At 72.5% G+C, this 55,776-nt stretch carries 47 protein-coding genes, 1 tRNA gene and 4 pseudogenes (1 of these 52 only partly in view); 27 read left to right on the top strand and 25 right to left on the bottom strand.

Annotation, left to right across the window (positions count from 1 at the left end):
* Together ACFW5B_RS25490 and ACFW5B_RS25485 are read right to left on the bottom strand one after the other, a co-directional pair.
* Window positions 1-223 carry the 5' end (the start) of a thiamine pyrophosphate-dependent enzyme gene (locus ACFW5B_RS25490; protein ID WP_386443899.1) on the bottom strand. Its footprint begins 545 nt before the window's first position, so only the first 223 of its 768 coding nucleotides appear in the window; it begins with the start codon at window positions 221-223; its stop codon lies beyond the left edge, outside the window.
* 83 nt (window positions 224-306) lie between these two features.
* Window positions 307-600: a YiaA/YiaB family inner membrane protein gene (locus tag ACFW5B_RS25485; protein WP_386443896.1), complete on the bottom strand. Its 294-nt coding sequence runs from the start codon at window positions 598-600 to the stop codon at window positions 307-309.
* Between the two features lie 161 nt (window positions 601-761).
* On the opposite strand from ACFW5B_RS25485, the gene ACFW5B_RS25480 reads away from it, so the two are divergent.
* From ACFW5B_RS25480 to ACFW5B_RS25455, 6 genes are all read left to right on the top strand, one after another.
* Window positions 762-835, top strand: a tRNA-Pro gene (locus tag ACFW5B_RS25480).
* Between the two features lie 1,007 nt (window positions 836-1,842).
* Window positions 1,843-2,331: a helix-turn-helix domain-containing protein gene (locus ACFW5B_RS25475; RefSeq protein ID WP_386443893.1), complete on the top strand. Its 489-nt coding sequence runs from the start codon at window positions 1,843-1,845 to the stop codon at window positions 2,329-2,331.
* 4 nt (window positions 2,332-2,335) lie between these two features.
* Window positions 2,336-3,022 carry a hypothetical protein gene (locus ACFW5B_RS25470; RefSeq protein WP_386443891.1) on the top strand — a complete coding sequence of 229 codons (687 nt, stop codon included), beginning with the start codon at window positions 2,336-2,338 and terminating at the stop codon, window positions 3,020-3,022.
* Window positions 3,015-4,235, top strand: coding sequence for an MAB_1171c family putative transporter (locus tag ACFW5B_RS25465; RefSeq protein WP_386443888.1), 1,221 nt, complete (start codon window positions 3,015-3,017; stop codon window positions 4,233-4,235). Before ACFW5B_RS25470 ends, ACFW5B_RS25465 begins: the two co-directional genes overlap by 8 nt.
* 231 nt (window positions 4,236-4,466) lie before the next feature.
* Entirely contained in the window at window positions 4,467-5,750 is a 1,284-nt protein-coding gene (locus ACFW5B_RS25460) for a cytochrome P450 (protein ID WP_386443885.1), read from the top strand.
* A 179-nt stretch (window positions 5,751-5,929) separates the two neighbouring features.
* The gene (locus tag ACFW5B_RS25455) at window positions 5,930-7,096 is read left to right on the top strand and encodes a D-alanyl-D-alanine carboxypeptidase family protein (RefSeq protein ID WP_386443882.1); all 1,167 of its coding nucleotides are present in this window, start codon (window positions 5,930-5,932) and stop codon (window positions 7,094-7,096) included.
* A gap of 104 nt (window positions 7,097-7,200) precedes the next feature.
* Here ACFW5B_RS25455 and ACFW5B_RS25450 read toward each other — a convergent pair.
* The 6 genes and pseudogenes from ACFW5B_RS25450 to ACFW5B_RS25425 all read right to left on the bottom strand — a co-directional run.
* A pseudogene (locus ACFW5B_RS25450) lies at window positions 7,201-7,680 on the bottom strand (DUF309 domain-containing protein); the annotation flags it as partial.
* Between the two features lie 416 nt (window positions 7,681-8,096).
* Window positions 8,097-8,429: a DUF427 domain-containing protein gene (locus ACFW5B_RS25445; RefSeq protein WP_386443879.1), complete on the bottom strand. Its 333-nt coding sequence runs from the start codon at window positions 8,427-8,429 to the stop codon at window positions 8,097-8,099.
* A 138-nt stretch (window positions 8,430-8,567) separates the two neighbouring features.
* Window positions 8,568-8,750 (bottom strand): annotated as a pseudogene (locus tag ACFW5B_RS25440) (thioesterase); the annotation flags it as partial.
* 61 nt (window positions 8,751-8,811) lie between these two features.
* Complete coding sequence (locus ACFW5B_RS25435; protein WP_386443992.1) at window positions 8,812-8,934, bottom strand: hypothetical protein; 123 nt, start codon at window positions 8,932-8,934, stop codon at window positions 8,812-8,814.
* A pseudogene (locus ACFW5B_RS25430) lies at window positions 8,885-9,078 on the bottom strand (3-keto-5-aminohexanoate cleavage protein); the annotation flags it as partial. The gene ACFW5B_RS25435 and the pseudogene ACFW5B_RS25430, both read right to left, overlap by 50 nt.
* 52 nt (window positions 9,079-9,130) lie before the next feature.
* Window positions 9,131-10,000 (bottom strand): TetR family transcriptional regulator C-terminal domain-containing protein, encoded by an 870-nt coding sequence (locus ACFW5B_RS25425; protein ID WP_386443876.1) that lies wholly within the window; start codon window positions 9,998-10,000, stop codon window positions 9,131-9,133.
* A gap of 217 nt (window positions 10,001-10,217) precedes the next feature.
* Here ACFW5B_RS25425 and ACFW5B_RS25420 point away from each other — a divergent pair, with 217 nt between their 5' ends.
* The 3 genes from ACFW5B_RS25420 to ACFW5B_RS25410 all read left to right on the top strand — a co-directional run bounded on the left by ACFW5B_RS25420 (window position 10,218) and on the right by ACFW5B_RS25410 (window position 15,204).
* The gene (locus tag ACFW5B_RS25420; RefSeq protein WP_386443873.1) at window positions 10,218-12,281 is read left to right on the top strand and encodes a SpoIIE family protein phosphatase; all 2,064 of its coding nucleotides are present in this window, start codon (window positions 10,218-10,220) and stop codon (window positions 12,279-12,281) included.
* A gap of 84 nt (window positions 12,282-12,365) precedes the next feature.
* Window positions 12,366-13,763, top strand: a complete 1,398-nt coding sequence (locus tag ACFW5B_RS25415; protein ID WP_386443871.1) for a glutamine synthetase family protein — start codon at window positions 12,366-12,368, stop codon at window positions 13,761-13,763.
* Between the two features lie 217 nt (window positions 13,764-13,980).
* Window positions 13,981-15,204: an MFS transporter gene (locus ACFW5B_RS25410; protein ID WP_386443983.1), complete on the top strand. Its 1,224-nt coding sequence runs from the start codon at window positions 13,981-13,983 to the stop codon at window positions 15,202-15,204.
* A gap of 134 nt (window positions 15,205-15,338) precedes the next feature.
* Here the strand turns inward: ACFW5B_RS25410 and ACFW5B_RS25405 are convergent, their stop codons facing one another.
* A complete protein-coding gene (locus tag ACFW5B_RS25405; RefSeq protein WP_386443981.1) occupies window positions 15,339-16,064 on the bottom strand; it encodes a L,D-transpeptidase in 726 nt (241 codons plus the stop codon).
* A gap of 587 nt (window positions 16,065-16,651) precedes the next feature.
* Between ACFW5B_RS25405 and ACFW5B_RS25400 the strand changes: the two genes are divergently transcribed.
* Entirely contained in the window at window positions 16,652-18,049 is a 1,398-nt protein-coding gene (locus tag ACFW5B_RS25400; protein ID WP_386443978.1) for an NADP-dependent succinic semialdehyde dehydrogenase, read from the top strand.
* A 231-nt stretch (window positions 18,050-18,280) separates the two neighbouring features.
* Here ACFW5B_RS25400 and ACFW5B_RS25395 read toward each other — a convergent pair whose 3' ends face one another.
* Window positions 18,281-20,428: a SpoIIE family protein phosphatase gene (locus ACFW5B_RS25395; RefSeq protein WP_386443869.1), complete on the bottom strand. Its 2,148-nt coding sequence runs from the start codon at window positions 20,426-20,428 to the stop codon at window positions 18,281-18,283.
* A 289-nt stretch (window positions 20,429-20,717) separates the two neighbouring features.
* On the opposite strand from ACFW5B_RS25395, the gene ACFW5B_RS25390 reads away from it, so the two are divergent.
* Window positions 20,718-21,149 (top strand): DUF2000 family protein, encoded by a 432-nt coding sequence (locus tag ACFW5B_RS25390; RefSeq protein ID WP_386443866.1) that lies wholly within the window; start codon window positions 20,718-20,720, stop codon window positions 21,147-21,149.
* A 36-nt stretch (window positions 21,150-21,185) separates the two neighbouring features.
* Here ACFW5B_RS25390 and ACFW5B_RS25385 read toward each other — a convergent pair whose 3' ends face one another.
* The 5 genes from ACFW5B_RS25385 to ACFW5B_RS25365 form a co-directional block, all read right to left on the bottom strand.
* Complete coding sequence (locus ACFW5B_RS25385; protein ID WP_386443864.1) at window positions 21,186-22,040, bottom strand: SMI1/KNR4 family protein; 855 nt, start codon at window positions 22,038-22,040, stop codon at window positions 21,186-21,188.
* A gap of 94 nt (window positions 22,041-22,134) precedes the next feature.
* Window positions 22,135-23,358: a metallophosphoesterase gene (locus ACFW5B_RS25380; RefSeq protein ID WP_386443861.1), complete on the bottom strand. Its 1,224-nt coding sequence runs from the start codon at window positions 23,356-23,358 to the stop codon at window positions 22,135-22,137.
* Window positions 23,359-23,608: 250 nt separating this feature from the next.
* Window positions 23,609-24,118, bottom strand: a complete 510-nt coding sequence (locus tag ACFW5B_RS25375; RefSeq protein WP_386443858.1) for a DUF1990 family protein — start codon at window positions 24,116-24,118, stop codon at window positions 23,609-23,611.
* A 127-nt stretch (window positions 24,119-24,245) separates the two neighbouring features.
* Complete coding sequence (locus tag ACFW5B_RS25370) at window positions 24,246-25,115, bottom strand: crotonase/enoyl-CoA hydratase family protein (protein WP_386443855.1); 870 nt, start codon at window positions 25,113-25,115, stop codon at window positions 24,246-24,248.
* The gene (locus ACFW5B_RS25365) at window positions 25,115-26,770 is read right to left on the bottom strand and encodes an acyl-CoA dehydrogenase family protein (protein ID WP_386443852.1); all 1,656 of its coding nucleotides are present in this window, start codon (window positions 26,768-26,770) and stop codon (window positions 25,115-25,117) included. Before ACFW5B_RS25365 ends, ACFW5B_RS25370 begins: the two co-directional genes overlap by 1 nt.
* Before the next feature lie 81 nt (window positions 26,771-26,851).
* Here ACFW5B_RS25365 and ACFW5B_RS25360 point away from each other — a divergent pair, with 81 nt between their 5' ends.
* On the top strand, window positions 26,852-27,640 hold the full coding sequence (locus ACFW5B_RS25360) for a PaaX family transcriptional regulator C-terminal domain-containing protein (protein WP_386443849.1): 789 nt from the start codon (window positions 26,852-26,854) through the stop codon (window positions 27,638-27,640).
* Window positions 27,641-27,644: 4 nt separating this feature from the next.
* Here ACFW5B_RS25360 and ACFW5B_RS25355 read toward each other — a convergent pair whose 3' ends face one another.
* A complete protein-coding gene (locus tag ACFW5B_RS25355) occupies window positions 27,645-28,496 on the bottom strand; it encodes a LysR family transcriptional regulator (RefSeq protein ID WP_386443846.1) in 852 nt (283 codons plus the stop codon).
* An 80-nt stretch (window positions 28,497-28,576) separates the two neighbouring features.
* Here ACFW5B_RS25355 and ACFW5B_RS25350 point away from each other — a divergent pair, with 80 nt between their 5' ends.
* Window positions 28,577-29,071, top strand: coding sequence for a cupin domain-containing protein (locus tag ACFW5B_RS25350; RefSeq protein ID WP_386443843.1), 495 nt, complete (start codon window positions 28,577-28,579; stop codon window positions 29,069-29,071).
* 355 nt (window positions 29,072-29,426) lie between these two features.
* Here ACFW5B_RS25350 and ACFW5B_RS25345 read toward each other — a convergent pair whose 3' ends face one another.
* Window positions 29,427-30,830, bottom strand: coding sequence for an alpha/beta hydrolase family protein (locus ACFW5B_RS25345; protein ID WP_386443840.1), 1,404 nt, complete (start codon window positions 30,828-30,830; stop codon window positions 29,427-29,429).
* Between the two features lie 511 nt (window positions 30,831-31,341).
* Between ACFW5B_RS25345 and ACFW5B_RS25340 the strand changes: the two genes are divergently transcribed.
* Entirely contained in the window at window positions 31,342-31,818 is a 477-nt protein-coding gene (locus tag ACFW5B_RS25340; protein ID WP_386443838.1) for a hypothetical protein, read from the top strand.
* Between the two features lie 371 nt (window positions 31,819-32,189).
* Window positions 32,190-33,458: an aminotransferase class I/II-fold pyridoxal phosphate-dependent enzyme gene (locus tag ACFW5B_RS25335; protein ID WP_386443835.1), complete on the top strand. Its 1,269-nt coding sequence runs from the start codon at window positions 32,190-32,192 to the stop codon at window positions 33,456-33,458.
* 109 nt (window positions 33,459-33,567) lie between these two features.
* Here the strand turns inward: ACFW5B_RS25335 and ACFW5B_RS25330 are convergent, their stop codons facing one another.
* Window positions 33,568-34,770, bottom strand: coding sequence for a lactonase family protein (locus tag ACFW5B_RS25330; protein WP_386443832.1), 1,203 nt, complete (start codon window positions 34,768-34,770; stop codon window positions 33,568-33,570).
* Between the two features lie 297 nt (window positions 34,771-35,067).
* On the opposite strand from ACFW5B_RS25330, the gene ACFW5B_RS25325 reads away from it, so the two are divergent.
* Window positions 35,068-36,156, top strand: a complete 1,089-nt coding sequence (locus ACFW5B_RS25325; protein WP_386443829.1) for a tetratricopeptide repeat protein — start codon at window positions 35,068-35,070, stop codon at window positions 36,154-36,156.
* On the opposite strand, the gene ACFW5B_RS25320 is transcribed toward ACFW5B_RS25325, so the two are convergent.
* Window positions 36,050-37,474, bottom strand: coding sequence for a lipase maturation factor family protein (locus ACFW5B_RS25320; protein ID WP_386443826.1), 1,425 nt, complete (start codon window positions 37,472-37,474; stop codon window positions 36,050-36,052). The two genes, ACFW5B_RS25325 and ACFW5B_RS25320, sit on opposite strands and share 107 nt — an antisense overlap.
* A 392-nt stretch (window positions 37,475-37,866) precedes the next feature.
* On the opposite strand from ACFW5B_RS25320, the gene ACFW5B_RS25315 reads away from it, so the two are divergent.
* Window positions 37,867-38,037, top strand: a complete 171-nt coding sequence (locus tag ACFW5B_RS25315) for a hypothetical protein (protein WP_386443823.1) — start codon at window positions 37,867-37,869, stop codon at window positions 38,035-38,037.
* A 65-nt stretch (window positions 38,038-38,102) separates the two neighbouring features.
* On the opposite strand, the pseudogene ACFW5B_RS25310 reads toward ACFW5B_RS25315, so the two are convergent.
* A pseudogene (locus ACFW5B_RS25310) lies at window positions 38,103-38,502 on the bottom strand (hypothetical protein).
* Between the two features lie 638 nt (window positions 38,503-39,140).
* Between ACFW5B_RS25310 and ACFW5B_RS25305 the strand changes: the two are divergent.
* The gene (locus ACFW5B_RS25305) at window positions 39,141-40,703 is read left to right on the top strand and encodes an AMP-binding protein (RefSeq protein WP_386443820.1); all 1,563 of its coding nucleotides are present in this window, start codon (window positions 39,141-39,143) and stop codon (window positions 40,701-40,703) included.
* A 62-nt stretch (window positions 40,704-40,765) separates the two neighbouring features.
* Here the strand turns inward: ACFW5B_RS25305 and ACFW5B_RS25300 are convergent, their stop codons facing one another.
* Complete coding sequence (locus ACFW5B_RS25300) at window positions 40,766-41,608, bottom strand: nitroreductase/quinone reductase family protein (protein WP_386443817.1); 843 nt, start codon at window positions 41,606-41,608, stop codon at window positions 40,766-40,768.
* A gap of 700 nt (window positions 41,609-42,308) precedes the next feature.
* Here ACFW5B_RS25300 and ACFW5B_RS25295 point away from each other — a divergent pair.
* The 6 genes from ACFW5B_RS25295 to ACFW5B_RS25270 all read left to right on the top strand — a co-directional run bounded on the left by ACFW5B_RS25295 (window position 42,309) and on the right by ACFW5B_RS25270 (window position 50,808).
* Complete coding sequence (locus tag ACFW5B_RS25295; protein WP_386443814.1) at window positions 42,309-42,653, top strand: DUF1330 domain-containing protein; 345 nt, start codon at window positions 42,309-42,311, stop codon at window positions 42,651-42,653.
* Window positions 42,654-42,822: 169 nt separating this feature from the next.
* Complete coding sequence (locus tag ACFW5B_RS25290) at window positions 42,823-44,877, top strand: restriction endonuclease (RefSeq protein WP_386443812.1); 2,055 nt, start codon at window positions 42,823-42,825, stop codon at window positions 44,875-44,877.
* Between the two features lie 419 nt (window positions 44,878-45,296).
* Window positions 45,297-46,562: a tetratricopeptide repeat protein gene (locus ACFW5B_RS25285; RefSeq protein WP_386443809.1), complete on the top strand. Its 1,266-nt coding sequence runs from the start codon at window positions 45,297-45,299 to the stop codon at window positions 46,560-46,562.
* Window positions 46,563-46,670: 108 nt separating this feature from the next.
* Window positions 46,671-47,840 (top strand): CapA family protein, encoded by a 1,170-nt coding sequence (locus tag ACFW5B_RS25280; protein ID WP_386443806.1) that lies wholly within the window; start codon window positions 46,671-46,673, stop codon window positions 47,838-47,840.
* Window positions 47,841-48,059: 219 nt separating this feature from the next.
* Window positions 48,060-50,513: an excinuclease ABC subunit UvrA gene (gene uvrA, locus ACFW5B_RS25275; protein ID WP_386443803.1), complete on the top strand. Its 2,454-nt coding sequence runs from the start codon at window positions 48,060-48,062 to the stop codon at window positions 50,511-50,513.
* Between the two features lie 82 nt (window positions 50,514-50,595).
* Window positions 50,596-50,808, top strand: a complete 213-nt coding sequence (locus ACFW5B_RS25270; RefSeq protein WP_386443800.1) for an EF-hand domain-containing protein — start codon at window positions 50,596-50,598, stop codon at window positions 50,806-50,808.
* Window positions 50,809-50,825: 17 nt separating this feature from the next.
* On the opposite strand, the gene ACFW5B_RS25265 is transcribed toward ACFW5B_RS25270, so the two are convergent.
* Window positions 50,826-51,749, bottom strand: coding sequence for a LysR family transcriptional regulator (locus ACFW5B_RS25265; RefSeq protein WP_386443797.1), 924 nt, complete (start codon window positions 51,747-51,749; stop codon window positions 50,826-50,828).
* Between the two features lie 109 nt (window positions 51,750-51,858).
* Here ACFW5B_RS25265 and ACFW5B_RS25260 point away from each other — a divergent pair, with 109 nt between their 5' ends.
* Entirely contained in the window at window positions 51,859-52,497 is a 639-nt protein-coding gene (locus ACFW5B_RS25260) for a LysE family transporter (RefSeq protein ID WP_386443794.1), read from the top strand.
* On the opposite strand, the gene ACFW5B_RS25255 is transcribed toward ACFW5B_RS25260, so the two are convergent.
* The 3 genes from ACFW5B_RS25255 to ACFW5B_RS25245 are packed head-to-tail and all read right to left on the bottom strand — an operon-like array spanning window position 52,462 to window position 54,654.
* On the bottom strand, window positions 52,462-52,728 hold the full coding sequence (locus ACFW5B_RS25255; RefSeq protein ID WP_386443791.1) for a hypothetical protein: 267 nt from the start codon (window positions 52,726-52,728) through the stop codon (window positions 52,462-52,464). The two genes, ACFW5B_RS25260 and ACFW5B_RS25255, sit on opposite strands and share 36 nt — an antisense overlap.
* Entirely contained in the window at window positions 52,718-53,200 is a 483-nt protein-coding gene (locus ACFW5B_RS25250) for a hypothetical protein (RefSeq protein WP_386443788.1), read from the bottom strand. Before ACFW5B_RS25250 ends, ACFW5B_RS25255 begins: the two co-directional genes overlap by 11 nt.
* 14 nt (window positions 53,201-53,214) lie before the next feature.
* Window positions 53,215-54,654, bottom strand: coding sequence for a helix-turn-helix domain-containing protein (locus tag ACFW5B_RS25245; RefSeq protein WP_386443785.1), 1,440 nt, complete (start codon window positions 54,652-54,654; stop codon window positions 53,215-53,217).
* A 151-nt stretch (window positions 54,655-54,805) separates the two neighbouring features.
* Here ACFW5B_RS25245 and ACFW5B_RS25240 point away from each other — a divergent pair, with 151 nt between their 5' ends.
* Together ACFW5B_RS25240 and ACFW5B_RS25235 are read left to right on the top strand one after the other, a co-directional pair.
* The gene (locus ACFW5B_RS25240) at window positions 54,806-55,162 is read left to right on the top strand and encodes a DUF6415 family natural product biosynthesis protein (protein WP_386443782.1); all 357 of its coding nucleotides are present in this window, start codon (window positions 54,806-54,808) and stop codon (window positions 55,160-55,162) included.
* Entirely contained in the window at window positions 55,159-55,542 is a 384-nt protein-coding gene (locus ACFW5B_RS25235) for a hypothetical protein (RefSeq protein WP_386443779.1), read from the top strand. Before ACFW5B_RS25240 ends, ACFW5B_RS25235 begins: the two co-directional genes overlap by 4 nt.
* Window positions 55,543-55,776: the final 234 nt, after the last annotated feature.

Genomic DNA, 55,776 nt, shown 5'->3' with positions numbered 1-55,776 from the left:
CGGTGCCGGGGGAGACCCGCAGCACCCGGTCGTAGAGGACCCAGAGGGCGTCGAGCGTGGAGGTGGCCGCCGGGCCGTGCTTCTCATCGCCCGTCATCAGGCCCATCAGCACCGGCAGTTCGGCGAATCCGACCGGGTCGCCGTGCCGGGCGGGCAGTGCTGGGCCTTCGGCCGTCACTGCTGTGGTGGGGTCGGTCGTCGCTTCCGTCGTCAGCTGCGTCATACGACAGAGCGTGCAACCTCAAGCGTGCTTGAGGTCAAGCGAGGGGGTGCCGCGGGCCGGGAGAGCCGGCCCGCGGCCGTCGGTCAGACCTGCCCCGGCTTGAAGACGTCCTGCTCGATGAGGAGCTTGTCGATCCGGGCCTTGTCCACCCGGTTCGTCACCTCGTCGACCTCCTGGCGGTCGCGGACGCACTTGGCGAGCGTGAACGCGGAGGACACCACGAAGACCAGGCCGATGCCGAGGAATCCGCGCTCCCACGGGCCCACCGGCAGCTTGATGATCCCGATCACCAGCGCCACCAGCGACAGCCCGAAGGAGATCGCGGCCTGCACGAAGAAAGCCGTGGTCGTCGGCCGCTGAATCGATGGAGTAGTCATGCGCGTAGCGTGGCGGCACAGTGACACCGGTACATGAGTACAGGTACTCATCCGGCCCCTCCCGCCCCGCCACGAGGCGCGAAAGTGGCAGCACCCACCCTCTGACATGCGGTATTGTTCTCGTGCGCGGTCAGCCGGGACATCCCGGCCGGATCGGGCACCGGGACGTGGCGCAGCTTGGTAGCGCACTTGACTGGGGGTCAAGGGGTCGCAGGTTCAAATCCTGTCGTCCCGACGGTGCGAAAAGGCCCGTCGGCCGGGAGAAATCCCGCGTCGGCGGGTCTTTTGCGTTGCCGGGGTGCATGGCGTCGTCGGAAGCGCCGCCGGAGTGCGCGGGGCCTGGTCAAGGACGGCTCCCGGGGGCGCCCGCCCGACGCCGTGCTGGCGGGGCGAATTCCCTGGTCAGGGGTATGAGCAGACTGCCGGGTGTGGGGGCGGCTCAGGTGACTCCGTCCGGAACCGACGCGCCAGTTCCACCCGTGAGCTCAGGTCCAGTTTCCGGAAGATCTGGCGCAGGTGGTGTGGTGACCGACTGGACCAGCGCCACGTCCCGCAGCGTGAAGGACTCGCCTTGCAAGGCCGCTGACTGTAACAACTGCCGGGCCGACGCCGAGAGTTGGCACCCCTCGGCGGGTATCCCGTACCTGATGTGCCCGGGAACGAGGCGAGCCGTGCTCCCGGTCCCGGTGCCGGGAAATGGGGGGTGCGGCGTCGGGTTTCCTGCCGCGGCCCCGCACGGTTCATCGTGGAAATTTTCGCTCGTCGGCATCGGTCAGATGATGCGCGACGCCAATCCCCCTCCGGTCTCCACTCGGGCTGGAGTGTCACCGGCGCCGCATGGGCCGTCAAGAATCATTCGGTCCCGCGCCTGGCCTCGGCGGGGCGACGGCGCCGTCACGAACTCGCCCGCACCGTGACCGGCTGTCGTTCCGGCGCCCCACATACCGGCCCGGACCAGCTGGACGATACCGATGACGCAGAACGCGAGCGCGAACGCGCAGAATGCGACTTCCCGTAGTAATCCCCGCTGCCCGCGCCCACGCTCCGTGGTGTGACCGGAGTGGCGGGCTCCGGGTGACACGCCGCGTGACCTGGGTGCCTGGTTGCTCAACTCCCGGTTAAGTCGGCGCCCCCTACTGTCCGTAAGTGGACTGGTGCAGCGTGTTCCTGGCATGTCAGGATGAGTGTGAGGTGACGGAGCCTTAACTGTTCGTTGGGCTCAACCAATGGGGGACGGTAGACATGAATGTGGGGGGAGAGGGCCGGTCCAAGGGGGCGGGCAGTGTGCTCGCGGAGCGGCTCAACCATCTCTTCGCCAACATGCATCCGCCGGGGGCCCCGTACACCAACGCCTGTGTGGCCGAGGAGATCAGCGGGGGAGCGGAGGAGTACGGCGGGGTCAAGGTCACCGAGCAGTATCTGTCGATGCTGCGCAACGGCCGGCGTGCGAATCCGAGTCCGGAGCTGCTGCGCGCGCTGGCCAAGTTCTTTGCCGTGCCGGTCGGTTATCTGCTGGGGGACCTCTCGCAGCCGCAGGCCGCGCGGGTGGAGGAGGAGGTCCGGTTCCTGGCCGCGATGCGGGACCAGCGGGTGCGGGCGATCGCGTTGCGCTCCGTCGGGCTGCCGCCGGAGGTGCAGGACAGTCTGACGACGATCATCTCCCAGTTCCGGCAGCAGATGAATCTGCCGGCCGATCCGCCGGAGCAGGGCGGTGACCGGCGCGGTGAGTGAACAGATGCGGACCGCTGAGTGCGGCCAGGTCTTCTCTTCCTGGCAGCGGGCCGGACACGAGGACGGGGCGAGCATGCGAGTGGGGCAGATACGCCGGCGGTGCAAGCGGCTCATCAAGGAGCTGGCGCTGCCGGCCGCGACCGATCTGCGCGGAATGTGTGACATCGTCGCCGCGCGGGTGGCGCGGCCCGTCAACCTGGTGCCGATGAGCCTGGGCGGGGTGGTCTCGGGGATGACGGCCGTCACGGACGACGGCTACTGGGTCTTCTACGAGCTGAAGACCTCACCCTGGCACCAGGCGCACATCGTGCTGCACGAACTGAGCCATCTCCTGCTGGGGCACGGCCAGGACCCCGCGGTCACCGAGGACGCGCTGAAGTTATGGACGCCGTCGGTCGATGTCGCCACCGCCATGCGGCGGATGGGGCTGACCACGGGATTCGCCCGGCACCACGGCTACGACAACCTCGCCGAGCGGGAGACCGAAGTGCTCGGCACCCTGCTCATGGAGCGGGTGGCGCCGTCCGCGACCGAACGCGAACTCCCCCTGGAGGGCCGGGCGGCCGAGCTGGCGGCGGCGCTCGGACCCGCCCTCCAGCACATCCGGCACCGGCGGGAGACCCCGGCCGGTGACGAGGGGGCCGACGGCGGCGGCGCGGGTGCGGCCGGGGACGGGGGCCCGCGTGTTTGACGTCATCTATCTGTCCTTCGGTGTCGCCGCCTGGGCCATCGTCGGATACAAGTCCGTGGCGTGGTTCCGGGACCGCAGCAACGCCGATCTGGGGCTGGCCTGTGTGATGACCGGTGGGGTGGCGACGGTCTTCCTCTTCTCCGCGCCCAGCCTCTACCGCGCCTTCGACCGGCTGACGGGCGTGGCCAACCTCGCCATGGTCTTCCTCTACTCCTCCGTCATGGTGTTCGCCGCGGGCGCGCTGGTGTTGCTGCTGCGCTGGACGGCGGGCGAGGACGCGGCGGCGCGGGGCCGTGCGCGGGTGCGTGCGCGGGCCGCCGTCGGGAGTGTGGCCGCGCTGTGGGCGGTGGCGGTCACCGGCTTCGCGGTCGGCCGGCCGGACGCCGTCGAGCACCCCCGCGACTTCAGCACGGCCTACACCGACTCCCCCGGAGTCATGCTCTTCCTGGTGCTGTATCTGGCCATTTTCGGAGTGAGCTGTGGGGCCCTGGGGACGCTCTGCCCCCGCTACGCCGCGCAGCTCGGCGGTACGCATCTGGCGCGCGGTCTGCGGGTGCTGGCCGCCGGCTGCTGGCTCGGCCTGGGCTACTGCGCCTGCAAGGTCATCGGCTTCGTCCTGTCCTGGACGGGCCACCCCGCGCCGTGGCTCTCCAACGGCGTTGCCCCGTTGAGTGCCTCGGTCGCCGCGCTGATGGTCCTCGCCGGATTCGCGTTGCCCGCGGCCGGCCCCCGGGTCGCCGCCTGGCGTCGGCTGCGCCGTCTCTCCCCGCTCTGGCGGACCGTCACCGCGCAGAGCCCGGAAGTCACGATGGGCTCCTCGGCGTGGTCCGTACGCTGGCCGTTCGCCGATCTGGAGTGGCGGGCCAACCGGCAGATGGCCGAGATCCGGGACGTACAGCGCGGTATCCGCCGCCACGTGGAGTCCGATGCCGTCGACATCGCCCGTGAACGGGCCCGCGCGGTCGCCCTCGACGACCGGCAGCTGGCGGCCGTCGCGGAGGCCGCCGCGCTCCGCCGGGGCCTGGAGAACCGCGCGGTGGGCCATGTCCCCGACCACGGCGCCGACACCGTGGTGGTCGCCCACGACGCCGGAGCCGCCGAACTCAGCGCGGAGTACGAACACTTGGCGCTGGTCGCGGACGTCTATCACTCGCCGCTGATCGAGACCGTGCTCACCGAACTGCGCCAGCGAAGCGCCGTGGCACACGGCTGAGGAAGCACCACAGACGGGGTGGCCCGGTACGGGGGTCCGGGCCGCCCGTACCACTTGGGCGGCACCGGCCCACGCGACCGGTGCCGCCGGCAGGGCGCCCATTGGACAGCGGATAGGGCGTGCGCCTTCCTCGGAGCCCGCCGTTCCCTACGGCGGGCCGCGCGCCGAGTGTGCGTGCCAGGTGTCGTGAGAACGGACGGGACCTCGTGGGCACACCCTAGGGTCGGGCTCATGCAGAACACCGCCGAGACCGGCCCCGAAGCCCCCATCGACACGACGCCCCTCCTCGACGATCCGTACGCCGCCTACGCGGCGCTGCGGGACGCCGGGCCGGTGCACCGGATCACCGGAACCGACGGGAACCCCGCCTGGCTGGTGACCCGTTACGACGATGTCCGCCGTGCCCTCGCCGACGACCGGCTCTCCCTGGACAAGCGGCATGCCGCGCCCAGCAGTTACCGCGGCTTCGCGCTGCCGCCCGCGCTGGACGCGAATCTGCTGAACATGGACCCGCCGGACCACACCCGGGTGCGCCGGCTGGTCGTCAAGGCCTTCACTCCGGGCCGGGTCGAGGCGCTGCGCGCGCCTGTGCGGCGGATCGCCGATGAACTGCTGGACGCGATGGCCGAGCGCGGCAGCGCGGACCTGATCGCCGACTACGCGGAGCCGCTGCCGATCGCGGTGATCTGCGATCTGCTGGGCATCCCTGAGCGTGACCGCCGCGACTTCCGGGCCTGGTCGGACGCGCTCCTCGCCCCGGACCCGAGCCGGCCGGAGCTGATGAAGGAGGCGATCGGGGCAATGCTGGAGTTCTACACCCGCCTGATCGCCGCCAAGCGCGCGGAGCCGGGCGACGATCTGCTCTCGGACCTGATCGCGGTGCGCGACGAGGCGGCCCCCGGCGAGGCGGCCCTTGGCGAGGCGGCCCTTGGCGAGGAAGGCGACCGGCTCACCGAGGACGAACTGACCTCGCTCGCCTTCCTCATCCTCTTCGCCGGCTACGAGACCGTCGTCCACCTCATCGGCAACGCCGTGCTCACGCTGTTCGACCGTCCGGACCAGCTCGGGCAGTTGCAGCGTAATCCGGCCGAACTGCCGACGGCCGTCGAGGAGTTCCTCCGCTTCGACACCCCCTATCCGTTGGCGATCCGCCGCTTCCCCAAGGAGGACATGGAGATCGGCGGCGTACGGATCGCGGCCGGGGAGAGTGTGCTGCTGTCGATCGCGTCCGCGAACCGTGACCCCGCGCGCTACCCCGAAGCGGACGTGTTCGACCGCGGCCGGGACCTCTCCGGGCCGCTCGCGATGGGGCACGGCATTCATTACTGCCTCGGCGCCGCGCTCGCCCGGCTGGAGGCCGTCACCGCGCTCGATGCCCTCCTCGGCCGCTTCCCGGGGCTTCGACTGGGCGTCCCGCGTGCTGATTTGCGGTATCGACGGTCGCTTCGAGTGCGTGGCCTGATTTCGCTGCCCATCGCCTGGCAATCGGCAAACGAACAAGTTTTTGAGGCATAACCGTTCGCTCATGCGGTAGAAAGGTTCCTGAGACCCGCCCGGTGTGCATCCCCCGTCGCACCGGGCGGGTCCTTCTTTGCACCTGTTGCAGTTGCGACACGCCCGGCTGTCCGGCGCGGCCGTGGGCCGTCTGGCTCAACCGCGCTGCGCGCCGCGGCACCGCTTCTTAGCGTGACGGCATGGGAATTGACGCGCGTGTGTCCAAGAAGGCCGGTGCGGTGGCACTGCTCGCCGCAGCCGGTGTGTCGCTGACGTCCATACCGGCCGCGGCCAACGGAGCGACGGCCCGTCAGCCCGCCGCGGCCCGCGCCGGGGTACAGGCACCCACCGACCCCGGCACGGCGAGGCTGCCCAGCGGGCTGTCCGCGCTGTCCTGGATGGTGGCCGACGCGGACACCGGCAACGTGCTGGCCGCGAAGAGCCCGCACCGCAGGCTTGCCCCGGCCAGCACCCTCAAGACGCTGTTCGCGGTCACCGTCCTGCCGAAGTTCTCGGCCGGCACGGTGCGCCGGGTCAGCTCCGCCGACCTCGACGGGATCGGGGCCGGCAGCAGCGTCGTCGGCGTCCGGCAGGGCCGCCGCTACACCGTCGGCGACCTGTGGCGCGGGGTCTTCCTCCGCTCCGGCAACGACGCGGTGCATGTGCTGGCCTCGATGAACGGCGGCTGGCGGACCACCGCGGACGAGATGCAGGAGACCGCCCGCAAGCTCGGCGCCCGCGACACCACCGTCAAGTCGCCGGACGGCTATGACGCGCCCGGCCAGGTGTCTTCCGCCCACGACCTGACCGTCTTCGCCCGCGCCGGACTCGCCAACGAGGACTTCGCCCGTTACTGCTCCACTTCCCGCGCCACGTTCCCCGGTGCGGGGGGCGCCACGCGGATCGAGAACACCAACCGGCTGCTGGTGGGCTCGCACGGGATGGCCCGCTACCCCGGCATCATCGGCGTCAAGAACGGCTACACCACCAAGGCCGGCAACACCCTGATCGCCGCCGCGCGCCGGAACGGCCGCACCCTCCTGGTCACGGTGCTGAACCCCCAGTCCAAGGAGTACAACGCCGTCTACAAGGAGGCCGGTGCCCTGCTGGACTGGGGCTTCCGCACCGCCGGCACGGCCCAGCCGGTCGGCACCCTGCACGCCGTCCGCGCCACCGACGAGGACGGCGGCCCGCTCCGTCCGGTGGCCGCCGATGTCACCCCAGCCCCCCGCGGCGGTTCCCCCTGGCGCGGCCCCCTCGTCCTCGCGGCGGGCGGCGCCGGCCTCGCGGCCTTCGGACTGGGCGCCGTGCTCGCCCGCCGACGGCAGACGCGTGACGGCGGTGTACGGAGGGGCGGGACGGCGTAGCTCACGGGGGGCGTGACCTGTGGCCGTGTACGGCAGCGGGGACGCCTTCGTGTGACCCGGCGCAGCTGCGCTCCGGCCCTCGCCGCCGGCGGGGCGATTTTCGGTCATCTCTCCCGGCCGCGCAGCCGGGGCGCGGAGTCCGCCGCCGGTGCGGCCACGGTGCCGGTGGTCAGACGCCCGGTCAGCTCCCGGGCCCAGGCGGTCAGTCCCGCGATGTCGATCCCGTAAGGGGCGGCGTCCGCATACGGGGTGATGGCCGCCGCACCCCGGTCGAGCAGCGCCGTACCGCCCACGGCATTGCCGCGCGCCGCATGGGTGAGTCCCACCGCGAGCTGGGCGAGCCCCCGCCACAGCTCGCGTTCCGCCTCCGGAGCCGCCTTCCAGGCGTCCTCCAGCACCTCATGGGCATGGAACGGCATCCCGTCGTCCAGCAGCCGCTGCGCCTCGGCCAGCGACTCCGACGGCGTCCGGGACACCCCCTCGGGCTGCCGGGCGACGCCCGAGGAGCCGTACGGCAGCGGCCGGCCGAGTCCGTCCCGGGGGCGCGCGCTGCGGGCCCGCCCCTCCTCGTCACGGTCCCGCCGGCGCGACGGGAGCGGACGGTCGGCGGCCTGGCCGGGGTCCTCGCCGGGTTTCCGGCCGCCCGTGTGGTCGGAGGTGCGGTCCGAGGCGCGGTCCGAGGCGCCACCGCCATCGGTGTCCGCCGCCCCCGCGCCGCAGTGCTCGCAGACCGTACTGCCGGGCCGTTCCCTGATCCGGCCGCAGGCGTCGCACACCTGGTCCAGCCAGCAGGCCGGATCGCCGCCCTCGTCGTCCGCCCGGTGCGGGACGGACGGGCGGGGCGGGAGGGACTGGTCGTGGGGGCGGTCCGCGTCGTTCACGCTTCGATTGTGCGCCGTGCGGCCGGCCCGTGTCGCCGGGGGCGGGTGCTCTGCGCGTACGGCCGGCCACGCGTACGGGCCGGGGAAGCCGGGCCCAGGGGCTCCCGGGGTGCCCCGGCTCAGGCCAACTCGACCTCGTAGAAGCAGAAGTGGTCCTTGATCCGGGCGACCTCGGCATGTGGCTCGGGGTAGGCCCACACGACGTCCTCCGGGCCTCCGGCGAGCGACCAGTACGAGGCGGTGCCCTTGAACGGGCAGAAAGAGTGTGTCGCGGAGGGGGTGAGCAGCTCGGTGCGTACGTCCTCGGGAGGGAGGTAGTAGCGCACCGGGTAGCCGGTCTCGGAGAGCAGCAGCGGACGCCGGCTCTCGGCGATCAGCTGTCCGTCGATCTCGACCCGGACGTGGTCGGTGCCTTCGGTGACGTCGATGCGGTGGCCGCGGGCGGTGCTCATGGTCACTTCCGTTCGGTGGGCGGGGTGGCTTCCTGCCCAGGATCGCACCGGGACGGAGCGGGAGCCGCACACCTCGCGGATGCCTCGCCCCGCCCACTCCGGCGCCGGTGCGACGAGGCCGGTGAGGCGTTCGCGGGCCGTCGTGGGCAGAGGGGCCGAGCGTCCGGCGGACTGGTCGATGTGGAGGGTGAACAGTTCCTCGGTGGCCACCGGTTCGCCGGAGGGGGCCCCGGCGAACATCTCGTGGAGGAGGCGGAGCTTCTTGCCTTCCACGCCCAACACCGTTGTGCGGAGGGCGAGTTCGCTGTCGCGGGCGACCTCCCGGTGGTAGCGGTGCGGGGGTGGGGCGGTGCGAGTCGCCGTCCGCCCGTGCGCCCGGAGGTCAGCTGCGGGGCTTCAGACCCAGCAGGGTGCGGGCCCGGCCGGGGGTGGCGACCGTGGCGCCGAGCAACGGCGTACGGCCGCGGGTCGCGCGACGGATGGCCGGTCCCGGGGTCGCGGACATGGATGTGCACCACCGCGGCGCCCGCGGCCGCCGCCTCGACGGCCGACGCGGCGATCTGCGCGGGCGTCACGGGACGTGCGGGGAGCGGCGGACGGTGTCGCCGGCGCCGGTGAGCGCTCAGGTGACGATGGTCTCGTGGTGCACGGCGAGCCCTTCGATGGGGTGGCTGCCTCGGGCCTGGCGGGGGGCGGCCGGGTCAGGCGGTGGAGGCGGGGGTGAGTTCGCTCTCGACGAAGGCCAGCAGGGCGGCGTGCATGGTGTCGGGGCCGGTGCTGCCCGGAGCGGTGGCGAGCACCTGGGTGGCCAGGCCGTCGATCAGCGCGGTCAGCCGCAGCGCGGTGAACTCCGGATCGACGGTGCGGAAGACGCCCTGCTCGACGCCGCGGCGGACGACCTCGGCGACGGTGGTGCGCCACTGCCGGTAGTAGTGCTCGTGCAGCCGCCTCACGGCGGTGGAGCGGGCGGCCCGGGCCCAGAGATCGAGCCGCACCAGCCACTGGCGGCGCTGCTGCGCGGTGCGCGGGGTCCGCAGCGCGATCAGATGCAGCAGCGCGGCACGGGCGTCGGGGGCCGCGGCCGGCCCGGCGGCCCGGTGCTCGGTGGCCTCGTCCATGCACCAGCGCACGGCCGCTTCCAGCAGCTCGTCGCGGCCGGGGAAGTGGTAGTGCACGGTGGCCGGGCTGGTGCCGCAGGCGGCGGCGATATCGGCGACCCGTACGCCGTGGAAGCCGTGCTCGGCGATCAGCCGGACGGTCTCCCGCACGATCTGCAGCGGCCGCCCGCCCTCGGGCACGGCGGCCGATGCGCGGCCGGGCGGCGCCGCGGGCCGCTCCGGGGCACCGAGCAGCCAGCCGGTGTCGACCGCTCCGATATCGGCGATCCGCACGATCTCGGCCAGGGTGAACCGCCGGGTACCACTCAGTGACCTGGACAGTTTCGAGGGGTCCAGCACGATCCGGCGGGCGAACTCACGCTGGCTGCAGCCGAGCCGGACGATCACCTGCCGCACACGGTCCGTGACCTCTCCGGCGTCGTCGGTGACCCGGTGCCCTGGGGCGTCGTCCATGGCCCGGGACCGTAACAGTGCGTTGAGAACATCGCAATCGTCTCGGGGAAGGCCCGCTGCCTTCAGCTGCTCTCATGCTGGACTCGGGCTGCGAAATTGCTGCGAAATTGCGGGCTGGCTGAGAGGTGAGTCAGTAGCGCCGGGGCGGCTGTGGCCGCGGTTCCCCGGGAAAGGGCTGGAGGCGCCGCAATCCGGGTGAATGTGGCAAAGTGACGACATGGCTGACCGGGGAGCGAAGCGCCCCACCGTGTCGGTGCCGGACGACTGGCCCGCCCACCCGGACCTGACCCTGGCCCTCAACGGCATGGGCGGCTTCGACTGGGACCTCGACAGCGGGCTGATGCACATGGACCCGCCCGCCCTCGAGGTGTTCGACATGCTCCCGGCGGAGTACGACGACCGCCCGGCCACCCTCAACCGACGGGTCCCGGCCCATGAGGCGGCCCGTCTGGACGCCCTGGTCGCCCGCGCACTCAAGGACGGCAGCGACTCCTACGGCGCGTACTTCCGGGTGCGGCTGCGCGACGGCGAGCTGCGCTGGACCCACAGCCAGGGCAGCATCCGCCGGGACAGCACCGGCCGGCCCCGCCGGATCATCGGGGTGGTCCGCGACGCCAGCCATGAGTACACCCACGCGGCGGAGCGGCTCGCGGGCGACGAGGAGCGCCGGCGGCACACCAGCGTCGTCGAGCGCACCACCGCGGCCCTGGCACACGCCAGGACGGTCGGCGAAGTGATCGCGGTGCTCGCCGACGAGCAGGGGCTGAGCCGGCTGGGTGCGGAGAACGTGATCCTGGGACTCGTGGAGGCCGGACGCATCCGGCTGATCTCCGAGGGCAAGGCGGGCAGCTTCGTCCCCGACCTCGAATACACACGGGTGGGGGACGAATTCCCGATGAGTGAGGTCGTCCGCACCCTCACCCCGCGCTATGTGGGCAGCCGCGCGGAGTTCCGGCACGAGTACCCCCGGCTGTGGCCGGCCATCGAGCCGCTGAACGTCAACTCCGCGGCCTATCTGCCGCTGATCGCGCAGGGCCGCCCGATCGGTGTGATCGGCCTGTTCTTCGAGCGGGAGAGCGACTTCCGGGACCAGGAGCGCAACGTCCTGCTGGCGCTCGGCAGCAGCATCGCGCAGAGCCTGGCCCGCGCCATGCTCTACGACCAGGAGCACGATCTCGCCGCCGGCCTCCAGAAGGCCATGCTGCCGCGCCGGATCCCCGGCATCCCCGGTGCCCAGATCGCCGTCCGCTACCGCTCCGCCCGCATGGGCCGGGCCATCGGCGGCGACTGGTACGACGTGATCCCGCTGCCCGACGGCCGGGTCGCCGCCGTCATCGGCGATGTCCAGGGGCATGACACCCAGGCCGCGGCGCTGATGGGCCAGCTGCGGATCGTGCTGCGCGCCTACGCCGCCGAAGGGCATGCCCCCGCCACGGTCATGGGCCGCGCCTCCGCCTTCCTCAACGAGCTGGACACCGACCGCTTCGCCACCTGCACCTATGTCGACGCCGACCTGAGCACCGGCTCGGCCAGGATCGTCCGGGCCGGCCATATCGACCCGCTGCTGCGGCACGCCGAGGGCATCTGCCGCAGGCTGCCGGTGGCCGGTGGGCTGCCGCTCGGGATCTCCTCCGAATTCCGGCGGCTCGACTATCCCGTCACCACCGTGCAGCTCGCACCCGGTGACACCCTGGTGCTGTGCACCGACGGCATCGTCGAACAGCCCGGCACCGACCTCGACATCGGGATGCGCGAGCTGGCCCGCGAGGTCCGCGACGGCCCTCAGGACGTCCAGCAACTCGCCGACCGTCTCTGCGAATCGGCGGGCGACCGGACGAGTGAGGACGACATGGCGCTGTTGTTGCTGCGCCGGCTGGGCGCTCCGGAGCATGACATCGTCGGACGGTTCCGCCAGCACATCGCGCCCGCCGACCCCGAAGGCCTCTCCGCCGCCCGGCACATGATCCGGGCCGCGGTACGGGCCTGGGGCGCGGCCGACCGTTCGGAGGAGATCGAGCTGGTCGCCGACGAGCTGATCACCAATGCGCTGCTGCACACCGATGGCGAGGCCGTGGTCAACATCCGGATGCCGCACAGCGTCGGACGGCTGCTGCGGCTGGAGGTCGAGGACCACTCCAGCAGCCTGCCGCGCCGCCGCGAGCCGGGCGAGGCCGGTGTCTCCGGCCGCGGACTGCTGCTCGTCGACCGCCTGGCCGACGTCTGGGGTGTGGAACCGCGCGGCAGCGGAAAGTGCGTATGGTGCGAGTTCAACTGCTCCTGACCGGACGGCGTCGCGGCGCACCGGCAGGGGCGATCAGCGGGCACGGGTGCCGAGGTTTCGGCACGGTCGAGTGAGGACGGCTGTATGGGAACGCGGGCTGCGGAACAGCGCGAGGAGGCCCGCCAGTTGACGGCGCGGCTGGACACGGAAGGTGTCCGGAACGTGGCGCTGACCTGGGTGGACAACGCGGGCATCACCCGCGTCAAGACCGTTCCGGTGCACCGGCTCACGGCTGTCGCGGCGCGCGGCGTCGGGATGTCGCCCGTCTTCGACGTCTTCACCTCCGACGACACCATCACCGAATCCGAGCATGTCGGCGGCCCCGACGGGGATCTGCGGCTCTTCCCCGACCTGGACCGCGTCACCGTACTCGCCGCACAGCCCGGCTGGGCCTGGGCGCCGGTGGACCGCCACGATCAGCTCGGCCGGCCGTACCCCGGCTGTCAGCGGCAGTTCGCCCGGCGGATGGTGGAGCGGGCCGCTGAGGCCGGTCTGCAGCTGCGGATGGGCTTCGAAACCGAATGGGTGGTCACCCGCGCCCCGGCCGGGCACCAGGCCGCCACCGACCCGGACGAGCCGCTCGACTACCCCTGCGCGGGGCCCGCGTACGGCATGACCAGGGTCGTCGAACTCTCCGACTACCTCCGCGATGTCACCGAGGCGCTGGTCGTCCAGGGCGTCGACGTCCTCCAGCTCCACCCCGAGTACGCCCCGGGCCAGTTCGAGGTCACCACCGCCCCGGCCGACCCCGTCCGTGCCGCCGACGACGTGGTGCTGGTCCGCGAGACCGTCCGCGCCGTCTCCGCCCGGCACGGACTGCGCGCCTCCTTCGCCCCGTCGTTCGTCGCCGGGCAGGTCGGCAACGGCTGCCACCTCCACCTCGGCCTGTACCGCGACGGCGTCAGCCTGCACCGCGATGCGGACGCCTCCTGGGGCCTGGCACCGGACGCGGCGGCCTTCCTCGGCGGCGTCCTGACCGCGCTGCCCGCACTGCTCGCCATCGGCTGTCCCTCACCCGCCAGCTATCTGCGGCTCCAGCCGTCCCACTGGGCCGGTGTCTACCAGTGCTGGGGCGTGGAGAACCGGGAGGCGGCGCTGCGCCTGATCACCGGCGCCCCCGACGACCCGGACGGCGGCCATGCCGAGGTCAAGACCTTCGACGCCGCCGCCAATCCGTATCTCGCGGTCGGCGCGGTCCTCGCCGCGGGACTGCACGGCATCGAGTCCGCGGCGCAGCTGCCGGCCCCGCACTCCGGCGACCCGGGCACCCTCGGCGTCCGCGAGCGCGCCCGGCGCGGCATCGTACGGCTGCCCGCGACCCTCACCGAGGCGGCCGACCGGCTGGAGAAGTCCGCCCCGCTGTACGAGGCGATGGGCGAGGTGCTGCACGGCGCGGTGCTCGCGGTCCGGCGCGCCGAGGAGGCGCAGTTCGCCGACAGCGAGGCCGACGAGATCGCCGCAGCCACCCGCTGGCGCTGGTGAGGACGGCCTCCGGCGGGCGTCCTCCCGGACCTTCCCGGGGCGCCGGGGAGCCGGGAAGGCGGCCGAGCCCGTCGGCCGGCGCCCTCCGTGCGTAAGGGGTGGGGAGCGGCGGTGTCTCTTCCCGCCCCGGCGCCCGCGGCACCCCTGTCACGTGCTTTACTGCCGCGTGCCCCCTGCAACGACCGCCGAAAAGGGCGAAATACCCCTGCGCTCCCGGATGTTCGCCGATCTGACCCCGCTGCGCACTTCCCCCGACTACCGCCGTCTCTGGTGTGGCAACACCATCTCCTGGATGGGCCAGCAGATGACCGCGCTGGCGGTCTCCCTCCAGGTCTACGCCATCACCCACTCCACCTTCTCGGTCGGTCTGGTGGGTCTGTGCTCACTCGTCCCGCTGGTCGTCTTCGGACTGTACGGCGGCGCCATCGCCGACACCGTCGACCGCCGCAAGCTCGGCCTCTACAGTGCCCTCGGCGCGACGGCGATGTCGCTGATCCTGGCCGGCGCCGCACTGGCCGGATACGACCGGGTCTGGCTGCTCTACACCGTCGTCGCCTGCCAGGCTGTCTGCTTCGCGATGAACTCACCGGCCCGCAGCTCGATGATCCCGCGGCTGCTGCCCGCCGAGCAGCTGCCGGCCGCCAACGCCCTCAACTCCCTGACCAGCAACATCGGCTGGATGGGCGGGCCGATGCTGGGCGGCGTCATCGTGGGGCTGTGGGGCTATCAGACCGCGTATCTGATCGACGTGGCGGCCTTCGGCGGCTCGCTGTACGCGATGTGGCGGCTGCCGGCCATGCGGCCCGAGCAGGGGGAGGGACCACAGCGCCGCGCCTCCGTACTGGACGGCCTGCGCTTTCTCGCCACCCGGCCGAATCTGCGGATGACGTTCTTCAGCGACCTCGCGGCGATGGTGCTCGCCCAGCCGCGTGCCCTGTTCCCGGCGATCGCGGTGCTCTGGTTCGGCGGGGACGCCAAGACCGTCGGCCTGCTGGTCGCCGCGCCCGCGGTGGGCGCCGTACTGGGCGGCCTGTTCTCCGGCTGGCTCGGCGGCATCCGCCGGCACGGACTGGCCATCCTGATCGCGGTGGCCTCCTGGGGCGCGGCCATGGCCTGCTTCGGGCTGTCCCGGCATCTGTGGCTGGGGCTGTTCTTCCTGGCGGTGGCCGGCTGCGCGGACACCGTCTCGATGGTGTTCCGCAGCACCATGCTCCAGGCCGCGACGCCGGACGCGATGCGCGGCCGGCTCCAGGGCGTCTTCATCGTCGTGGTCGCCGGCGGCCCGCGGCTCGGTGACTTCCTCGCCGGTTCGGCGGCCGATCTGACCTCCCCGGCCGTCGCGGTGACCGGCGGCGGCCTGGCCTGCGTCCTGGTCGTGGCGGCCCTCGGCCTCGGCCGCCGCGCCTTCGCCCGCTATGACGCCCGCGACCCACAGCCGTGAGGCCGGGTACGGGTCCCGGGTCGCGGATTCCCTCGCTGTGACGCACCTCGGCGCGCCCGTCGGACCCGGTACGCGCCTCGGGCGGCCCCGACCGAGCAGATGGCCGGTCCGCGTCCCGCACCCCGCGGCGGCGCTCAGTAGCGGGTGAGCGCGGTCGGCCCGGACGCGGTGCCGATGGCGATGTGCGGACGCGCCGACGGCCGCACCCACGACAGGATCCGCGCCATCGCCCCGGCCGGTACGGACACACAGCCGGCCGTGGCGCCCTTCCCGTGGACATGGAGGAAGATCCCGGCGCCGCGGCCCCGCACCGGACGGTGGTAGTTGAAGCCGGTGACCAGGACCCGGCTGTACTGCGCCGGATAGCCGGCCAGCCGCTCGGACTCACCGGCCGCGCAGTCCCGGGGCAGCGGTTCCGCCCAGCGGTTGTAGGAGGCGGAGGCGTTGTCCTCGCACCACCAGGAGTCCGCGCCGACCCTGCGGTAGGGGATCACGGTGCCCGGCGGGGCCGGCGCGGTCCCGAAGCCGAACGGCAGGTCGTACAGCCCGGTGGGGGTCGTCGATGTCCCTTGCACCCGGCTGCTCCCCTCGGTGAGCCCGCCGGAACCGAAGCGGGCCGGTGCCCAACCCATCTGCCGCCAGCGGCCGTTGTGCCGCTGCCACCACCGCACGGTCCCGGTCGTGGCACCGGTGGTGGCCGCCCGGGCGGTGATGAGCTGGGTGCCGCCGCCGGTGTCGGCCAGGGCGGCGGGGAGGGGGACGTACGGGCGGGCGGGGACGGCGGGCGGTGCCGCCGCCGAGCCGGGGGCGGCCGGTGCACCGAGCGTCACGCCGACCGCGGACAGCAGCGCCACGGCCAGGGCGCCCGCCCGCCTGCCGCGGGCCGCCGCCGGGTGCGTCGCGGTCCTCGTCGCCGTCCCTGTACTCGTCCCCGTCCTCGTCCGCCTGCTCGTTCGCGTCATGGGCATGACCGCACCGTAGAGGCCGACCGATGTGCCCGGCGCCGCCCGATCGGGTCATATACGCGGGGCCCGGAACCCGCGCAACCCGTCCGCGGCAATCCGCCGTGCGCCGGGGCCATGGACGGGCGAAACTCGGGTACGGGGGCTGATGTGCCACTAGCCGTCTCATTCTGGAGGCCCGCAGTGCAGCGGCAACCGCATACGTGCAGTGAGCGCACGCTCGACCGGGATCCGCAGCCCACGCCGGAGCCGGGGGGCCCGCCGCCGAACCCCGTCCCCGACCCGCTCCCCGGCCCGCCGGTCCCGCCCGCGCCACCCGAACCCATACCGCCGGAACCGTCGCCGATACCCCGTCCGCCCGGACCCGATCCCGACCCGGTCCCGGAGCCGTCCCCGGCTCCTTCGCCGCTCTCCTAGGAGCCGCGGGACTCCCGCCCCGTATACCGCGGGTGTCACGTCCCCGCACCACCAAGGAGGTGCTGATCATGGCCATCGCCACGGTCAACCCGGCCACCGGCGAGACCCTGAAGACCTTCGACGCGCTCAACGCGGGCGAGATCGAAGATCATCTGGTCCGGGCCGAGCAGGCCTTCCAGGAGCACCGCACCACGAGCTTCGCCCGCCGCCGGGAACTTCTGCTCGCCGCCGCCGACCTGCTCGACGCCGACCAGGACGGCATCGCCCGCACCATGACCACCGAGATGGGCAAACCGCTGGCCCAGGCGCGCGCGGAGGCCGCGAAGTGCGCCAAGACCATGCGCTGGTACGCCACCCACGCCGAGGAGCTGCTCGCCGACGAGCACCCCGACCCGGCCGACGTCACCGACTCCGGCGCCCGGTACGCCGTGGTGCGCTACCGTCCCCTCGGCACCGTGCTCGCGGTGATGCCCTGGAACTTCCCGCTCTGGCAGGTCGTACGGTTCGCCGCGCCCGCCCTGATGGCCGGCAACACCGGGCTGCTCAAGCACGCCTCGAACGTCCCGCAGACCGCGCTCTACATCGAGGAGCTCTTCCGCCGCGCCGGCTACCCCGAGGGCTGTTTCCAGACCCTGCTGATCGGGTCGGGCGCCGTCGAGGACATCCTGCGCGACCCGCGGATCGCCGCCGCGACCCTGACCGGCAGCGAACCGGCCGGCCGCTCGGTCGCCGCCATCTCCGGCGACGAGGTCAAGAAGACCGTCCTCGAACTCGGCGGCAGCGACCCGTTCCTCGTGCTGCCCTCCGCCGACCTCGACAAGGCCGCCCGCGTCGCGGTCACCGCGCGCGTCCAGAACAACGGTCAGTCCTGCATCGCCGCCAAGCGGTTCATCGTGCACGAGGACGTCCACGACGCCTTCGCCGAGCGGTTCACCGCCCGCATGGCCGCGCTGACGGTCGGCGACCCGATGGACGAGAACACCGATATCGGGCCGCTCTCCAGCGAACAGGGCCGCTCCGACCTGGAGGAGCTCGTCGACGACGCGGTCCACAAGGGCGCCACCGCACTGTGCGGCGGACAGCGCCCGCCGCAGCACCGCGCGGGCTGGTTCTACGAGCCGACGGTGCTGTCCGGCATCACCCCCGAGATGCGCATCCACCACGAGGAGGCCTTCGGTCCGGTCGCCACGCTCTACCGCGTCGCCGACCTGGACGAGGCGCTCCAGGTCGCCAACGACACGCCGTTCGGGCTCAGTTCCAACGCCTGGACCCGGGACCCGGGCGAACAGGAACGCCTCGCCCGCGATCTCCAGGCCGGCGGGGTCTTCTTCAACGGGATGACCGCCTCCCACCCGGGCCTCCCGTTCGGCGGCGCCAAGCGCTCCGGCTACGGACGGGAGCTCTCCGGCCACGGCATCAGGGAGTTCTGCAACATGACGACGCTGTGGTACGGGCCGGAGGACTGAGGACCGAGGACTGAGGGGCGCGGCGCCGTCGTACGGGAATCGGCCCGGCGAACGCGTGCGGCGGTGCGTTTCCGTCCCGGCCCCGAACGGGTACGTACCGGTCAGGCCGAGTCGGTCAACGGCCAGGTTGGCCGGCTCGACCCCTTGGGGGGCCGGGCGCGGGAGGGCACCTCTGGTGCCCGGCCCTCAGCGGCCTCACGAATCACCAATTCCAGTTTCCCGTACGGAACTTCAGTGCGTCAGGTCCGCCGTGTCCGGCACCGCGAACTCGCACCACAGCGCCTTGCCCGCGCCCCGTGGCTCCGCGCCCCATTCGTCGGCGAGGGCCTCGACCAGCATCAGCCCCCGGCCGGAGGTGGCGGTCTCGCCGGGGCTGCGCCGCCGCGGCCAGCGGCTGGAGCGGTCCTCGACCTCCAGCCGGATGCGGGGCGGGGTGCCGGGCAGCAGCTCCATGGAGACCAGGGCCCCGCTCTCGGTGTGCGTCAGCGCGTTGGCGATCAGCTCGGAGGCGGCGACCTCGATGTTGTGCATGACCGCGCCCGCCCGCCACTGGTCCAGGGTGCGGCGCAGCGCCGAGCGGACCTCCGCGGTGCCCGACGGATCGGCCTGGTGGACATGCAGCCGCAGCCGCGGTGTGGTGACGCCCCCGGTACCGGGCAGCCGGTGCAGCAGCAGAAGGGCCATGTCGTCCTCCGAGCCGGGCTCGGCCCACAGGTGGTCCGAGAGGCGGTCGGCGAGCGCCTCCAGGTCCGTGGGCCCGGCGCGGACCGCCGCGGACAGCGCGTCGATGCCCGCGGAGATGTCCCGGCCGGGCTGCTCCACCAGGCCGTCGGTACACAGCAGCAGCGTCGACCCGGGCTCCAGGAACAGCTGGGTCTCCGGGAAGTGGTCGCGCCCGAAGTGCGTGGCCAGGCCCAGCGGCAGCCCGCCGCGGATCTCCGGCCAGTCGATGTGCCGGGAGCTGTTGCAGATCAGCGGGCCGAGATGACCGGCCCGTGCGATGTGCAGCGCCCCGGACTCCAGGTCGGCCTGGATGTAGGTACACGTCGCGAACCGCTCGGTGTCCAGCTCGGCCAGAAAGCGGGAGGCCCGCACCAGCACGGTCTCCGGGGAGTGTCCCTCGCTGGCGTAGGCGCGCAGGGCGATGCGCAGCTGGCCCATCACGGCCGCCGCGTGGGTGTCGTGCCCCTGCACATCGCCCACCACCAGCCCGGTCCGTCCCTGGGGCAGCGCGATCACGTCGTACCAGTCGCCGCCGATGTCCCGGCCGACGCTCGCCGGGTGGTAGCGGACGGTGACCGCACCGCCGGTGAGCGGCGGCAGCCGGCGCGGCAGCATCGTCGCCTGGAGCCCCGTCGCGAACTCCCGCTCCTGATCGAAGAGCGTCGCCCGCTGCACCGACTGCGCCACGACACCGGCCAGCGCCAGCGCCAGATTCCGGGCCTCCGGCGACTGCACCGCCGGCTCGGTGTTGAACAGCCCCAGCGCACCGATGACGGTGTCCTGCGCGACCAGCGGCAGGAAGGCCGCGCTGCCCGCCGGCAGCAGATGGGTATACGGGCGCAGCCGCGGATAGCGGGCGCTCAGCTCACCGCGGCTGCTGAGGAAGACGGGCCGCCGGGAGCGCGCCGCGTCGGCCAGCGGCAGGGGGTCGTCCAGCCGGGAGGTCACCATGTCGTCGGGCACCTCGCCCTCCAGCCCGGCGGTGGCGATGACCTCGAACCGGTCGTTCTCGACCAGCCCCAGCACCAGCCCGTCCGCGCCGAACCGCCGGGCGCCGCCGGCCCCGGTGAGCACCCGGGTCACATCCCGGACGGACAGCGCACGGGCCAGCGCGGCGGTGGTCTGCTGCACCATCACGGTCTGCCGCTGGCGCTCCTGCTGGAGCGAGCGCAGCAGCGCGGAGTCCGCCAGTTCGCTGGTCGCCTCCCGGACGATGCCGATGATCCGGTACGGCTTCCCGTCCGTGTCGTGCAGGATCCGCCCCTGGGAGTGTGTCCAGCGCTGCGTGCCGTCGCGGCACTGGACCCGGAAGTACGCGCCGTACGACGACTGCCCGTCCAGCAGGGCCTGGGAGAGCGCCTCGTCGAGCCGCAGGCCCTCCTCCGGGGGCACCCGCGTGACCAGGGACATCGGGGCGCCGTCGTATTCGTCGGGACGCAGGTCGAAGACGTCCATGGCACCGGCGTCCAGATCCATGAAGCCGCGGTCCAGATCCCAGTCGAAGGTGCCCATCCGGTTGAGCGACATCCGCTCGCGCAGTCCGATGGGCTCACGGTGCGACACCCCGGAGGTGTCCTCCACGACATGGCGCCACTCCCGGTCGGTGCGGGGGTCGTAGTCCTTGTCGGACGGGTCCAGGGGCGGCGGGCCGGTCATGGCGTGCCGCGTCTCGTGACCCGGTCGCACGGGACCCGCGGGCCCGCTCCTCGCGGGCGGCGGCGCCTCGGGACGGCCGCCTGTGACACCGCGCCGAGCACACCTCGTGCCCTCGGTCGCGGGCCGTTGACCGGGGCCGATATCCACCGGAACGCGGCCATGCGAACACCCTAGGCGCGGGCCGGTGGCCCCGCATGTCCGGTGCCGCCGTAGGGCGAACGCAGAAACGTGGGCAAGGACGCCAGGAACGTACAAGAAAGCGGGACGGGGCGGTCGGCAGTCTCGGAGCATGACCACCGAGAACACCCCCGTACGATTCGACACCAAGATCGCCGTGCTGCTGCGCGAGGATCTGGAGCCCTGGCAGCGGCTGAACGTGACCGCGTTCCTGGTCAGCGGGCTCGGCTCACAGCTCCCCGAGGTCATCGGCGAACCGTACGCCGACGCCGACGACACCCCGTATCTGCCCATGTTCCGCCAGCCGGTCCTGATCTTCGAAGGTACGAAGGAGACCCTGACCGCCGCGCACCGCCGCACCCTGTCCCGCGCGCTTCCGCGGTCGGTGTTCACCTCCGACCTCTTCGGCACCGGCAACGACCGGGACAACCGCGCGGCGGTACGGGCGGTGCCGACGGACCTGCTGGATCTGGTGGGCCTCGCCGTGTACGGCCCGCGCAATGCGGTCGACAAGGTCCTCAAGGGCGCCCGTATGCATCCGTGAGCCGGTCAGCGGAGGTCAGTGACAGGACCCCGGACGTCAATGGCCCGGCTCGGGCTCCCAGGACGAGCTGCCGTGGACGGTGTTGACGGATTCGACGGCGCATCCCATGCGGTCGAGGGCGGCGAGGACCGCGCGGCGGGCCCGGTCGCTGTCCGCCGGCGGGAAGGCGACACGAAGCTGGTGCCCGTAGGCCGTCTCATAGGTCAGCCGCCAGCCGGTCTCCGTGGTGACGAAGTGGTCCTGCCGGTCGCCCTCGTACTCATACGCGCCGCGGTCCGCGGTGGGGGCGAGCGCCTCGCGCAGGATTCGCAGCCGTTCGGCGTAGGGGCGGGGCCCTTCGTCGAGCCGGAGGTAGATGTGGTCGAGTGCGACGGCCGCGTCGAACCAGGGGGCGAGGTCCGGCTCGGGCTGCAGCAGTTCCGAGGTGATACGGCCGCTGAACAGCCCGTCGAGAAAGGCGGCCACCCCGCAGTCGAACCGCTCGTAGTCGTGGTCGCGGGACCAGACGACCACCGGCCATGAGCCGGGCGGCCCAACGGTCAGCCAGCACAGCTGTGTTCCGTCGGCCACCCCCCAGGTGAGGAGCCCGCCCGGTTCCGGGAAGAGGGGGTGGGGGTAGTGCTCGGGCCACATTTCCCGCGACGGACCGAAGACCTCCACGAGGTCCGCCGTGAGCCGGACGGGATTGTCCTCGCCGAACGGTGTGCGCAGACACAGCACCCCCCAGAAGTCGCCGCGTCCGTACGCCTCCACCAGCTGCTTGAAGTCGTCCGGCAGTGCAGTGCCCAGCGCCCGCTCCGCGGCGGCCCAGTCGCCGGTTCCGTTCACCGCCTCGGCGGGCGGCGGTATGCGTTCCATGATGCGGGCCGGGTAACCGGGTGAGTTGATCATGGGGACACTTTAGGGCCGGCGCACGGCGGGCAGGCGGGCCGTCCCGGGGGAGTGCGCCCCGGGACGGCCGTGTTCCTCAGGCGGGTGCCCGTCGTCAGGCGTGCGCCCCGGCCGGTGCCGCCACCGGACGCGTCTGGCGGGTCCGGTGGGCCAGGGTCGCCTTCCGGGTCGCCACATCGACGGTGTACGCGTCGATGGTCAGCCGCGCGCCGGACACCTTCAGCACCATGAACCCGTTGTCGGAGAAGTTCTGCCAGGCCGCCGGGTGCCCGAAGTGCGCCTTGCCGTCCTCGGTCTTGGCCGACGCACCGCACACCACCTGCCGGGTGCCGCCCGTACGGGCCGTCGGCTCCAGGATCTGCAGCGTGTGGTCGTGACCGGAAAGGATCAGATCCGCCCGTCCGCAGACCACGTTCTCGTACATGTCCTTGAGGTGGACGCCGCTGGTGTAATTCCCGATCTCGAAACCGTCATAGGAACCGGCGCTGCCGTGCTTGCCGTTGTTGAGGTACGGGTGGTGTCCGATGACCACCTTCCAGCGGGCGCGCGAGGCCCGCAGCGCACCGTCCAGCCAGCTCCGCTGCTCGCGCATGTACGGCCCGTCCCAGCGGTAGTGCGGGTCGAGCTGGGCCACGTACGACGACCAGGGGATGGTGTCGATGGCGAAGAACTCCACCAGCGGGTCGGCGGCGGGCAGCGGCACGCTGTAGTAACGGCTGGGCATGTACCAGCGCCGGGACGTGGCGGCATAGGCGACCTCGCGGTCACCGCGGGACGGGTCACCTCCGCTGCCGGGGATCAGCCCCGAGCAGTCGTGGTTGCCCAGCACCATCAGCCAGGGCATGTCGATGCCGCTGTTCGGCTTCTCGAACTTGTCCTGGAACTCCGAGTCGTCGTCGGACTCCGGCCCGTTCTCGTAGATGTTGTCGCCGAGACCGACCGCGAGACCGATCCCCTCGGACCGGCAGAGGTCCCGGGCGGCGGCGGCCACCGCGTACTGCGCCTCGTCGCCCGTCCCCGCGTCACCGGTGACCAGGATGGCGAACTCGCCCTTCCCATTGGGATGTTCGGGGAACGGGAAGGCTCCCGGGGCCCCGCCGCGGGGCGCGGCGGACGCGGGCGGCTGGCCCGGCGACGGCAGTACCGCGAGCGCCGCGCCGGCCATCGCGCCGCCCAGCAGGGTCCGCCGGTTCACCCACTGCGGAACGCGCCCCGTCGTCCGCACCGACGGCCCCCCGGCCGCCGTCTCCGACCCGGCCCGCAGCCACTCCCGCTCGGTCATGTCCGCCTGCGGCGGGATCAGTTCGTCATCACACATGTCTGGATTTCTCTCACGGTCGCCGGAGGCGATGGTGACGAAAAGATGAAGCGGAGGTGGACGTATGGCGATCGGCGGGCGTGTTGCTACGCGCCGGTAACCAGGCGTATTCCAGGGGGTATCAGGGGGTGAGCGGTCGCCGTGCCGGAGGGCGGCGAGTCGGAATTCGGCGCTCCCGCCGGCGCTCCGGATCGGACGGGCGGCGCGCCGGGAGACCGGTGAAGATGTCCGGTTTGTTGCCGTGCGGAATTCACGGCCGGTTCGCGAGGCGGCGGAGGGTCCGGCCGAGATGGCGGACGTACTGACGCTGGAAGACCGGGACCAGCGGGCCGCCGAGGCGGGTGAGCGTACGGGCGGGCCGGCTGAAGGCGGTCACCGTGAACCACACCGAGCCGTCCGCGCGCAGCTCGGCGACGAACGCCTCCTCCCCGCACTCGGGATGCCCGTGCCGGGCCCCGTAGCCGAACCCGATGCGGTCCTCCTCGGTCACCGACCACACCACGGTGCACGGCGCCCGCAGCCGCAGCGGGCCGAACCCCAGTGAGACCTCGACGTGCACACCCGGCGCGGCCCTGGGGGCGTCGGCGCGGATGCCGGTGCCGGCCGCGCGGTGCATCCGGAAGGTGGTGATCGCCTCGCCCGCCGCGGTCAGCACCGCACGGCCGTGGCCGAGCGGCAGCTCCTCGTGGAGGTGGTGGTAGCCGGGCGGCAGCGGGGTGCGCCGGGTGCCGCCCTCCTCGGGGTAGTTCAGATCGTGCACGGGGTGCTCCTGGAAGGCGGGGGGAGCGGCGGGCGGCCGCGGAGGCGGGCAGGGTGACGGTACGCCGAACGCGGCGGGGCGTTCAACGCCGCCCGGCCGGCGGGGGGCGGGCCCGTGCGGCCCGGCGTCAGCCGCCGTGACCAGGGCCGGGGCGGCCGGCATCCGGAGCGGTCCCGGGGCGGTCCGGCTCCGTGGACGCCGTGGTCTCCGCGGTCGCCGTGGGCTCCGCCGCCCGGCTCCGGTCCGGTGCTCCGTGCCGCCCCGCCCCCGCGGTGAACCGTGCCGCACCCCGCGTCGCCTCGGGCAGCACCGCCTGTCCGTAACGGAACTCCGCGGCCAGCGCCGACTCCTCGTCCCGGCCCCCCTGGTCCAGGAGGGAGGCGCGGTCGCTGCGCAGACACGCCTGCGGGAAGCGGGCGAGCTCCGCCGCCAGCAACTCCGCCTCCGCGCGCGCCGTACCGGGCGGCACCACGCGGTGGACCAGACCGATGTCCAGCGCCTCCGCGGCCGGGACCGGACGCCCGGTCAGCACCAGGTCCATCGCCCGGCTCGCACCGATCAGCCGCGGCAGCCGCACCGTACCGCCGTCGATCAGCGGCACACCCCAGCGCCGGCAGAACACCCCGAACACCGCGTCCTCCTCGGCCACCCGGAGATCGCACCAGAGCGCCAGCTCCAGACCGCCGGCCACCGCGTGCCCCGCGACCGCCGCGATCACCGGTTTGCCGAGCCGCATCCGGGTCGGCCCCATCGGCCCGTCCCCGTCCGGGGTCACGCGGTTGCCCCGCCCGGTGCCGATCGCCTTCAGATCGGCACCCGAGCAGAACGTCCCGCCCTCGCCCCACAGCACCGCCACCCGGGCACCGTCATCGGCGTCGAACTCCCGGAAGGCATCGGCGAGTTGGCGGGCCGTCTCGCCGTCCACGGCATTGCGGGACGCGGGCCGGGACAGCACCACCGTCGTCACCGGCCCGCTCCGCTCCACGCGTACGGACATCAGGACGCGTTCCCGGCCGCGCCCGGCCGGGCCCGCTCCAGGATCGAGGCCAGATCGGCGCCGGGCGGCAGGGTGCCGAAGGCATGGCCCCACTCCCCGTCGAGCCGCGAGGCGCAGAACGCGTCGGCGACCGCCGGGTGGCTGTGCCGCACCAGCAGCGAACCCTGGAGCACCAGCGCCATCCGCTCCGCCAGCGTCCGCGCCCTCAGCTGCGCCTGCTCCGGATCGCCGAGCCCGCCGAGCAGCTTGCGGACCCCGGCCACCGCCGCGTCCAGCCGCCGGTCGGCGCCCGCCGCGGTCTCCACCTCGGCGAAGAACGCGTCCAGCGCGGCCGGTTCCTTGCCCAGCGCGCGCAGCACATCGAGCGCGGCGACATTCCCCGAGCCCTCCCAGATCGACAGCAGCGGCGCCTCCCGGTAGAGCCGCGGCATACCGGAGTCCTCGACATAGCCGTTGCCGCCCAGGCACTCCAGCGCCTCCGCCGCATGGCTGCTGCCGCGCTTGCACACCCAGTACTTGCCGGCCGCCAGCGCCAGCCGGCGCAGCGCCGCCTCCCCGCCGTCACCGGCCTGCGAGCGGTCCACCGCCGCCGCCAGCCGCATCCCCAGCAGGGTCGCCGCCTCCGACTCGACCGCCAGATCGGCGAGCACCGAACGCATCAGCGGCTGGCGGTCCAGCTCCCGCCCGAACGCCTGGCGGTGCGCGGTGTGGTGCAGCGCCTGCCGCAGCCCGGCCCGCATCCCGGCCGCCGAGCCCAGCACACAGTCCAGCCGCGTCATGTTCACCATCTCGACGATGGTCCGCACACCACGGCCCGGCTCGCCGACCGGCCAGGCCACCGCCTCGTCGTACTCGATCTCGGAGGACGCGTTGGAGCGGTTGCCCAGCTTGTCCTTGAGCCGCATCAGCCGCATGCCGTTGAGCGTGCCGTCCGGCAGCACCCGCGGCACCAGGAAGCAGCTCAGCCCCTCCGAGGTCTGTGCCAGTGCCAGGAACACATCGCTCATGGGCGCCGAGGTGAACCACTTGTGGCCGGTGAGGCGGTAGGTGCCGTCGTTGGCAGGTACCGCGCGGGTGGTGTTCGCCCGTACGTCGGAGCCGCCCTGCTTCTCCGTCATCGACATCCCGGCGATCAGGCCCGACTTGGTCAGTGGCGCCCGCAGCCCGAAGTCGTACGTACGGGCGGCGAGCAGCGGCTCGTACTGCGCGGCGAGCTCCGGCGCGGCCCGCAGCGCGGGCACGGCGGCGTAGGTCATCGAGATCGGACAGCCGTGACCGGCCTCGGCCTGCGACCAGACGTAGAACTTCGCGGCGCGCACCAGATGCGCCCCGGAGCGGCCGTCGGTCCAGGGCGCGGCGTGCAGCCCCTGCTCCACCGCGACGGTCATCAGCTGATGCCAGGCCGGATGGAAGTCGACCTCGTCGATGCGGTGCCCGAACCGGTCATGGGTGTGCAGCCGCGGCGGCTGCTCCTCCGCGCGGCGGGCCTGCTCCTGCACCGCCGCGGAACCGGCCAGCGCGCCGAGCTCGGTCACCTCTCGTACGCCCCACTCGGCGCCGTCCCGGCGCAGCGCCTCCAGCAGGGCCGGCTCGTCCGCCGCGCTGAACCCGGTCAGCGGGGGCGCCTGATTCACGACTTCATGGGTGACGGTCATACCTTGACGTTACAGAAACAGAACAGCTGCGGGAAGACTGTAATGACCGGCGAGCCGCCCTCGCTAGAATTCCGGGCACATATGAACGACGACCAGACCCGCACGCCCGACGATGCCGGGGCCATCGGGGCCGCCGGCCTCGTGCTGCGCCCGCTCACCGCCCGCTCCATCGTGCTGAGCACCCTGCTCGGGCACCACCCGCCCCGGCTGCCCGCGCGCGCCCTGGTGCGGGTCGGCGAGCTCTTCGGTATCGCCGAGGGCACCGTCCGGGTCGCGCTCTCCCGGATGGTGGCCGCCGGCGACCTGCGGCAGACCGACGGCTCGTACGCCCTCACCGCCCGGCTGCTGGCGCGCCAGGCCCGGCAGGACGAGAGCCGCTCGGCGCGCACCCGCTCCTGGAGCGGGGACTGGGAGATCGCCGTCGTCACCACCCCGGAACGCCGCCCGGCGGCCGAGCGCACCGCACTGCGCCAGGCCATGGCGACGCTGCGGCTGGCCGAGCTGCGCGAGGGCAACTGGCTGCGCCCCGCCAACCTCGACCGCCCCCGCCCCGCCGTCGTCACCGACCAGTGCAGCTGGTTCACCGCCACCCCGGACGACGACCCGGCCGCACTCGCCGGCCGGCTGTGGGATCTGCCCGGCTGGGCCACCCGGGCCCGCGCCCTGTCGGCCGCTCTCGACCGGCCCGCCACCCACGCCAACCGCTTCACGGTCGCGGCAGCCGCCCTCCGCCATCTCCTCGCCGACCCCCTGCTGCCCGCCGAACTCCTGCCGGAGAGCTGGCCGGGCGGCCAACTCCGCCACGACTACGCCGAGTTCGAAACGGAACTGCGCGAGCTGCTGCGGCAGTATCTGAGCGACACACCGTAGGCGCTCAGTGCCGGTAGGCGGCCATCGCGATCTCGATGAACGAGCGGATCAACGGGTTGGTGTCGCCGTCGTTCCACACCGCGACCACTCGGCTCGGTGCCATGTCGGCCAGCGGAACCGCCACCAGGTTCTCGGGCAGGTCGTGTCCGAGTGGGGCCAAGCCGACCGTGCTGTTCCAGAGCACGGCATGCAGGCATTCCTGGACGACGCGCACCACCGGGCCCTCGCGCGGCCTTCCGCCGTTCCAGTACGACTGCCAGGCCGGGTCGGTTCCCTGGGGGAACTGGAACCAGCGGCGGTCGGCCAGGTCGGCCGGCCTCAGGTGGTCGCGACGGGCCAGCGGATCGTCTGCGCGCAGTACCGCACCGACCGGATCGGTGCGCAGCTCACGCACCGTCAGGGCGGTCTCGTCGAACGGCGCACGGGTCAAGGCGACATCGACCAGTCCGGTGCGCAGCCCGCAGGTCGGGTCGGTCAGGTCGGTGTCGCGGATGCGGATCTCGACGCCGGGGTGGCTGCGGCGGAAGACGGCCGCCAGCCGGCTGATGCCGGGGTCGGTGCCGTCGCCCAGGATGCCGATGGTGAGGGTCGCGGTGCCGGCCGCCGCGGCAACGCGGACGCGGACGCGGTCGGCCTGGTCGAGCAGGGCCCGCGCTTCGTCGAGCAGCACTGCCCCCACCGGGGTGAGCGTGACGCCGGCGGGCGAGCGGGCGAACAGCAGGGCGCCGGCCTCGTTCTCCAACTGCTTGATCGCCCGGCTCAGCGGCGGCTGGCTCATGTGCAGCCGGGCGGCGGCCCGGCCGAAGTGGAGCTCTTCGGCGACCGCCACGAAGTAGCGCAGGGTGCGTAGCTCCACGCTGCAACGATACCCGCAAGGTATCGGCGTGGCGGAACAGGTCTTGGACACCCGCAGGGCTCTGGCGGTGCACTCGGAACATGACCGACGAAGCGAAGACCAGTGAACCGCAGGCCGGCCCCGACGTATCGGTGACCGGCCCCGACGACGGCGAGATGATCGTCATGGGCACCACGCGCATGCGCGTCCTCGAAGACGGCAGCCACACCGGGCACCGCCTGGGGATCGCCGAGTCCGTCCTCGCCCCGCACACCCCCGGACCGCCGCAGCACCGCCACGCCCGGCACGACGAGGGCTTCTACATCATCTCCGGCACGGTGCGGTTCACCGTCGGGGACAAGGACCACGACGCGACCCCGGGCACACTCGTGATGGTCCCACCGGGCGCCCCGCACACCTTCGCCAACCTGACCGACCAACCCGCCGTCATGCTCAGCACGTTCACCCCCGACCTGTATGTGCAGTACTTCCGGGACCTCCAGAGCATGACCGCCGACGGCAGGCCGCCGACACCCCAGGCCACCATCCGCACGATGAGCCGCTACGCCACCGAGCCCGCTACCGACTTCGCCTGAGGCCGGCGGGCCCCGGGCGGGCCTTTACCCGTGGGCGCTGATCACGCCGCCTGCGCTGAGCACGATGGACACGCCGTTGGCGTCGAGCCCGGCGTCGTGCCCCTTCGTCTCCATCGTGGCCAGGACCGCACCGCGGGGTCGAAGTCCCCCCGGGTCAGTTGGTGTCGCTGTTTCCTCGATACGGCACCCACTCTGCTCGGGGCTCCTAGTGCAGGGCTGCCACTCCGCTAACGTCCTGCTCACACGTGTGGGGGGAAGGTCATGACGCCCAGTGGGGCCTGAAGTGCCAGGTCGCGGCGGCCCAGTCGGGACGTGGGGAAGTCGGGCTCGCTACGGGCGTCCCGCCCCCCCCCGCTCAGCTTCCGGGCAGTTTCTCCTGCAGCCAGTCGAAGACGACCTCGCAGTGCTGCTGCGGGGCCATGGGGGAGCAGTGCAGCTGTGCGCCGGTGGCCGCGGTGAGCTTCACATAGTCCTTGGGGGACGTGAGCTTCTCGAACAGCTGGCGCGGCTGCCCGGGGTAGAACTGCTCGAAGTCGTAGTCGAGCACCAGCGTCGGCATCTTGATGCGGCTCACGACGTCCGTGATGTCCAGTGACCTGACCAGGTTGGCCGGGGTCCAGAAGTCGGTGAACATCTTGCCCTGACGGGCCGCGAGCATCGCCGGAATCGAGAAGGGTTCGAAGCGCTTCTTCAGCGTCGCGGCCTCGGGCGGTGACAGTGCGGGAACGACCTCTTTGTTCCAGATCTCGTTGGTCTTCGCCTTGTCCGGGGTGAGGATCTGCCGGATCTCCGGAGGGAAGCCCAGCCAGGGGGAGAGCACACCGGGCATCGCCACCAGGGCGGCGATCCGGTGCTCGAAGGCCGCCGCCCGGGGAGCCAGGTCCCCGGCCATGCTCAGTCCGGTCAGGGCGATCCGGCCGGTGTCCACGTCCTTGCGGGCGGACAGCCAGTCGACGATCGGCGTCACGACCGTCTCCCAGCGCGGGGTGAAGACCACCTGGTCGACGAAGAGCAGATGGCCCTGCCCGGGTCCGTCGTAGACCAGGGCGTTCCAGCCGCGCTGGAGAGCGGCCGCGACGCCGTAGGTCCACATGTCGACGTTCTGTCCGTCGCTGCCGTTGGTGAGGATCACGGTGGGGCGCCGCTCACCGGAGTCGTCCGGGCGGAAGAACCACACCGGCAGTGGGGTCTTCCCGTACGGGATGCGCGCCGTCGCCGGAACCGGGTCGCACCGCTCGCAGAACGCGTCCCAGGAGTCGCGTCCCGCCTGGTACAGCGCCTCCTCGCTGCCGGGGGAGTCGGAGCCGAGGACGAAGAACAGCGCCTGGGCGTAGTACTGCGCGGCCCGCAGGGCGCGGAAACGGGTGGTCTCCTTCCCGGGGGTGCCGTGGGCGGGGGGCTTCTGCAGCTGGTCGCCGAGCTGTTTGAAGGTCGCCGTGTAGGACTGCGCGGAGAGACCGGCCTTGTTCACCGTGTTCACGGCGGTGAGCACTTCGCCCACTTCGGAGGCGCCGTAGCCGGACCCGCCGAGGGCGAAGAGCCCGTTGAAGTTGAATGCGGGGTCCTTGAAGAGCGTCATCACGCCGGGCGTGGGGTCGCTCGCCGAGGCGTAGGCGCGGGCGGTGCGACGCTCGGTGGGCGCCGTCGCGGGCGACGCGCTGCAGCCGGCGGCCAGAAGGGCCCCGGCCCCGCCGACGAGCCCGGTCAACGTGGTGCGGCGGGTGGGACCGGCGGCGCGGTCAGCCGATACGTACGTCATGCGGCCCGAACGTACGAGCCGCGCTCCCCGGCCCCCCTCTGCGACACCCGGCCTTCGCCCGAACGCCACGCCCGGCAGCCCCGGTCGGCACCGCCGGTCAGGAGCCTGCCGGAACCCGCTGCGGCCCCGGAGACCGTCAAGTACGATCAACGGCCCGGACGGCCTGAGTTGGCCCAGTGGAACGCGCGCCGCACCGGCAGAAAAGCGTTGGCGGCGCTCAGGACCGCTCCGCCCCTCCGACCGCCTCTCTTGGAGACACACACCTATGACCACTCCGCCATCCCCTGGCGCGCCCAACGGTCCGGCACCCACGTATCCGGCGGGTCAGCCGGCGGGATATCCGGGAGGACAGCCCGCGGGTTATCCGGGGGGATACCAGGCGGGTCAGCCTGCTGGTTACCCGGCGGGGCCGACTGCGGGGCAGCCTCAGGGCCAGACTGCGGGTTACCCGGCGGGTCAGCCTGTCGGTTACCCGGCGGGGCCGGCCCCGGGTCACCCTCAGGGGCAGCCCGTGGGATACCCGGCGGGCCCGCCCCAGGCCTACGGGCACCCCGGCTACGGCCAGGCGCCCGGATTCCCGGCCGCCCCGGCCCCCGCGCCCGGATGCCGGGGCTGCGGGGCACCGGCCGCCGAGAACTTCTCCGTCCGGGCCCACGAGGGCCTGCTCGTGGTGATGCGCTTCCACAAGCTGGACGGCCCCTTCTGCCGGAGCTGCGGCCGGTCGGTCGTACGGCAGATGACCACCCGGACCCTGTGTCTGGGATGGTGGAGCCCGCTGTCCCTCGTGGCGTTCACACCGTTCACGCTTCTCTGGAACCTGATCGCCCACCTGAAGTTCAGCAAACTGCCGCAGTCCGCGCCCGCGCCGGGCCGGCAGCCGATGGACGAGGGGGTGCCGGTGCTGCGGCGGCCGTTGGCCTATGTGGCGCTGATCCCGCTGGCGTGGGCGATATGGGTCATCACCGGGGCGATCATCTACGGCGGCTGACCAGCGGGGCAGGGTCCGCTGACCACCCGGCGGTCCGCTGATCACCCGGGCCGGCCGGGAGGCCCGTGCGTAGCGCAGAGTGATCAGCGCCTCGTCGGCGAGGCCGCGCAGGAAGTCATGGTGCGGCGCCTCGGCGGGACCGCGACAGTCTGCGCAAACCACGCAGACCGCGCAAAAGGCCCACTCGTCAAAATTACCGATTCAGTGCGACGAATCACCATGAGCCTCCGCCGCCAGGCCCGATATGCCGGACCTCGGCAAGATCCATCCGGGCCTGGCCGGGGCGTTCGAACGGCGGTTTGTATCCTCGGCAGGCAGTACCGAAGCCCCGGGCGCCGTCCCGCGGCGCCACCGGCCTGAGAGGAAACACCATGACCACCGAGCTGAGCGCCGATGCCCTGAGCGGGCTCCTCGAGCGGGCCCGCGCGGACTACCAGGACCTTGCGGGGCGTGGGCTCTCGCTGAATCTCACCCGGGGCAAGCCGGCGCCCGAGCAGCTCGACCTCTCCGAGGAGCTGCTGAGCCTGCCGGCCGGGCGGCACACCGCCGCCGACGGTACGGATGTGCGCAACTACGGCGGCCTGCAGGGCCTGTTGGAGCTCCGGGAGATATTCGCCGGTGTGCTCCAGGTGCCGGTCGGGCAGCTGCTCGCGGCGGGCAACTCCAGCCTTGAGCTGATGCACGACTGTCTGGTGCACGCGCTGCTGAGCGTGCTGCCGGGAGCCGAGTCGCGGTGGGTGGACCAGGAGCGGATCGCGTTCCTGTGCCCGGTTCCGGGCTACGACCGGCACTTCGCGCTCTGTGAGCGGTTCGGCATCGAGATGATCCCGGTGCCGATGACCGCCGAGGGGCCGGACATGGCGGCCGTGGAGCGGCTGGTCGCCGAGGACCCGGCCGTCAAGGGCATCTGGTGCGTGCCGAAGTACAGCAACCCGGACGGTGTCTCCTACAGTGACGCGACCGTGGCGCGACTGGCCTCGATGAGCACCGCCGCGCCCGATTTCCGGATCTTCTGGGACAACGCGTACGCCGCGCACCACCTCACCGACGAGCCCGCCGAGATCGCCGATCTGCTCGCCGCCTGCGCGGACGCCGGGAACCCGGACCGGGCGTTCGTGTTCGGCTCCACCTCGAAGATCACCGCGGCGGGCGCCGGCGTCGCCTTCTTCGGCTCGTCGACCGCGAACGTGGAGTGGCTGCTGGCCAACAACTCCAAGCGGTCGATCGGCCCGGACAAGGTCAACCAGCTGCGGCACGCCATGTTCCTGCGGGACGCCGACGGGGTGCGGGCCCACATGGAGCGCCAGCGCGCCCTGCTCCAGCCGAAGTTCGAGGCGGTCGCCCGCATCCTGGAGGCGGAGCTCGGCGGCACCGGACTCGCCCGGTGGACCGACCCCAAGGGCGGCTACTTCGTCACCCTGGAGGTCCCGGACGGCTGCGCCAAGGAGGTCGTCCGCCGGGCCGCCGAGGCCGGCATCGTGCTGACCCCGGCCGGCGCCACCCACCCGTACGGCGACGACCCGCGCGACGCCACGATACGGATCGCGCCCAGCTACCCGGGACTCGCGGAGCTGGAACAGGCCATCGAGGGCCTCACCGTCTGTGTCCGGCTCGTGGGCTACGAGCAGCAGGCCGGCTGAGCCGCGCCATGCGTCCGGCCGGTGCGGCTCAGTCCGCGCCGGCCGGCCCCTGGGGGCGATACGGCGGGAGCCTTCATGGAGGTGACCGTAGTGGCCCGCCGGGGCGCGTTCAGAGCGGCAGGACGGACACCGGGACCGGTGCCGTGAACGGTGCGCCCGCGGGCTGCAGCGTCCCGGTCCGCGCGTTCACCGAGAACACCGTCACCGACCCCGACTTCTGGTTCGCCGCGAACAGCCACCGCTGATCCGGCGAGAAGGCGATCTGCCGGGGGAAGTCCCCGCCCACCGGCACGGTGTCCAGCAGCCGCAGCCGGGCCCCGCCCGCCTCCACGGCATAGCGGGTCAGGCTGTTGTGGCCGCGATTGGCGAGATAGGCGAAGCGGCCGCCCCGGGTGACCAGGAACTGGGCGGGAAAGCTGGTGCCCGGACCGGTGCCGGTGGACTGCGGTGCGCCGGGCGTCAGCCGTCCGCTGCGGCGGTCGTAGCGGCAGACCACGGCCGTGTTGTCGACCTCGTTCGCGAGGTACGCGAAGCCGCCCGAGGGATGGAAGGTCAGATGCCGGGGACCGGCGCCGGGCCGCAGCGTCGCGGACGAGACCTGGGTGAGCTTTCCGGCCGAGGTGTCGAGGCGGTAGGTGTAGACGGTGTCGTTGCCGAGGTCCACGGCCAGCACATGGCGGCCGTCGGGGGCGGTGAGGATCTGGTGGGCGTGCGGCCCGTCCTGTCCGGGGCCGGGCGGCGGGCTGGAGTGGGTGACCAGATCCGTGCGCTCGCCCAGGGCGCCGGTGGCCGGGTCGACCGGATGCACGGCGACGCTGCCGGAGAGGTAGTTGGCGCTGAGCAGCCAGCGGCCGCCGGGATGCACCGACAGATGACAGGGGCCCGCGCCACCGGTGGACCGGGTGTTGAGCACCGCCGGATGGCCGTCCGGCCGCAGCGCCAGCGCGGTCACCGCGCCCTGCTCCTGCTCGTCGACCGCGTAGAGGGTCCGGCCGGACGGCGCGAGGGCGAGGTAGGACGGATCGGCGACGCCGGTGACCACCCCGCCGGCGGTCAGCTGCCCGGTCCGGGTGTCGTACGTGCCGTATCCGACACCGGTGCCGCCGCCCGGCACCGAGGTGTAGGTCCCCAGGAAGAACGGCCGGATACGGGGCGGATGCGGCTGCCGGCGGCGGGCGGCCCCGTCGGGTTCGTCGTCGCCCAGTGACCGCAGGCCCGTCCCGGCCGCCGCGGCCACCCCCAGCCCCGCGACGGTGCCGAGGAACCGCCGTCGGCGCGCCCCGGTCCGCGTTCCTGTGCCTTCTGCTCCCATGCCACACCTCGGTGCTCGCGGTCGGTGGCCCGTGATCGGGTGGTCGTCAGCAGGGTGTCCCGTCCCGCCCGGCCGCGGCAAGCAGGGCACCCCGCCGGGCGCGGTGCACGGCACCCGCGCGCTCTTCCCTGAGAGGGATAACCCTGACGTGCCCCTACATCCCCAAGATGACCATGAACCCCCGCCGTAGCACTCGAGGCGTACGGCAGGACCCATACGCGGACGGATGAGTTGGCCCCCTCACCGCCCGTAGGTTGTTGATCAAGGCACCGAGTTGAATGAGAGGGCCACGGATCTATGTACGGCAAGGCATTCGCCCCGGAATATCAGGGCGAGTTGGGCGCGGCTCTGGGCGTGAACTCCTCCTACGAGGAGGTACTGGCGACGGCGAGCCGGGCGCACGCTGACGCAGGCACCCCGCTGGAGCGGTCCCGGGCCGCGCTCGCGGTCGCCGAGGCCAACCGCCGGCTCGGCCGGGTCGAGGCGGCAGGCGACGCCTGGCGGGACAGCTACCGCAGCGCCCGCACGGCTGGTGACGCGGGCGCCATGGCCTGGGCGCTGTGGAGCGGCGGCACCCTGGCCCGCCAGTGCGGGACCCTGCCGCTCGCCCGCCGGCTGCTCACTCATGCCGTCGCGCTGGGTGCTGACAGCGGTGACCGCCTCGCCCACGGCTACTCGCTCGCCGGCCTCGCCGAAACCGGCCGTATACAGGGCGACTACGCCGCGGTCGCCGAGCTGCACGAGCAGCTGCTCGAACAGGGCCGGGCACACGGTGAGGCCCGGCACATGGTCTGGGCGATGTCCGGCATAGCCCAGATGCACCGCAACACCGGCGGCTACGACAAGGCCCTGGAGCTGTTCGAGGAGTCCGCCCGGATCGCCGCCGACGCCGATGACTTCCGCGGCCGTGCCTGGTCGCTGCGCGGCGTCGCCGACGTCCTGTCCGTACAGGGCGAGACGGACCGGGCGCTGACGCTGCTGTCCGAGGCGGAGGCCATCTGCCGCGCCATGGACCTGGCGAGCGCCCTCGCCTACAACCACAAGATGCGCGCCAACGTCTTCTACCGGGCGGGCCGTTACGAGTCCGCGCGGGAGACCTACACCCTCTCGCTGGGGGAGTTCAGCGAGATGCAGGAGCCCCGCGGAATGGCCCTCTCCCGGCTCGGCCTCGCCAAGTCCCGCGCCCGCCTCGGCCGCGACCAGGACGAGACGCTGGCCGAACTCGACGCTCTGGAAAAGGACTTCAAGCGCATCGGGCTGCATCACGCGCGCGATATGGTCATCGCCTTCCGGGCAGAGCTGACCGCGCCACCGGCGGCAGAAACTCCCGCTCCTCGGTGCGATGCCACCACGCCCCGGTATCCCGCAGTTCCCGCCAGGTCGTGAAGCGGTAGCGGAAGACCCGGGCCCTGATCCGGGCCGGCGGCAGCTCGGGGAACGGATTGCCGCGCAGCAGCCGCAGGGTGTCCCGGTCGTTCTCCAGCAGCCGTGACACGAACGGCAGGAACCAGGCCCGTGCGTAGGCCGGCGACAGCGCGGCGAACCACATCAGCCAGTCCAGCCGCAGGTGATACGGAGCGAACTGGCGCGGCAGCCGGCGCACCTCGCCCGGCTTGCCGTGGAACTCGTAGGCGCGCCAGACGGTGTCCGGCCCGGTCACCGCGTCCGCCGTCCCCTCCACCACGATCTCCCGGCGCACCCGCGTGATACTGCCGAACGCGCCGTACGAGTTGACCAGATGGAGCGACTCGTACGACGTGTTCATCAGCTGCTGACGGGCCAGCAGATTGCGGGCCGGCCGGTAACTGAGCGCGAGGACCCCGGCGGTGGCGAGGAGGACCAGGACCTCGAACCAGACGGGCGGCGCCGGGAGCGGTGCGGAGGGCCCCGCCCACAGCGGGGCCGCGGCCGACGCGGCGAGCGCGATGGTCACCCAGTTCAGCCAGGCGAAGTTGCCGGACAGCACCAGCCACAGCTGGGTGACGATCATCGCGACCGCCGCCCACCCGGCGACCGGCTGCGGCGTGAACAGCAGTACCGGCACGGCGAGTTGGGCGACATGGTTGGCGGCCACCTCGACCCGGTGCAGAGGCCCCGGAAGACGGTGGAAGAACCAGCTCAGCGGCCCCGGCATCGGCTGGGTCTCGTGGTGGTAGTAGAGGCAGGTCAGATCCCGCCAGCAGCTGTCGCCGCGCATCTTGATCAGCCCGGCACCGAACTCCACCCGGAACAGCACCCAGCGCAGCAGCCACATGACGGTCACCGGGGGAGCGGTCCGGTCGTTGCCGAGGAACACCGCCAGCGAGCCCGCCTCCAGCAACAGCGATTCCCAGCCGAAGGCGTACCAGGTCTGCCCGACGTTCACGATGGACAGATACATCGCCCACAGCACGGCCCACAGCACCATCGACGCCCACAGCGGCACGGCGTCCGCGGCCCCCGCCGCCACGGCCGCGGCGAGCAGGGCCCCGCCCCACGACCACAGGGCGAAGAAGCGGTCCGAGTAGTGCCGGTGGAAGACCGAGGGCGCCGCGCGGAACGGCACCGTCGCCACGTACGCGGGCACCGGCAGCATGCCGCGCGCACCGATCAGTGCCCGGAACTGCCGCACCGCCGCGAGGAAGGCGACCAGATAGAGAACGGCCAGCATGCGCTGGAAGACCAGCCGCCCCAGCCAGTAACCGGAATCGGAGAACCAAGCCACCCGCCCATGGGTAGCACCGTGGCCGCGCGCGCTGCGACACGGCGCGCGGCCTCGGTGGCTGGATCCGCTCGCTCACTCTCCAGCGTAGGGAACCGGGCGAATGCAGCAACCGCGGGGCCGTTCGGGTGAGTGATGCGCATCACACATTCCGCCCCTCCCCCCGTCATTCACGGGCGGCGGTATTCGTACTTTCCGAGGACTTGACTTTCTCCCCGGAAAACGTCGAGCGCGCCGCGTGCGGCGTCGTTACTCTGAGGGGCGACGGACGACCTTTCTGGGAGACGCCAACACCATTGGCCCGTCGCGGGAACGCCACAAACCTTGGCTGACCTCCCGGTTTGTGAACAAGGCGCCACCGCGTCGGAACCAATACCTCGATGAAGGAGTGCGTGGTGGCATTGCACAAGGCTCAACACAAGCAGCCCCGTGTGAAGCGGGGCGAGCGGCCAGGCCGGATCAAGGAAGTCCGCAATCTGGAAGTCTGGGACCGATGTGCCCCGGTGCGCCTGGCCGGCTGTGACGACGACCCCGCCGAGCCGAATATCTTCCGCGGCATCGACTGATCGGCTGATCGCAGGTGTAGCCCGCCCTGCCTCCCGGCCCTGCCCCTGGGATATCTCCTCCGGGGTCAGGGCCGGCGCCCGAGCAGACACAACAGCCGGGTGAGATCATCGGCGTCCGCCGGGGGCTGTACCGCCGGGGCGAACAGCCCGGAGGCGGCGAGCCCCGGGGCGTACGGCTCCACCTCGCGCAGTGCCGCCGTCGCCAGCGGGCCGGGCGGCCGCTCCTCGGCGCCGATCGCCCGGGACAGGTCCCAGGTGTGCACCACCGCCGTCCCGCACCAGGCGGGGCACCCACAGCTGTTCGGCGGTGAGGTGGTTGACCAGGTCGCGCACCGACCAGTCCGTACGGTCGACGGTGGTTGCCACCGGCGGGCCGGAGAAGGAATCGTTGTCCCAGCTCCGGGCCGTCAGTCCGGTGCCGGTGCCGGCGGGCGCCGCGGCCGGTGGCGCGAGGGTGAGCCGGATGACGCTCGCGCGCGGATCGGTGGCCGGACCGGACGGTGTGAGGTCGAAGCCGTCCCCGGACCGGGCTACCCGCACCGGCTGGGAACTGCCCAGCACCCGGGCCGCGGTGATGCCGAACGGCGCCCTCGTGGTGAGGTGGAGCGCGGCGCCGGCGGCCGGCCAGGAGGTGACGGCTGCGTACAGCGCGTCGCCCCGGCGGGGTGTTGCGACGACCACTAGAACTCAAGGCCGGGGCGGGGGCGTCGCGGCGGCCACCGGGCCGACGGCCAGCAGCAGGGCGACCGGCAATCCCGCCAGTCCCAGCAGCCCGAATCGTCCTGTGCGGCTGTGCATCGCTCGCTCCTCGGGTCAGTTGGTCGCATACGTGCCTCCTGTGGCATCCCGCATGGTGCAGTCCCGGCACCCTCATCGGAAGGCCCGGGGGCGATAGACATCGGAGCACCATGGGGGAGTGGCGGAAGAGTTGGGGGATCTGATGAGCAGCGGGGCGGGAGACCTCGGATCTCAGCGGGGCTCCGGGATATGGCCGAGAAAGGGGAGTCGATGGCTGATGAGGGGCTGACGCAAAATCAGCGCCCTGGCGGGGCAGGCCGCTTGCCGGTTCAATGAGCCGTCCGGTCGCACTCTCTGGAGGCACCATGGAAGCCGTCGCCCGATCCGCCGCCGACGCCCCGGCCATCCGTTGCGCGGGCCATGAACGCGACTATCCGGCCTTCCTCGAACGTGCCGCACGGATCGCAACAGGCTTGCTGGAGTGGGGTGTTGAGCCAGGCGACCGGATCGCCGTGGTGATGCGCAACGAGCCCGCCCATCTGGAGATCACCGCCGGTGCCGCTCTCCTCGGGGCCTCGGCGGTACCCGTCAACTGGCACTTCCGGCAGCACGAGCTCCGGCATGTGCTCACCGACAGCGGCAGCAAGGTCGTCTTTGTGCACACCGACCTGCTTCCCGCGGTATCCGCCGTGCTGCCCGACGGCGTACGGATCGTCGAGGTGGCGCTCCCGGCCGGTGTCGCGGCCGCCTGTGGGACCGCCCTGCCGCCGCCCACCGGCGCACACCCCCTGCTCGACCCCTGGCTGGAAGGCTGCGCGCCGCTGCGGAAGCCCGCCGAGGAACGGCCGCCCACCATCATCTACAGCTCCGGAACCACCGGACAGCCCAAGGGAGTTCTGCGCGAACCCGTCGCCGCGGACCGGCTGGCGGAGGCCGTGCAGCGCTTCCTGGAGTACTTCGCCGTCGCCCCCGGGGGCCGTACGCTCATCCCCGCCCCGCTCTACCACGCCTCGCCCAGCCAGCACGCCGTCCTCGCGCTCGCGGCCGGTCTGGACATCACCCTGATGCCCCGCTTCGACGCCGAGGAGTTCCTCCGGCTGATCGCCCGGTACCGCATCGAGCAGGTCCAGGTCGTGCCCACGATGTTCGTCCGGCTGCTGCGGCTGCCCAAGGACGTCCGCGAGCGCTACGACCTGTCCTCGCTCACCTCGGTCGTGCACGCCGCGGCGCCCTGCCCGCCGCATATCAAACACGCCATGATCGACTGGCTGGGGCCGGTGCTGCGGGAGTACTACGGCGGCAGCGAGACCGGGGCCGTGACCTGGTGCGACAGCGCGGAGTGGCTGGCCCACCCCGGTACGGTCGGCCGGGCCGTCGGCACCTGCGGGGCCGCGGTCCTCGGCCCCGACGGGGAGCCGCTGCCGACCGGTGCTACCGGCGACATCTACCTCAAACCCGGTGATGACTGGCCCCGGTTCACCTACCTCGGCGATCCGGACAAGCGCGCCGCCATGGAAGCGCCGGGCCTGCCCGGATACGTCACCATCGGGGACATCGGCCACCTCGACGCCGACGGATTCCTCTACCTCAGCGACCGCCGCAACGACATGGTCATCTCCGGCGGCGTCAACATCTACCCCGCGGAGATCGAGGGCTGTCTGCTCGCCCTCGACGGGGTCCGGGACGTGGCGGTCTTCGGCATCCCCGACGAGGAGTTCGGCGAGGTCCTCGCCGTCCACCTGGAGACCGAACCCGGCGTGCTGCTCAGCGCCGAGACGGTGCGGGACCATGTCGGCGCGCGGCTCGCCGGGTACAAGGTCCCCCGGGCCGTGGTCTTCGAGGAGCGGCTGCCGCGCGATGAGTCGGGAAAGCTCTTCAAGCGGCTGCTGCGGGACCCCTACTGGGCGGAGCAAGAAGGCACGATCTGAACGGTGCACCCCGGGCGGACGCGATCTGGACGACGTGGCCCGCCCGGCCTCCGCGCCGAGGATCAGCAATTCCCTCCGTCCAGGAGGGGAATCAGCTGCTCCTCCTCGTAGACGAGATGGTCTTCCACCTCCTTTGTGAGGCGCTCGACTTCGGAGAGCACCCGTTGCAGGTCCGCGTCCTCGGTGGAAATGACCTCTTGCAGGGCGGCGAGAAGGACCGCGAGTTTCTCGTGCTCCTGCTCCATGCGCTCCAGGGCCGGGGCGAGTTCGGGATGATGCCGGCCGAGCATCGGAAACATTCCGGCGCTCTCACCGGTGTGGTGATTGTGCAGCCCCTGGCAGAGGGCCAGACAGTTCACCCGGAGCTGGGCACCGAGACCCGGGCCCGATGCGGCGATTTCCTGGCGTATCAGGGCGAGTTCCCGGCGGAATCCGTCGTGCACGGCCTTGAGCGCCGCCCCTGCCGAAGCGGCGCGGATATTCGGCGGCCCGGCCGGAATCTCCTCCAGGGCCACCACGGGCAGGACGCGCGTCGTCTTCGCCTGATATGCGGACCAGCCGGGATCTGCCTCGGCCGCGCGGGCGAAGGCGGCGTCGCGGGCGGCGCCCTCCAGGACCACGGCCTGCGCCTCGTAGGTGAAGACGCCCGCCTCGACGGTGACCCGGGGGTGAGCCACCAGGTTGTGGTACCAGGCCGGATGCCTCGGGGCGCCCGCGGCCGAGGCGATGACCAGGACGCGTCCGCCCTCGTCGGGAAGGTAGCCGAGCGGGGTGGTGTGCGGGGCGCCGGACCGCGCACCCGTAGTGGTCAGCAGAAGCAGCCGGCCGCCCTCGAAGGGGCCGCCGACACGTCCGCCGTTGGCACGGAACTCCTCGATGATCTGTCGGTTGAAATCGATCGGCATATTCGGTGTGTTCTCCAGGATGGGGAGTGCGGGTGAGCCCGCGGAAGAGAAGAGTGCGGGCAGGGTGAAGGGGCCACGGTGGAAAGGCAGGAGGCCGTGGCGGAAAACCGTCGCAACGCCGGATGGGAATGGCGGAAACCGACGGTGGAAAGGGAAAGGGGCGCGCGAGTACGCAGAAAGGCATGCGGAAGAAGCCGCGCGACAGGATGGAACCCGTGCATGCGCGGACCGAAGCCGCAAGCAGCAGTAGAAAGGAAGAACGCGCAACGCGCGAAACTGAAAGAGCGGAGGGGCGGGCCTCTTGGCGCCCGCCGGGCGGTCACGTGGTGACCGGGAACCTCACTCGCTCATGGCACATGGCCGACCCGGTAGTCACGATGCCAAAGGTAATGGCATAAAGCGGCGAAGGCAATGGCGAGTTGAGGTTCTCTCAGGAGTCGGGGTCGCCGTCGTCGGAGCACACCGTGGGCCCGTGGACGCCAAATGTCGGCAGCACCAGCGCGAGGCGCGTACGCCGCCCTCGTGTCGAAGTCGCCGAGTACGACCGTGCAGGGTCACAACTCCTGGTCACGCGGCAGCCCATTCACCTCCTCTTCCTGCGCCCCGCCCCGCCGTGTCTTACCCCGGAGGTAATCGCCCCGTCCCCCGACGCCTGGAACCGTGGAGGGCACCGCACCACCGACGCACCGGGAGGCAGCTCATGACCGCATACGCCCTCGCCCACCTCCGCCCCACCGCCCCGCACCCGGAGGTCTTCGAGTACATCGAGAAGATCCAGGCGACCCTGGACCCGTTCGGCGGCCGGTTCCTCGTCCACGGCGCCGAAGTGGAGGTCAAGGAGGGCAGCTGGCCCGGGGCCCTCGTGGTCATCGGCTTCCCCGACATGGACCGCGCCCGCGGCTGGTACGAGTCGCCCGCCTACGCGGAGATCCTGCCGCTGCGCACCCGGCACATCGACGGCGATCTGGTGCTGGTGCCTGGGGTGCCCGACGGCTACGACCCGGCCGTCACGGCGGCGAAGCTGCGGGCGGCGGCTGCCGGATGAGGTCCGGCCGGGTGCCCGCCGCATTGTCGTCCCCGCCCGTGACCGGCCGCGTGCTCCCCCGCTAAGGTCTCACCAACAGCGCAGGTGGAACCGCTTCCACAGGGTGCCGGGGGCCAGCCTCCCCGGGGGGAGGACACAGAGCGACATGAGCCGCCGTTCCCATGGGTTAATGGCCGTCTGGGCCGAGGCGCAGCGGCAGCAGCAGCGCCGGCTGGAAGCCCAGCGCCGCGCGCGAGCCCAGCAGCAGCGCGACCAGGAACGGCAGGCCCGGGACGCCGAACGCGCCATGGCGCGGATGCACCGCGAGCGACAGGCCGCCTACCGGCAGCAGCGCGAGGCCGACGCCCGCCGCCGCACCGAGGAACTGGACGGCCGGGTCGCCGCGCTGACCGGTCTGCTCGCCGAGGGCTGCCGCGCCCCCGCGTTCTCCCCGGACGCGCTGCTACGTCCCGAGCGCATCGCGGAGTTCGCGCCCGGCGCCCTCGCCACCCCGGTCCCGATGCCCGACCCGGCGCGCTACCAGGCGCCGCCGGGCGACTGGCAGGTCGGCGCCCGCCGTGACCGCGCCCGGAGCGAGGCCCGCGCCCGCTACGAGCAGGACCGGTATGCCGCGCAGGCCGCGGAGAGCCGGCGGCAGGCCCAACTCGCGGCCTACCGGCAGCAGTACGACCAGTGGGCCACCGGCACCCTGACCGAGATCCGGGCGCACAACACCGGCATGGCGGAGCTGCTGACGGGCCTGCGCGACGGCGACCCGGACGCGGCCGTCGAGTACTTCTCCGCCGCGCTGTACTCCTCCACCGCCTGGCCGGAGGGCTTTCCCCGGCAGCTCGCCGCCGCGTACGACCCGATGGCCCGCCAGCTCGTCCTGGACTGGGAGCTCCCGGGTTACGACATCGTGCCGGAGACCAAATCGGTCCGGTACATGCCCACCGCCGACCAGGAGAAGGAGACCGCCAGGCCGGCCGCGCAGCGCCGGGCGCTCTACCGCGATGTCCTGGCCCAGAGCGTGCTGCTGGTGCTGCGCGACCTCTTCGCCGCCGACACCTACGGCACGCTGGACTCGGTGGCCCTGAACGGGTTCGTGGACGACGTGGACCCGGTGACCGGCCGCCCGGCCCAGGTGTGTCTGGCGACCGTCATGGCGCCCCGCAGCGCCTTCGACACCTTCCACCTCGCGCAGGTCAGCGCGGTGGAGTGCCTCACCGAGGGACTGCGCGGCCAGCTCTCCGCACGCCCCGACCAGCGGACCGCGGTACGCCCCGGACGCCTGCCCGCCGATGTCGGGGGCGAGGTCGTCGCACACGGCGCCGACAGCGAACCGGATCTGTACGAGATGGACCCGATAGCGTTCGAGAACCTGATCGCCGAGCTGTTCCGCGCCATGGGCATGCAGGCCGTGACCACCCAGCGCTCCGGCGACGGCGGGGTCGACGTGGACGCGCTGGACCCGGACCCGATCCGCGGCGGCAAGATCGTGGTACAGGTCAAGCGCTACCGTCACACCGTCCCGCCGACCGCCGTCCGCGACCTCTACGGCACCGTCCAGGCCGAGGGCGCCAACAAGGGCGTGCTGGTGACCACCTCCCGCTTCGGCCCCGGCTCCCACACCTTCGCCAACGGCAAACCGCTCAGCCTGATCGCCGGCTCCGAACTCGTCGATCTGCTCGGCCGGTACGGGCTGCGCGGACGGCTCGGCACGGACGCTCCCGCCGGTACCGCGGCCGCCGATGCGGCGCCGGACCACAACATCCTCGGCATGAACTGGTCCGGCGAGGTCGCCCTCGACGTCTGCGCCCTGGTCTGCAAGGGCACCAGCGTCCTGGACGAGGACCACTTCGTCTTCTACAACAATCCGCGCACCCCGGACGGCTCGGTGCGGATGCTGCCCGGTTTCGCGCCCGACCGGGCCGCGATGCAGGTGCGGTTCGAGGCGCTGCCCCCGGACGCCGACCGGCTGATCCTGGTCGCGGCGATCGACCCCCAGGTCAACCCCGACGCCGATCTCTCCGGCTTCACCGACGCCCGCATCCGGCTGCTGGACGCGTCGGGGGAGGAGCTGGGGCAACTGGCGGTCTCCGAGGGCCGACGCGGCGAGACCGCGCTGGTGCTCGGCTCGTTCCGCCAGCGCACGGGCGGCGACTGGGACTTCGTGGCGGGCGGCAAGGGCTTCCCCGGAGGCCTGGAGGCGCTGGTGCAGGAGTACGGCATCGACGTCGCCTGACGGGCGGGGCGGAGCGGTCCGGCCCCCGAATGGCCCGCCCCGGCCGCCCGGGTCAGCTCTGCCACAGCCGGGCGGGAACGGCGTTCACCTCGTCCGGCCGGTCCTGGTGCGGCGGGTGGCCGGCGCCGGACACCGCACATGGCGGGCGCCGATCGCCCCGGCGAGGTACTCACCGCAGGCCATCAGCGCGGCGCCGGTGAACTACCCGCATGGCGGTCGCTGAGGGTCGTGGCGCTGGTCAAGGCTGGCCGCAGGGCCGACCGGCCCCGTGGCCAGGGTGTGCGCCGTGCTCCTGCCGCCGGACGGCAGCTCGGCCGGGGCGCGGAGGCCCTGTTCCGCGGCACCGGACCGTTCGGTCACCACGTGCACGCGACGGACGGAGCGCGCCCTGACGGGCCGGTTCCGGGAACGGTGAAGGAATGGTGCGGACAGCGGGGCGCCAGTGGGGCGCGATCCCGGCGAGGGTGCGGTGGGGCAGACAACTGCGGGCGGCCAGGAAGGCCGTCGCCAAGGAACGCGGCTGGCTCAAGAACGACCCCCAAGGCTGGCGCAACGCCCTGAGCAGGTCGCTGACCCGCCTCGGCGACCTGCTGGCGGAGAAGCTGGACCGGCCGGCTGAGGCGCTGCCGTTCATTCAGGAGGCGGTTGCCCTCCGTCGCGACGAGGCCGAGACCGCCGAGCACCCTTACTGCCGCATCGAGCTCGCCCAGTCCCTGAGCACCCTCGGCGAGCTGCACGCGGAGCTGGGCCGTCCGGCCGAGGGGCTGCCGTGCGCCGAGGAGGCCGTCGACCTCTGCCGCCCCCTGGCCGAAACCGATCTCGCTCGCTATCGCTCCGACCTCGCCGAGCGCCTGAGCACTCTCGGAGACCTGCTGGCGGCGCTGGACCGGCCGGCCGAGGCACAGGCCGCACGGGACGAAGCCACCTCTCTGGGGAAGGAACCCGAGGACCTCGTCGCCTTCTACCGTGACCGGGCCGAGGCCGGCCCCGACCGTTACCGCCCCGCCCTCGCGGCCTCCCTGTACTACCGCTACGACCAGCTGAAGCGGGCCGACCGGCCGGCCGAGGCGCTGCCGTTCGTGGAGGAGGCCGTAGCCCTCCGTCGTGGCCTGGTGGTGCCCGGCGCGGCCGGGCATCGCCGCATCGCCCTCGCCGAGTCCTTGCGTGCCCTCGGCGCGCTGCTGGGGCAGCTGGACCGGCCGGCCGAGGCGCTGCCGTTCGTGGAGGAAGCCGTTGCCCTCCGTCGTGTCCTGGTGGAGGCCGACGGGGCGTCTCGCCAACGCCTCGCCCTTGCCGTGACGCTGCGTCTCCTCGGCCGGCTGCTGGGGCAGCTGGACCGGCCGGCCGAGGCGCTGCCGTTCGCCCGGGAAGCCGTCGGCCTCTGGCGTGGCGTGGCGGAGTCCGAAACCGGCGACGTTCGCTACCAGGCCGGCCTCGCCATCTCGCTGCACACCCTCGGCGAGCTGCTGGTGCGGCTGGAGCGCCCGGCCGAGGCGCTGCCGTTCGCCCAGGAGGCCGTCGACCTGCACCGTGCCCGTATCACCCTCCTCGGCAACCGCAATCTCACCGGCGCCCTGCGCACCCTCGCCGAGGCGCTGGCGGCGCTGGACCGCCCGGCCGAGGCGCAGGCGGCACGGGACGAGGCAACGGCCCTCGCCGGGGAGACGGAGCAGGACAACCCATGAGCCGTCCGGCCGCCCGATGGCGGCAGTCGTGAGTCCGTACGGGGGAGAGCCGCGGACATCGGCGTCTCGGGGCATTTCCGGTCATGTCCCTGCTGTTATCTGTCGGGGATGAGCGCGTACACCCGGTATGCAGCCGTCGCCCTGCTCGCCGCCCTGGCCGTGGGCTGCACCCGTCCGCACCCCGTCCCACGGCCCGCCCCGCGGCCCTCCCCGGAGCCCACTCCGCGGGCCCATGCCGGCGCCCCCGTCACCCGGGCCGCCGGCCGGCAGCCCTTCACCCTGGTCGCCGCCGGGGACGTGCACCCCTCCGACCGCGAGGTACTCGCCACGGCCCGGCGGGACGCACCACACGACGGGTACGACTACCGGCCGACGCTCAAGGGCGTCCGGCCGGTCATCTCCGCCGCAGATCTGGCGCTGTGTCATCTGGAGGCCCCGCTCGGACCGCTGACCGGGCCGTTCACCGGCTACCCCGTCCTCCAGGCGCCCCCGCAGATCGCCACCGCGCTGAAGGCGACCGGCTACGACTCCTGTGCCACCGCCTCCCACCACGCCCTCGACCGCGGAATGCCGGGTGTGCAGCGCACCCTGGAGGCTCTGGACACCGTCGGGCTGCGCCATACCGGCTCCGCCCGGGACGCCGCCGAGCGTGCCCGTCCGGCGCTGCTGCGGGCCCCGGGCGGCGCACGGGTGGCCCACCTCGCGTACACCTACGGCACCGGGAGCGGGCGGCGTCCGGCGTACGCACCGTGGACGGTGAATCCGCTCGGCGCGAAGCGGATCATCAAGGATGCCCGGGCGGCCCGCCGGGCCGGGGCCGATGTCGTGGTCGTCAGCCCGTCCTGGGGCACGGAGTACCGAACGGCCCCCGACGCGCGGCAGCTCAGGCTGGCCCGGCTCCTCACCGCCTCCGAGACCGGCGGCCGGCCCGATATCGATCTGATCGTCGGCACCGGTGCGCACACCCCGCAGCCGTACGAGAAGGTCAACGGCACCTGGGTCGTCTACGGCCTCGGTGACCAGCTCTCCGGCGTCATGAAGAAGCCGAGCGGCAACTGGGGCAGCATCGCCCGCTTTTGGTTCGCGCCGCCGCAGCGCGCCGGTGAGCGCTGGCGGGTCACCGCGGCCGAGTACGTCCCGCAGCTCGTCGCGCAGGGTGCGCGGGTCCGCGTGCGCGATCTCACCCGGACCGGCGGGCACGACCGGATCCGCAGGGAGATCGGCAAGGCGGTGCTGAGCCGGGGCGCCGCGGCCGACGGGCTGACGACGGGGCGGTGATCCCACGGCTCCGGGAGGCCCTCGACGAGGCCCGGCCGTCCTCGCGTACGCCGCACTGCTTCAGCCGCCGGGGGAGGGGGAGGCAGCCGGCTCCCGGCCGGCCTCGTGCTGCTGGCGATCGGCTCCCGGCCCGCCGTCGAGAGGCGCCGCCACGGCCGTCGGCGCAGATACCTCCGAGGCGGTGACCGATCGGAGCCGGCGGTGCCCGATCATGGAGGGATGGCCGACTCGTACGTACGGGTGCGCGGCGCCCGTGAGCACAACCTCCGCACCATCGATGTGGACATCCCGAGGGACGCGCTGGTCGCGTTCACCGGGGTGTCCGGATCGGGCAAGTCCTCCCTCGCCTTCGGCACCCTCTACGCCGAGGCGCAGCGCCGCTACTTCGAGTCGGTGGCCCCCTACGCGCGACGGCTGATCCACCAGGTCGGCGCGCCCAAGGTCGAGGACATCACCGGACTGCCGCCCGCGGTCGCCCTGGAACAGCGGCGCTCCGCGCCCACCTCCCGCTCCTCCGTCGGCACCGTCACCACCCTCTCCAACACCCTGCGGATGCTCTTCTCCCGCGCCGGCGACTACCCGGAGGGCACGGCGGAACGGCTCGACTCCGATGCCTTCTCGCCCAACACGGCAGCCGGGGCCTGCCCGGAGTGCCACGGCCTGGGCACCGTCCACCGCGTCACGGAGCAGTCCCTCGTCCCCGACCCGGCGCTCTCCATCGGGGAAGGCGCCATCGCCGCCTGGCCCGGCGCCTGGCAGGGCAAGAACCTCCGCGACATCCTCGCGGCCCTCGGCCATGACATCGGCCGGCCGTGGCGTGAGCTGCCGCAGGCCGACCGGGACTGGATCCTGTTCACCGACGAACAGCCCGTCGTCACCGTCCACCCCGTACGCGACGTGGGCCGCATCCAACGCCCCTACAAGGGCCAGTACATGAGCGCCCGGCGCTATGTGCTGCACACCTTCGCCGACTCCAAGAGCGAGACACTGCGCAAGCGCGTCCAGGGGTTCATGGTCGCCGAGCCCTGCCCGGTGTGTGCCGGGCGCCGGCTGCGCCCCGAGGCCCTGGCCGTGACGTTCGAGGGCCAGGACATCGCCACCCTCGCCGGGATGCCGCTCGGCGCCCTCGCCGAGCTGCTGCGCCCCACCGCCGCACGGCCGGACGACGAGGCGGCCCCCACACTGGCCCGCGACCTGGTGGCACGCATCGAGGTGCTCACCGAACTCGGGCTGGGCTACCTCAGCATGGACCGGCCCTCGCCCACCCTGTCCGCCGGTGAACTCCAGCGGCTGCGGCTGGCCACCCAGCTGCGCTCCGGCCTCTTCGGCGTCGTCTACGTCCTGGACGAGCCGTCCGCCGGCCTGCACCCGGCCGATACGGAGTCCCTGCTCACCGTGCTCGGCCGGCTCAAGGAGGCGGGCAACACCCTGTTCGTCGTCGAGCACGACATGGACGTGGTGCGGCGCGCCGACTGGATCGTGGACATCGGCCCGCACGCCGGGGAGCACGGCGGACAGGTGCTGCACAGCGGGCCGGTCGCCGGGCTCGCGGACGCCACCGCCTCCGCCACCCGCCGCTTCCTCTTCGACACCGCACCGCCCGCCCCGCGCACGGTCCGCCGCCCCGCGGGCACGCTCACCCTGCGCGGCGTCACCCTGCACAACCTGCGCGGCCTGGACGCCACCTTCCCGCTCGGCGTCTTCACGGCCGTCACCGGCGTCTCGGGGTCGGGCAAATCGACACTGGTCACCCGGGTGCTCGCGGAGACCGTGCGGGAGCACCTCGGCGACGGAACGCCCGACGCCGGCGAGGACGCGGCCGAGGCCGGGCCGATGGCCCGCGCCCAACTCACCGGCGCCGAGGGCCTGTCGGCGATCGAGCGGCTGGTGCGCGTCGACCAGAAGCCCATCGGCCGGACCCCGCGCTCCAACCTCGCCACCTACACCGGCCTCTTCGACGCCGTACGCAAGGTCTTCGCCGCCACCGACGCGGCCCGCGCCCGTGGCTACACCGCCGGGCGCTTCTCCTTCAACGTCGCCGGCGGCCGCTGCGAGACCTGCCAGGGCGAGGGCTTCGTCGCCGTCGAACTGCTCTTCCTGCCCGGTACGTACGCGCCCTGCACCGCCTGCCACGGCGCCCGCTACAACCCCGGAACCCTGGAGATCACCTACCGGGACCGCACGGTCGCCGAGGTCCTCGCGATGACCGTGGACACGGCCGCGGACTTCCTCGCCGACATCCCGGCCGCCGCCCGCAGCCTGCGCACCCTGCAGGAGGTCGGCCTGGGCTATCTGCGGCTCGGCCAGCCCGCGACCGAGCTGTCCGGCGGCGAGGCCCAGCGCATCAAGCTCGCCACCGAACTCCAGCGGACCCGCCGCGGCCACACCTTCTACCTCCTCGACGAGCCCACCACCGGACTCCACCCCGCCGACACCGAGGTCCTGCTGCGCCAGCTGCACGGCCTGGTGGACGCCGGCCACACCGTGGTGGTCGTCGAGCACGACATGGGGGTGGTGGCCGGCGCCGACCACGTCATCGACCTCGGCCCCGGCGGCGGCGCGGACGGTGGCCGGATCGTGGCGGCGGGCACCCCGGCCGAGGTCGCGGCGGCACCGGGCAGCCGCACCGCGCCCTACCTGGCCCGGCGGAGGGCGCAGCCGGACGCCTCTTGACGGTCCGCTAATGTACGCAGGTCAGATCACCAGGTATCACCACCGCGCAGCACTGCGCAGCACCACGAAGGGGGCACCTCACATGGCAGACATCGAGAAGGCCAAGGCGGCGTTCAACCGGTTCGACGCGGACGGCGACGGCCAGGTCACCGCGGAGGAGTTCAAGCACGCGATGGCCGAGATGGGTGACCCTTATGTCACCGGCCCGGTCGCCGAGGCCGTCATCAAGGCCAAGGACACCGACCACGACGGCAAGATGTCCTTCGACGAGTTCTGGCAGGCCCTGCAGGCCTGACGCCTGCGCCGCCGTTCTCAGACCCCCTTCGCCTCCCGTTCGCCCGCGGCCGCGCGCAGCGCCGCCAGCCCGCGGGCGACCGGGGCACGGTGCTCGCTGCCCCGCCGTACGGCCGCCAGGAACCGCCGTACCGGGAGCGGCTCCCCGCGCAGCGGTACCCGCACGACCGGACACCGCTCCGGCACCGGCGCCAGCCTCGGCACCAGACAGATCCCGAAGCCGTGCGCGACCAGCGCGGCGACCGCATACCAGTCCACCGCGTGATGGCGCACCCGCGGGGTGAAGCCCGCCCCGGCACAGGCGGTCAGCAGCAGCTGATGCTGATCGGCCGGATCGCCGGCCCGGATCCAGCTCTCCCCGCCCGCCTCCGCCAGCGCCACCCCCTGCGCCGCCCGTCCGGCGAACCGGTGCCCGGCCGGCACCAGCAGGTCCTGCGGCTCCTCCAGCACCGGCTGCTGGGTGAAGCGCGCATCGTCCGGAGGAAAGCCGCCCGGCGCCGGAATCACCACGGCGATGTCCGCCCGGTCGGCCAGCAACAGCTCGAAGCGGTTCTCCCCCGGGTCCTCGCCGATCTCCACCTCCAGCCGCGGCAACTCCTCGCGCAGCCGTGCCGCCGCCGGTGCGATCACCCCGGCGATCGCCGTCGCCACGCCCGTGATCCGCAGCCGCCCGGCCACCCCGTCCGCGTACCCCGCGAGATCCGCCCGCGCCTCCTCCCAGCGCACGAACAGCGCGTCGGCGTGCTCGACCAGCGCCAGCGCCGCGGGCGTCAGCCGTATGTTCCGGCCCACTGGCTCCAGCAGTTCCAGCCCGATCCGGGCCGACAGCTGCCGCAGCTGCTGGGAGACCGTCGACGGGGTCAGATGGAGGGCCTCGGCGGTCGCGGTGACGGTGCCCCGCTGGTGGAGGACGCGGAGGGTCTGCAGCCGGGGATCGATCATGCGGGGAGCGTAGACGAACGGGCCGCGCCAACTGTGCGGAATTGTCACACGGTTGCCAGCGGAAACTTTCGATGGACCCTCACCATGCGCCCGCTCGAAGCTGGACGGCATGACCGAGATCCTCACCGACGCCTTTCTGCCGGGCCTGTGGGCGGGCTATGCGCTGGCCGTGCCCGTCGGCGCGCCGGCCGTGCTGCTGATGAGCCTGACGGCCCGGACCTCCTTCCGGGTCGGTGCCTCGGCGGCGCTCGGAGTGGCGACCGCCGACGGCCTCTACGCGCTCGCCGCGGTGGCCGGCGGCGCCGGCCTCTCCCGCGCGCTCGCCCCGGCCGTGGGCCCGCTGCGCGCGCTCGCCGCCGTCATCCTGCTCGGCATGGCGCTCCGGACCGCCGTACGGGCCCTGCGCCACCGAGGCAACGAGGAAGGCCCGGAACGGGACGTCCTGGGACGCCCCGGCCGGGCCTGTCTCGCCTTCCTGGGGCTGACGTTGGTCAACCCCTGGGCGGTCCTCTACTTCTCCGCGCTGGTAGTGGCCGGGGGCGTGGGAACCCCGGGCCCCGGTGCCGCCGGCCCCGCCGCCTTCGTGGCCGCCGTGGCCCTCGCCTCCGTGAGCTGGCAGTTGTTCCTGGCCGCGGGCGGGGCCGTCCTCGGCAGGGCGCTGACCGGCGCACGGGGGCGGGCCGTCACCGCGCTGCTCTCCGCCGTGGTGCTCTCAGCGATGGCGGTCGGACTGCTGCTGCGCGGCTGAGGCGGTGCCCACCGGGGGCGGTGCGGCGTGGTCGCCCGTGCCCCAGCCGGACGGTTTCGGGCCCACGGTGAACGCCAGTTCATGACCCGAGCGCAGATCGCCGGTGGTGAGGTAGGTCCGGTCGTGGCCGGTGCCGTCCAGACGGACCGACTGCACATAGCGGTGGGTGGTGGAGGTGGGGGCGCAGGTGGTCGCCATGATGCGGGTGATGCGGACACGCCTAGGAGCCACGCCGGGCGTCCCTCGGCCAGATGACATCCACCGGCACGCCGGCGCTGCGCGCTTGCTCGACTGTGTCCGCCGTTCCCCCGCCCTTCCCCGATGGCGGCACGCCATCCCAGACGGCAACGAGCCGATCGGCGCGCTTCAGCAGCTCACCATTCGCTGCCTCATACGCCTCACGGTTCGCAGTGTCGTAGGGCATCGTTACCACCTCGGCCGCAGCCGAGAGGCGGTCGAATGCAGGAGCGTGATCGGGCTTGACCTTGGCCTGCCGGTAGTCCCGCGAGGGCAGGATGACGACCAGTCGGCCGCCGGCCTCAACCACAGCTTCGGCAAACAGTGTGTCCGAGCCACGCGCGAGGCAGGTGACGCCGACCAAATCGCCCTGGTGGTCGCGTAGCAGGTCTCTGAGTTCTTCCTGCACGAGCGGCACGGTGCTTTCCGCGAGGTCCATGTGGCCAGTCACGGCGATGGTGGTCATTCCCTCGAGTCTCCCTACCTTGCCAGCAGATCGCGGATCTTGTCCCGGGCCTCACGCACTGGCCCGGGTACGTCCCTGCCGACCGTATAGGGGTAGAGATGCGCGAGCTGCTGCCGGACCCTCCCCGACTGGGTGCGCGCAGCAGCGCTCACTGCACGGTGCGTGGTCTCCGCGGCGCCGGTGACGTCACCCAGCAGAAAGCTGCACTCGGCCAACCCGATCCAGTCGAGGGCGTGACTCCTGCTGGCGTCCGGTCCGCGTTGGGCGAGCGCCGCCCGGATCTCCTGCGATGCGGCCGCGGCGTGCTCGTGAGGATCGGTGCGGGCAAGGTCCAGGAACCGTCCGCCGGTCACGCCGGCCAATTCGGCGGTGTCGAAGTAGTGGATCCAGTAGGGCTCTTCGACTCCGGCTGCTGACGACAGGGCGTCTTCGGCGTGCCTGGTCGCCCGATGGAAGGCGGCAGGTCGCCCCATCGCCGCGTAGGCCCACGCCTCCCGGGTGTGGAGCATCGCGCGCAGTCGCGGTCCTGCTGAGGTGCGGACGCCGTCTTGGGCGAGTCGGACCAGTTCGAGGGCGTCTTGTGGATGGTTGACGTACAGCATCTGCCGAGCCATGCCGGCCAACACGTTGGCTCCGAAGTGGGTGTCGCCGGCTGCGTGCGCGGCTCGGAGCGCCACGCGGTAGTAGTCCTGCGCCCGCCGCTGTTGTCCGGCATCCCATGCCATGGTGGCGGCGCTGCCGGCGAGTTGTGCCATCACCCCGTGGAGGCGGCGCTCGATGGGGTCCCGTTGGTGCTCATCCAGCGCGGCGGCCACCTCGCTCAGTTGCCCGAGGATCGCCTTCCTCCGGAGCCCTCCGCCGTATTGGTGGTCCCATGTGCGGAATGCGCGCGTGGTGGCTTCCAGTGCGTCGAGGTCCCGTTCGCCCAGGCGCCCGCGGCGTCGCGGCTTGCGGTCAGCGCCGGCCGGCTGAAGCCATCCTTCGAGCGTGTCGAGCAGCGCGGTGCCGGTGACGGCGGCGGCGGACAGGGCGCGCGTGGCTGCGCGGCGGTTGATCACGAGATCACTCCTCGTCAGGTGGTCGGCGAGGCCGACAGTGGCGTCAGGACGCCACGGCACCTCCTCGGAGGGTGGGCGTTCCTCGGTGGGAGTGGGTGGGTGTGAGGTCTGGTTCTCCCATGGGCGAGGTGCGAGGCCGAGCAGGGTGCCGGGGATCCCGAGGCCGTCGGCGATGCGGCGGATTACGGTGATGGAGGTGATGTGGTGTCGCCCCGAGATGATGTTGGACACCTTGCCGGGGGTGAGGTCACACGCCGTTGCGATCTTGTTCTGACTGAGGCCGGCCCACTTTTTGATCAGCGCGAATGCGGCTGCGAAATCGTGCTCGTCCAGCGCGCGGCGTAGGTCATCACGCTCTAACACGTCGGGGCCGAGCGGGCTTACGGGGGTGTCCATAGGGCCCTCTTTCAGAGCGATCCCAGGCACGATCGATCATCGCGCCGCACCGACAACGAGTCTATTGCCGTCTCGGTAACCCTTGTTGGTCATTCCCACTCCGTCGCGGTGAGAGCACGCTCGGTGCATCGCCGTCAGAACGGAGCAGGGAATGAACCGGCCGGATGCCACGCTCGACGTACCGATTGCCCCCGACACAGTCGGCGAGACGATCCGCCGCGCGCTACAGCTCGGCACCGGACGACCCGACCTCCGCGAACTATCTGCCATGCACTGCGCCCTGCGGGCGCACATCAGCCATCTCCTGCCCGCAGCCCGAACGTCAGCCGCTCGGCTCCCGCAGGGAGCGGTCACGGCTCACGAACTGAAAGCCCGGCTGGACGGGATCGAGCAGCGCGCCGGCCAGCAACTTCAGCCCAACACCTTTGACGCGCACGTTCAGATCGGCCACCTTGCCCGGGACTGCCAGTACCTCCTCGCCCGGCACACCGCGGCGGCCCGGCCGTGAGCGGCGCCCCCGCCCCGGTGGTGTTCGTCTACGACCGGTGCGCAAGCCGCTCGTACCGGCATCTGGAGATGCGGATGATCGGCTGTGAAAGCTACATCGACCGCATCGGCTGGAGCATGGCCGGCCGCTGGATCGATCTCGGCGGAGACGCCTTGACCGACCGGCGCCCGAGGCTGGACGCGCTGCTGGACGCCATGCGGGAAGCGGCGGTTCAACGGGAGGTGCTGTGCCTGGTGCACAACTGGGGCCGCCTCGCAGCCGACGACGCGCTCCGGATGTCCCTGCGGAAGCGCGTCGTTGAGGCCGGCGGCTGGACGCAGACCACGTTCGGTGAGTCGGACCGGCACGGTCGCACACTACTGGTGGGGAGCCGGCCATGAGTGGTCGCCGGCGTCGCATCCTCATCCTTTGACACCGGCGGCCCGCCGCACACCCCAGACCCCCGTCCCGGCCGGGTAACCCTGGCCGGACCGCTCCGGCCGGGACGGTTTCGGGCCTCCACAGCGAGGCATCGCACCTCACCTAAGGAGTCTCAATGATGAAATCAAGCCGCTTGCGTGACCGGCGGGGCGGAGGTGAAGATCCGTCCGTCACGCAAGAGTGCCCACAGCACG

The organism is Streptomyces sp. NPDC058773, assembly GCF_042746015.1.
In the GTDB taxonomy this organism is placed as follows: domain Bacteria; phylum Actinomycetota; class Actinomycetes; order Streptomycetales; family Streptomycetaceae; genus Streptomyces.
This window is presented reverse-complemented; position numbering and strand designations above follow the sequence as displayed.

Bases quoted from the DNA above. Each gene is read 5' to 3' on its own strand.
- ACFW5B_RS25400 (WP_386443978.1), top strand. From the start codon at position 16,652: ATGGCCATCGCCACGGTCAACCCGGCCACCGGCGAGACCCTGAAGACC.
- ACFW5B_RS25415 (WP_386443871.1), top strand. From the start codon at position 12,366: ATGGGAACGCGGGCTGCGGAACAGCGCGAGGAGGCCCGCCAGTTGACG.
- ACFW5B_RS25395 (WP_386443869.1), bottom strand. From the start codon at position 20,428: ATGACCGGCCCGCCGCCCCTGGACCCGTCCGACAAGGACTACGACCCC.
- ACFW5B_RS25385 (WP_386443864.1), bottom strand. From the start codon at position 22,040: ATGATCAACTCACCCGGTTACCCGGCCCGCATCATGGAACGCATACCG.
- ACFW5B_RS25305 (WP_386443820.1), top strand. From the start codon at position 39,141: ATGGAAGCCGTCGCCCGATCCGCCGCCGACGCCCCGGCCATCCGTTGC.
- ACFW5B_RS25410 (WP_386443983.1), top strand. From the start codon at position 13,981: ATGTTCGCCGATCTGACCCCGCTGCGCACTTCCCCCGACTACCGCCGT.
- ACFW5B_RS25380 (WP_386443861.1), bottom strand. From the start codon at position 23,358: ATGTGTGATGACGAACTGATCCCGCCGCAGGCGGACATGACCGAGCGG.
- ACFW5B_RS25420 (WP_386443873.1), top strand. From the start codon at position 10,218: ATGGCTGACCGGGGAGCGAAGCGCCCCACCGTGTCGGTGCCGGACGAC.
- ACFW5B_RS25270 (WP_386443800.1), top strand. From the start codon at position 50,596: ATGGCAGACATCGAGAAGGCCAAGGCGGCGTTCAACCGGTTCGACGCG.
- ACFW5B_RS25290 (WP_386443812.1), top strand. From the start codon at position 42,823: ATGGCCGTCTGGGCCGAGGCGCAGCGGCAGCAGCAGCGCCGGCTGGAA.
- ACFW5B_RS25350 (WP_386443843.1), top strand. From the start codon at position 28,577: ATGACCGACGAAGCGAAGACCAGTGAACCGCAGGCCGGCCCCGACGTA.
- uvrA (WP_386443803.1), top strand. From the start codon at position 48,060: ATGGCCGACTCGTACGTACGGGTGCGCGGCGCCCGTGAGCACAACCTC.
- ACFW5B_RS25245 (WP_386443785.1), bottom strand. From the start codon at position 54,654: ATGGACACCCCCGTAAGCCCGCTCGGCCCCGACGTGTTAGAGCGTGAT.
- ACFW5B_RS25250 (WP_386443788.1), bottom strand. From the start codon at position 53,200: ATGACCACCATCGCCGTGACTGGCCACATGGACCTCGCGGAAAGCACC.
- ACFW5B_RS25435 (WP_386443992.1), bottom strand. From the start codon at position 8,934: ATGTCCGCGACCCCGGGACCGGCCATCCGTCGCGCGACCCGCGGCCGT.
- ACFW5B_RS25360 (WP_386443849.1), top strand. From the start codon at position 26,852: ATGAACGACGACCAGACCCGCACGCCCGACGATGCCGGGGCCATCGGG.
- ACFW5B_RS25425 (WP_386443876.1), bottom strand. From the start codon at position 10,000: ATGGACGACGCCCCAGGGCACCGGGTCACCGACGACGCCGGAGAGGTC.
- ACFW5B_RS25295 (WP_386443814.1), top strand. From the start codon at position 42,309: ATGACCGCATACGCCCTCGCCCACCTCCGCCCCACCGCCCCGCACCCG.
- ACFW5B_RS25325 (WP_386443829.1), top strand. From the start codon at position 35,068: ATGTACGGCAAGGCATTCGCCCCGGAATATCAGGGCGAGTTGGGCGCG.
- ACFW5B_RS25265 (WP_386443797.1), bottom strand. From the start codon at position 51,749: ATGATCGATCCCCGGCTGCAGACCCTCCGCGTCCTCCACCAGCGGGGC.
- ACFW5B_RS25285 (WP_386443809.1), top strand. From the start codon at position 45,297: ATGGTGCGGACAGCGGGGCGCCAGTGGGGCGCGATCCCGGCGAGGGTG.
- ACFW5B_RS25335 (WP_386443835.1), top strand. From the start codon at position 32,190: ATGACCACCGAGCTGAGCGCCGATGCCCTGAGCGGGCTCCTCGAGCGG.
- ACFW5B_RS25370 (WP_386443855.1), bottom strand. From the start codon at position 25,115: ATGTCCGTACGCGTGGAGCGGAGCGGGCCGGTGACGACGGTGGTGCTG.
- ACFW5B_RS25280 (WP_386443806.1), top strand. From the start codon at position 46,671: ATGAGCGCGTACACCCGGTATGCAGCCGTCGCCCTGCTCGCCGCCCTG.
- ACFW5B_RS25475 (WP_386443893.1), top strand. From the start codon at position 1,843: ATGAATGTGGGGGGAGAGGGCCGGTCCAAGGGGGCGGGCAGTGTGCTC.
- ACFW5B_RS25330 (WP_386443832.1), bottom strand. From the start codon at position 34,770: ATGGGAGCAGAAGGCACAGGAACGCGGACCGGGGCGCGCCGACGGCGG.
- ACFW5B_RS25460 (WP_386443885.1), top strand. From the start codon at position 4,467: ATGCAGAACACCGCCGAGACCGGCCCCGAAGCCCCCATCGACACGACG.
- ACFW5B_RS25445 (WP_386443879.1), bottom strand. From the start codon at position 8,429: ATGAGCACCGCCCGCGGCCACCGCATCGACGTCACCGAAGGCACCGAC.
- ACFW5B_RS25485 (WP_386443896.1), bottom strand. From the start codon at position 600: ATGACTACTCCATCGATTCAGCGGCCGACGACCACGGCTTTCTTCGTG.
- ACFW5B_RS25345 (WP_386443840.1), bottom strand. From the start codon at position 30,830: ATGACGTACGTATCGGCTGACCGCGCCGCCGGTCCCACCCGCCGCACC.
- ACFW5B_RS25260 (WP_386443794.1), top strand. From the start codon at position 51,859: ATGACCGAGATCCTCACCGACGCCTTTCTGCCGGGCCTGTGGGCGGGC.
- ACFW5B_RS25455 (WP_386443882.1), top strand. From the start codon at position 5,930: ATGGGAATTGACGCGCGTGTGTCCAAGAAGGCCGGTGCGGTGGCACTG.
- ACFW5B_RS25390 (WP_386443866.1), top strand. From the start codon at position 20,718: ATGACCACCGAGAACACCCCCGTACGATTCGACACCAAGATCGCCGTG.
- ACFW5B_RS25470 (WP_386443891.1), top strand. From the start codon at position 2,336: ATGCGGACCGCTGAGTGCGGCCAGGTCTTCTCTTCCTGGCAGCGGGCC.
- ACFW5B_RS25365 (WP_386443852.1), bottom strand. From the start codon at position 26,770: ATGACCGTCACCCATGAAGTCGTGAATCAGGCGCCCCCGCTGACCGGG.
- ACFW5B_RS25240 (WP_386443782.1), top strand. From the start codon at position 54,806: ATGAACCGGCCGGATGCCACGCTCGACGTACCGATTGCCCCCGACACA.
- ACFW5B_RS25300 (WP_386443817.1), bottom strand. From the start codon at position 41,608: ATGCCGATCGATTTCAACCGACAGATCATCGAGGAGTTCCGTGCCAAC.